Origin of the sequence: Polaromonas potterensis, from assembly GCF_033446725.1 — a bacterium.
Taxonomy (GTDB): domain Bacteria; phylum Pseudomonadota; class Gammaproteobacteria; order Burkholderiales; family Burkholderiaceae_C; genus Polaromonas.
Genome location: NZ_JAWQLX010000011.1, coordinates 113831 through 171501 on the forward strand (window position 1 = coordinate 113831; position 57671 = coordinate 171501).

Below are 57671 nucleotides of genomic sequence, written 5' to 3' on the forward strand. Positions count from 1 at the left end.
GCGGAAATCGATGACTTGCTGGACATCCTGGCACGCCCGGAACGTGTCTCGACCATCATCAGCGAAGAACTCGCTGTCATCCGCCAGGAGTTCGGCCAGACCAAGCTGGGCGCACGCCGCAGCCACATTGAACACAGCTCCTTCGACCTGAGCACCGAAGACCTGATCACGCCGACCGACATGGTGGTTACGCTTTCGCATACCGGCTACATCAAGAGCCAGCCGCTGTCCGAATACCGGGCGCAAAAACGCGGCGGCCGTGGCAAGCTGGCGACGGCCACCAAGGAAGACGACTGGGTTGACCAGCTCTTCATCGCCAACACCCACGACTACATCCTGTGTTTCTCCAACCGCGGCCGACTCTACTGGCTCAAGGTCTGGGAAGTCCCGGCCGGTTCGCGCGGCTCGCGCGGCCGCCCCATCGTCAACATGTTCCCGCTACAGGAAGGCGAAAAGATCACCGTTGTCCTGCCGCTGACCGGCGAAAAACGCAGCTTCCCGGCCGACCAGTATGTGTTCATGGGCACCAGCATGGGCACGGTCAAAAAGACCCCGCTGGAAGATTTCAGCAACCCGCGCAAGGCCGGCATCATTGCCGTAGACCTCGATGACGGCGACTACCTGATAGGCGCTGCGCTGACCGACGGCAAACACGACGTGATGCTGTTCTCGGACGGCGGCAAGGCGGTTCGATTCGACGAAAACGACGTGCGCCCCATGGGCCGCAATGCCCGCGGCGTTCGCGGCATGATGCTCGACGAAGGCCAGGGCGTGATCGCCATGCTGGTCGCAGAAGACGAACAGCAAAGTGTGCTGACGGCCACTCAGAACGGTTTTGGCAAACGTACCTCCATCCAGGAATACACACGCCATGGCCGCGGCACCAAGGGCATGATCGCCATCCAGCAAAGCGAGCGCAACGGTAAAGTGGTGGCAGCCACGCTGGTTCACGTGGACGACGAAATCATGCTGATCACCGACAAGGGTGTGTTGGTCCGCACCCGTGTCAGCGAAATTCGCGAAATGGGTCGCGCCACCCAGGGCGTGACACTGATCGGCCTGGACGAAGGTTCACAACTCAGCGGTCTCCAGCGTATTGTCGAAAACGACGCCAGCCTGGACGACAGCGATACAGACAATGACTCAGGCACATCTGCCTCCAACCCGGAAACCAATTGATGAAAAAGCTAATCACCGCCCTGCTTGTTGCAGGCTGCGCACTCTCATTCACCGCCCACGCACAAACCGCGGACCCCAAGCTGGAATGGGCCACCAAAGTCGTGGCCTTGCAGCAAGGCGCGGACCTGGACGGATTGGTCTCGCAACTGGTCGGCACCGCGGCCCAGGATCTGGTCGCCGGCTGGGCGCCCAAGTTTGACGCCAACGTCCCTAAAGCCAAACAAGCCAAGGCAACCGAAGAATTCAACGCAGAACTGAGCAAGTTTGCCGCCGATGCCAACAAGATCATCAGCAGCAAAGTCAGCCAGGTCAGCACCGAGGCCCTGGTGCCGGCCTACATGGAGCGCTTCAACCTGGAAGAACTCAAACAACTGGTCGCCTTTTTTGAGTCCCCGGTCATCAAAAAATACAAAGCGGTCACCCCGGAGCTGGCCGATGTTTTCATCAAGAAAATTGTCGCCACCACGCAAACCGACATCCAGGCCCGCGCCAAGCAGTTTGATGCCGCCGCCGCCAAAATAGTCGGCCCCGTTGCGCCGGCGCCAGCCGCGAAACCAGCCAAGAAGTGACCTTGCCTTCCGTTTTTCAACCGGCCTGAACGCGTAGGGGGAAACCGCCCTGCGCAGCCGGTCCGTTCGCACCGCACGATAAACACCCGACATGACCCAAACCTTGCAAGAACTTCGGCATCAAATCGATTCGGTGGACCAGCAATTGCTGAGCCTGCTGAACCAGCGCGCGACGCTGGCCAACGAAGTCGGTGAAATCAAACGCCTGGACGGCTCGCCTGTCTTCCGGCCGGAGCGCGAGGCGCAGGTCATTCACGGCCTGCAAGCAGCCAGCCCCGGCCCGCTGAAGGGTGACAGCATTGCGCACATTTGGCGCGAAGTCATGTCGGCCTGCCGTGCGCTGGAAGCGCCACAACGCGTGGCCTACCTCGGGCCCGCCGGCACCTTCAGCGAGCAGGCGGCCGTGCAGTTTTTCGGCTCCAGCATCGAACATGTGCCCTGCGCCAATTTTGACGAGGTGTTTCGTGCCGCCACCGCCGGTACCGCCCAATACGGTGTGGTGCCGGTGGAGAACAACACCGAAGGTGTGGTCACCCGCACGCTGGACCTGTTCCTGAACTCCCCTCTGCATGTGGTCGGCGAAACCAGCTTGCTGGTCCGCCACAACCTCTTGCGTCTGTCCGACTCGCTGGAAGGCGTGGAGGTCGTGCTGGCCCATGCACAGGCGCTGGCGCAGTGCCAGGGCTGGCTCAGCACCCACCTGCCCAACGCCGAGCGGCGCGCTGTTTCCAGCAATGCCGAAGGCGCTCGCCTGGCCGCCAGCCACCCGGCCTGGGCCGGCATCGCCAGTGAACGTGCCGGCGCCGAGTTCGGCCTGCACGTATGCGCCACGGCGATCCAGGACGATGCCTTCAACCGCACACGTTTTGCCGTGATCTGCCTGCCCCAGGTCCTGGGTGCACCGCAAGCCTCGGGCAATGATTGCGTCAGCCTGATCGTGTCCGTGCCCAACAAACCCGGCGCGGTGCACGACATTCTGGTGCCGTTGAAAACCCATGGTGTGTCCATGACACGGTTCGAATCGCGCCCAGCTCGTTCGGGCCAGTGGGAATATTTCTTTTATATCGATTTGCAGGGCCATCCCTCGCAGCCCCATGTGGCGGCGGCCCTGAAAGACCTGCAGAAACTTTGCGCCTTTTACAAGGTGCTGGGCACCTACCCCGCAGGCGACTGAAAAACAAATGAAGCAATTACATACAACCGTGGCGACCCGCCATGTTTGAACAGTTAGGTCTGATCGGCTGCGGCCTGATGGGCGGCTCCTTCGCCCTGGCGCTCAAACGCGCCGGCCTCGTCAAACGTATCGTCGGCTACAGCAAATCGCCATCCACCACCGAACGTGCGCGCCAGATGGGCGTGATCGACGTGGAAGCTCCCTCGGCCTTGCTGGCCGTCTCCGGCGCCGACATTGTGTTGCTGGCCGTGCCGGTGTCCGCCACCGAAGCCACCTTCAAGGCTATTCGCCATCTGATCGGGCCCGACACCCTGATCATGGACGTCGGCTCCACCAAACGCGACGTGGTGGACGCGGCGCGCCGTGTGTTGCGCGAACACCTGGGTTGTTTTGTGCCGGCCCATCCGATCACCGGCAAGGAAGTGTCTGGCGTGGAATACGCCGATGTCGATCTGTACGTCGGCAAACAGGTCATCCTGACCCCGATTGAACGCACCTTCACGGTTCAGCTGCAAAAAGCCGTCGACGTCTGGACCGCGCTGGGTTGCAACGTCATCAAGATGTCCCCGCAGTCGCATGACGCCGCTTACGCCGCCGTCAGCCACCTGCCGCACATGATTGCGTTTGCACTGATCAACAGCATTGCCGGCCAGGCACACGGCAAGGACTACCTGTCTCTGGCCGGCCCGGGCTTTCGCGACTTCACCCGTATCGCGGCCAGCGACCCCAAAATGTGGCGCGACATCCTGATTGCCAACAAGGAAGAACTGTTAGAGCAATCCAAAATCTTCCAGAACGCGCTTCAGGCGCTGGAAAAACTGATCACCAGCGAAAGTGGCGATGCGCTGGAAGAACAAATCGACCAGGCCAGCCACACCCGCGCCAACTGGCGCATCAGCACTCCCAAATCCTTTCAATAACGGCGGTCCATGTTCGATATCCCGTTCCTGGACATCCCAGCACTGAGCACGGCTGGCGGCACGGTCCGCCTGCCCGGCTCCAAAAGCATTTCCAACCGTGTGTTGCTGCTGGCAGCATTGAGCCAGGGCCGCACCACGGTGCATGATCTGCTGGCGTCCGACGACACGGCGGTGATGCTGACCGCACTCCGGCAACTGGGCTGCAGCGTCGAACAAAACGGCGACACCGCCATCATCGACGGCCTGGGTGGTCAGCTCGTGCAAAAACAGGCCAAGCTTTACCTCGGCAACGCCGGCACGGCGATGCGCCCACTGACGGCGGCATTGGCCCTGCTGGGCGGCGACTTCGAGCTGTCCGGCGTGCCGCGCATGCACGAGCGGCCCATCGGCGATCTGGTCGATACCCTGCGCCAACTCGGTTGCGCCATCGATTACCTTGGGCAGGAAGGTTTTCCGCCACTGCGCATCCGCACGGGCGAGTTGACGCTGGACGCGCCTATCCGCGTGCGCGGCGACGTCTCCAGCCAGTTTCTGACCGCCCTGCTGCTGGCCCTGCCTCTGGTCGCCAGCCAGAACATCGTCATTGAAGTCATCGGTGAACTGATCTCCCGGCCCTACATCGAGATCACCCTGAACCTGCTGGCCCGCTTTGGCATTGATGTCCAGCGTGACGGCTGGCAACGTTTCACCATCCCCGCCGGCAGCCGCTACCACTCGCCAGGGGAAATCCATGTCGAGGGCGATGCCTCATCCGCTAGTTATTTCATAGCGCTTGGCGCAATAGCAACGGGGGCTACAGGCCAAAATGGCATTGAAATTGCCGGTTTGGGCGAAGCTTCCATTCAGGGCGACATTCGTTTTGTCGAAGCGGCCCGGCAGATGGGTGCCCAGATCGACAGCAGCCCCAATCGCCTGACCATACGCCGCGGCGCCTGGCCGCTCAAGGCGATTGACCTGGATTGCAACCACATCCCCGATGCGGCCATGACCCTGGCCGTGATGGCGCTTTACGCCGACGGCCCCAGTACGCTGCGCAACATCGCCAGCTGGCGCGTCAAGGAAACCGACCGCATCGCTGCCATGGCTTGCGAGTTGCGCAAGCTGGGCGCCGATATCGAGGAAGGCGTCGACTACCTGCGTATCACGCCACCCGTCCAGTGGCAGACCGCGCCTATTCATACCTACGACGACCACCGGGTCGCCATGTGTTTTTCGCTGGCGGCCTTCAACCCGGCGCGGCTACCGATACGTATTCTCGACCCCCGCTGCGTCGGCAAAACCTTTCCCAACTACTTTGAAACCCTGTTTTTGGTGTCGCACACCGAGCGCAGGCGAGTCCCGGTCATCTGCGTCGATGGCCCGACCGCTTCCGGCAAAGGCACGCTGGCGGCCCTGGTCGCCCACAAACTCGGCTACCACTACCTGGATTCGGGTGCCCTCTACCGCTTGACGGCTTTTGCCGCCGGCCGCGCCGGCGTGGCGCTGGACGACGAAGCCGGCGTCGCCGCCGTGGCGCGCAGCCTGCCGGTGCGTTTCCGGGGCGACCGGGTGTTTCTGGACGCCGAAGACGTCTCGGAAGCGATCCGCAGCGAAGCCGCCGGCATGGCCGCCTCCCGCGTGTCTGCCCATCCGGCGGTGCGCAGCGCCTTGCTGGAGCTGCAACAAGCCTTCCGCGAATTGCCTGGCCTGGTGGCCGACGGCCGCGACATGGGTACCGTGGTTTTCCCCGATGCGGAACTCAAAATCTTTCTGACGGCCAGCGCCCTGCACAGGGCAGAACGCCGCCATAAGCAATTGATTTCAAAGGGTATTTCGGTTACAATCGCGGGAATTCAGCAGGATTTGGAGGCCAGGGACGCACGTGACATGTCACGGCCAACCGCCCCTTTGAAACCCGCTGATGACGCCAAACCGCTGGACAACTCCGAGCTGTCGATTGAAAAATCCACAGCCCTGGTGCTGGACTGGTGGCAAAGCACCCGGCCCTTCTGACCCGCGCCGCGCCTCTTCTAGCAGGGCGCCCGGGCCACCAGGTTCATTCACTTAACCCGCGGATTATCCGCACACAACCGCCGCAGTCAGCCCTAAAAACGATAGCAATCGTGCTGTCGGAAACCTGCTCTGTGGATGAGGAACCTTCATGTCTGAATCTTTTGCCGCCCTATTTGAAGAATCGCTCAAACGCTCTGAAATGCGTTCAGGCGAAGTCATTACCGCTGAGGTAGTGCGTATCGATCACAACCACGTGGTTGTGAACGCCGGACTCAAATCCGAGGCTTATGTCCCCCTCGAAGAATTCAAAAACGACCAGGGCGAACTCGAAGTCCAGGTCGGCGACTTTGTCTCCGTGGCCATCGACTCCGTCGAAAACGGTTATGGCGACACCCTGCTGTCCCGCGACAAGGCCAAGCGCCTGGCTTCGTGGATGAGCCTGGAAAAAGCCCTGGAATCCGGCGAATTCGTCACCGGCCAGACCAGCGGCAAAGTCAAGGGCGGCCTGACCGTTCTGGTCAACGGCATCCGCGCTTTCCTGCCCGGCTCGCTCATCGACACCCGCCCCATCAAGGACTTGTCTCCGTACGAGAACAAGACCATGGAATTCAAGGTCATCAAGCTCGATCGCAAGCGCAACAACGTGGTGCTGAGCCGCCGCGCTGTGGTCGAAGCCAGCATGGGCGAAGAACGCGCCAAGCTGATGGAAACCCTGAAAGAAGGCTCTGCCGTCAAGGGTATCGTCAAGAACATCACCGAATACGGTGCCTTCGTTGACCTGGGCGGCATTGACGGCCTGCTGCACATCACCGACATGGCATGGCGCCGCGTGCGTCACCCAAGCGAAGTGGTGACGGCTGGCCAGGAAATCGTGGCCAAGATCCTGAAGTTCGACACCGAGAAAAACCGCGTGTCGCTGGGTCTGAAACAGATGGGCGACGATCCATGGATGGGCGTGAACCGCCGCTACCCGCAAAGCACCCGCCTGTTTGGCAAGATCACCAACATCGCCGACTACGGCGCGTTTGTGGAACTCGAGCCAGGCATCGAAGGCCTGGTCCACGTGTCCGAAATGGACTGGACCAACAAGAACGTGGCACCGAGCAAGCTCGTGGCCCTGGGCGACGAAGTCGAAGTCATGGTCCTCGAGATCGACGAAGACAAGCGCCGTATCAGCCTGGGCATGAAGCAGTGCAAGGCCAACCCATGGCAAGAATTTGCACAGGACACCAAGCGCGGCGACCGCGTCAAGGGCCCGATCAAGTCGATCACCGACTTCGGCGTTTTTGTGGGCCTGGCTGCCGGTATCGACGGCCTCGTGCATTTGTCTGACCTCTCGTGGAACGAGCCCGGCGAAGCCGCCGTTCGCAACTACAAAAAGGGCCAGGAAGTCGAAGCGATTGTGTTGGCTGTCGACGTCGACCGCGAGCGTATCTCCCTGGGCATCAAGCAGCTGGATTCCGATCCGTTCACCACGTTCGTGTCGATCAACGACAAGGGCGCGATTGTGACCGGCAAGGTCAAGACCGTTGATGCCAAAGGCGCCGAGATCGATCTGGGCGAAGACATCATTGGTTACCTGCGTGCCAGCGAAATCAGCCGTGACCGCGTTGAAGACGCTCGGAACGTGCTGAAAGAAGGCGACGAAGTGTCGGCTGTTGTGGTGAACGTGGATCGCAAGACCCGCAACATCCAGCTGTCGGTCAAGGCCAAGGACAATGTGGACCAGCAAGAAGCCATGGCTTCCCTGAGCCAGCAGTCCTCGCGCGAAAGCGCTGGCCTGACCAACCTGGGCGCTTTGCTGCGCGCCAAGCTGGACAACACCGAGAAGTAATCTAATCGGACCCCGGAAAATGGCGTGCTTGCTCTTCGGAACAGCACGCCATTTCCTTGTCCAGGAATTCATATGACCCGTAGCGATCTTGTCGAAGAACTGGCCGCCCGATTCAGCCAGCTGACCCACCGCGACGCCGAATATGCCGTCAAGACGATTCTTGACGCCATGAGCGATGCGCTGGTGCGTGGGCACCGGATCGAAATTCGTGGTTTTGGCAGCTTTTCCATCAACCGACGCCCGCCCCGCATGGGACGGAATCCGCGCTCGGGCGAAAGTGTCGCCATCCCGGAAAAGCGTGTGCCCCACTTCAAGCCGGGCAAAGCGCTGCGTGAAGCGGTGGATACCAGAACCGAAGAGATGCTGGTCACCAAACCAAACTGAAGACTTTCCCACGGTGGGCTCGCTACAATCGCCAGACCACAAGGGGACTTCCAGTGAAATACCTGATGTGGCTGCTCAAAGCAGCCATTTTTTTTACGCTTTTTGCTTTCGCGCTGAACAATCAGCAAGTCGTTTCCGTCTATTTCTTTTTCGGCACGCAGTGGCAAGCGCCGCTGGTGCTGGTGGTGCTGGCCACGTTTGCCTTCGGCCTGGCCGCCGGCATCCTGATGATGATGCCGCGCTGGTGGAAAAAACGCAAAAACGCCAAACTGAATCCGCACAGCCCTCTCAGCGAAAACCCTTCCACCATGCACCATGGAATTTGATTTCACCTGGGTCCTGCTCGGATTTCCGATCGCCTTCACCCTGGGTTGGCTCGCCTCGCGGCTTGATCTGCGGCAGTTGCGCATCGAGAACCGGCAAGCGCCCAAGGCCTATTTTCGCGGTCTGAACTTCCTGCTCAACGAGCAGCAAGACCAGGCCATCGACGCTTTTATTGAAGCCGTCCAAAACGACCCCGACACCTCGGAGCTACATTTCGCGCTCGGCAACCTGTTTCGCCGGCGCGGCGAATACGAACGCGCGGTGCGTGTGCATGAACACCTGATGTCACGCGGCGATCTGACCCAGACCGACCGCGACCGTGCACAACATGCGCTGGCGCTGGACTTCCTGAAAGCCGGCCTGCTCGACCGTGCCGAGATCGCGCTGCGAAAGCTCGAAGGCACCAGTTACGAAGAAGAAGCCCGGCTTGCCCTGCTGTCCATTTACGAACGCTCGCGCGACTGGGACCATGCCACGGAAATCGCCGCCAAGCTCGACAGCGCCAGCCACGGCAGCTTCAGCAACCGCCAGGCTCACTACCTGTGCGAACAGGCGATTGCCGCCGCCGCGTCAGGCGACACCGAGCAGGCCCTGACCAAGCTGCAGCAGGCGGTGAGCCTGGCGCCGGCCTCGCCCCGCCCCCTGATAGATCTGGCCAAGCTTAAAAGCCAGTTGGGCCGGCACCAGGACGCTTTTGCGACCTTGCGCCAGCTTGAAAAAACTGCCCCCCAGGCCTTGCCACTGGCCGCCGGCCTGCTCGGCAACATCGCCCAACAAAGCGGCCAGCAACAAGCGGCGCTGGCGCTGCTGCAAACCCATTACGCGGACATGCCGTCCATCGACGTGGTCGAAGCCATCACCAAGCTCGATGCCGATGCCGCCACGCCGCGCGATCACTATCTTCAGCACCTGGAGCGCGAAGCCTCGCTGGTCGCCGCCGCCAAATGGATTGCCGGCGAAAAGTTAGGCGATGCCCATCAGCAAAGCCTGGTGCAACGCGCGCTGGACAAAGCCACCAAACCGCTGATGCGTTACCGCTGCGCCGCCTGCGGTTTTGAAGCCACCCAGCATTTCTGGCACTGCCCCGGCTGCCAGGCCTGGGACAGCTACCCGGCCAGACGCATCGAGGAATTATGAACACCCCCGTCGGTTGCTCACTTCGTGTAGCACCTTCCCCCCTTGCAGGGGGCGGATACCAGCGGCCCGGCGAAGCCGGTTCCGCGGCGTCCACTGGAATATGAAAACCCCACCTATGACAACCCCCACAACTCTGTCCCGGGAACAGCTTGCCCAAGCCCGCGTGCTGGTGGTCGGTGACGCCATGCTGGACCGCTACTGGTACGGCGCGGTGGACCGCATCTCGCCCGAGGCGCCTGTGCCCGTGGTGCGTGTCACGCGCCAGGAAGAACGCATGGGCGGCGCGGCCAACGTGGCCTACAACATCGTGACCCTGAACGCCCAGGCCTCGCTGCTGAGCGTGGTCGGTGACGACGAAGCCAGCCACCAGCTCGAAGCCCTGGTGGCCAGCTCCGGCATCCGGCCCTGCTTCGGACGTGATCCCCAGCTCAAAACCACGGTGAAGCTGCGGGTGATCGGCCGGCAGCAGCAATTGCTGCGACTGGATTTTGAAAACACGCCTAAAAACGAAGTCCTGGCCTCGCAGTCGGCCGAGTTCGAAAAACTCCTGCAGCAACACGACACCGTGCTGTTTTCGGACTACGGCAAAGGCGGCCTGGCCCACATCGCCCTGATGATTGACCTGGCCCGCGCCGCCGGCAAAGTCGTGCTGGTGGACCCCAAAGGTTCGGACTACTCGCGTTATCAAAATGCCACGGCCATCACGCCGAATCGCGCCGAACTGGAGCAGGTCATTGGCCCCTGGCGCGACGAAGCAGACCTGCGAACAAAAGCGCAGAATTTACGTGAGGCCCTGAAGCTGCAAGCCCTGCTGCTGACACGCAGCGAAGAAGGCATGACGCTGTTTGATGCGCAAGGCCAGTTGCATGTGCCGGCGCTGGCGCGCGAAGTGTTTGACGTTACCGGCGCGGGCGACACCGTGATCGGCACCTTGGCCGCCATGGCTGCCGCCGGCTTGAGCCTGCGCGATGCGGTGCCTGTGGCCAACCGGGCCGGCGGCATTGTGGTCGGCAAGTTCGGCACGGCGACGGTCAGCTACGACGAGCTTTTCGCCGCGAGCTAAGCAACAAGGAAATATCATGAAAATCGTGGTCACCGGCGCTGCCGGCTTTATCGGCGCCAACATCATCCAGGGCCTGAATGCACGCGGCATCAGCGACATCATTGCCGTTGACGACCTGAGCGACGGCGACAAATTCCGCAACCTGGCCGACTTGCAAATCGCCGACTACATCGACGCCGACGATTTTTACGACCTGTTTGCCGAAGCCGCTTTTGGCGATGTCGAAGCCGTCTTCCACGAAGGTGCCTGCAGCGACACCATGGAAACCGACGGCAAATACATGATGGACAACAATTACACCTTGTCCTGCGAACTGTTTGCCGCCTGCCAGGACCAGGGAACACGCCTGCTTTATGCCTCGTCGGCTGCGACCTACGGCGGTTCCGACACCTTCCGCGAGTCGCCCGAGTTCGAAAAACCGCTCAATGTTTACGGCTACTCCAAGCTGCTGTTCGACCAGCGGCTGCGGCGCGAACTTGGCACACGCTTTGAAAACACCACGACCCAGGTCGCGGGTTTTCGCTACTTCAACGTTTATGGCCCGCGCGAGCAACACAAGGGCCGTATGGCCAGCGTGGCGTTTCACCAGTTCAACCAATTCCGTGGCGAAGGCAAGGTCAAGCTCTTCGGTGAATACGGCGGTTACGGCCCCGGCGGCCAGATGCGCGATTTTGTCTTCATCGACGATGTGGTGGCCGTCAACCTGTGGTTTCTGGACCACCCCGAGGCCAGCGGCATCTTCAACCTGGGCACGGGCCGGGCCCAGCCTTTCAACGATGTGGCGCTGGCCGTGGTCAACACCTTGCGCCAGCAGCAAGGCGAAAAACCATTGACGCTGGAAGAAGCCGCCTACGGCAGCCTGATCGATTACATCGACTTCCCCCCTGCCCTGGTCGGCAAATACCAGAGTTACACCCAGGCGGATTTGACGGCCCTGCGCGCAGCCGGCTGCGACCATGCCTTTGCCGATGTGCAAACCGGTGTGACGGCTTACATGCAACGTTTAAGCGGCACCGGCGCCTGACTAGGGTTTTCCTAGAGAAAAACGGCGCTGCCCGGTCAACCTCACCGGAAAGCCGTCCGTTAACTGCTAGGACATCCTTGTTCAAGGGGATGGTTCAGGTGTTTACCGTTCAATCCAATCTTTGAGGAGTTTTCTCATGTTCAAGAAATTGCTGGTGTTTATCGCCGCCATGTACATGGCCGTGTCTTTTGCCGCGGTCGATGTCAACAAGGCCACGGCAGCCGAACTCGATGGCCTCAAGGGTATTGGCCCGGGCATCTCGGGCAAGATCGTGGACGAGCGCAAAAAAGGCAACTTCAAGGACTGGAACGACTTCATCGAACGCGTTAAAGGCGTGGGTGAAACCAATGCCGCCAAGTTCTCGGCCGAAGGCATGACCGTGGGCGGCGCCAGCTTCAAAGGTGTGGCCGCCACCCCGGCCGCTGCTGCGGCCAAGAAAGATGACAAACCCGCTGCCGCCGCGAAAAAAGACGACAAACCCATGGCCAAGGCTGAAGAGAAAAAGGCCGATGCCAAACCTGCAGCGGCCGTAGCCGCCGCGCCGGCAGCAGCCGCCGCCAAGGACGAGAAAAAAGACCCCAAGGCAGAAGCCAAGGCCAAGGCCGATGAAGCAAAGGCCAAAAAAGACGCTGACAAACAAGCCAAAGCCGACGCCAAAAAGAAAAAAGCGGATGACGCCAAAGCCGCTAAAACTGCCAAAGCAGATGCGGCCAAGCCCGCCGCCACAACGGACGCTGGCGCCGCCAAAAAATAAACCCGACTACGGCCCCCTAAAAAACCCGCCTTTGAGGCGGGTTTTTTGATGCTCATTTTGGCCTTCAGCCCTTATGCAATGAGCGCAAGCAGCTATCAAATCAAGAGCAATCACGCGAATACAAATCCTGTTCTTCAATGCGCATCCTTCAGGTAGATACCGACCACTTCGCTGAAGTTGAGCAGGGAATGTCGGCTTCGGGCCAATTCTGTGGAAAAACTCGATTGGAAATTTTGCGCGAATGGGGAATGTTCAAACCACAATGTTTGGCCGAGAATCGCGCCAAATGTGGATTCAGCCATTGCTTATATGCTGCCGGGTTTATCGCTACTTTTAGTAAAGCAAACGATCCAAGAGACACGAGGGCAAAGGCCTGTTTTTGTAGTTGAGCTTGCCATGTTGTGCCGCAGCACCTTGCGGTATACATTGTGTTGGGCATCACAATGAATCACCTACCAAGGGGAGCGTTTTGAATACTGAACTCACAGACCGCCAACAGCGAGAACTCGACTATCACCGAGAGCACGCAAGGCTTCATCAGTCGGTCCTGTCCTCACCGTTCTCTTGGGATGTACTCCAACATCCCGACAGGCGGTGGTGGAATGCGTACTGGGGAATGTACGCGTACCTTGTGAACTGTGAGCTGCAAAATAAGAGCGTATTAGTTGTTGGCTGCGGATTCGGAGACGATGCACTACGTCTTGCAAAGCTGGGCGCCAAGGTAAGTGCATTCGACCTTAGTCCAGACTCTCTTCAGATCGCAAAGGCCTTGGCATTGCGAGAGGGACTAGAGATCAGCTTTGAAGAAATGCCAGCTGAGAAAATGTCATACGCGGACAACAGCTTTGACTACATCCTAGCCAGGGACATCCTTCATCATGTCGATATCCCAAACACGATGAGCGAGATTGTTCGCGTAGCCAAGCCTGATGCAATATTCTTAGTCAACGAGATCTATTCGCACTCTCTCACGGACAAGATCAGACACTCCACTCTGGTTGAAAAGGTGCTCTATCCGAAAATGCGTAGATTAATTTATGGCCCTGCAAAACCCTACATCACCGAAGATGAGAGAAAACTCAGTGAGTCTGACCTCAAGCTAATCATGCGGCCACTGCAGCCACGCCTATTCACAAAGTACTTTAACTTTCTCGTCACGCGAGTCATTCCCGATCGGTTCGAAACACTCGCACAACTGGATCGCCTGTTGTTGCGCATGCTGCACCCCATTGGCCATCTACTCGCAGGACGTGTGCTGTTTAGCGCGCGTATCTTGAAGTCTGCCAGCCGTAGCGTGTCGTGACGCCCAACCCTTCGCTCAAGCGGACGCTACACAGCATGCCGGTTAGCTCACCCGTTGAATGGCAGCAATCGGCAAATGCCGAATGTTCGCAAGTCGCCGACTGTAGCCGGTCGCCCATTTCCAGAACCTTTCGAACAGTCGCGTTGGAATGATGTCCGAGGTGAAGCCTGTTGGATTCAACATGTGAATGAGCTTTAGCGAACCCGGCTATCGAAGGTCAGTTTTTTACGTCGGCCAAAAGCGGACTCTTCAACCCGGAATATTCGGCTCGACCAACTGGGCCAGCGCAAGAAGCGACTCCTGCCAGCCCAAATAGCACATTTCGGCGGGAATCACATCGGGGATGCCTTCCTGCACGACGGATATTTCAGTGCCACAGGAAACTGGAGTCAGCGTCACGGTGGTCTTCATGGTGCCCGGCAGGTTGGGGTCGTCGAACGTCGCATCGTATGCAATGCGCCGGCCGGGGACAAGTTCCAGGTACGTCCCGCCGAACGAGTGGCTGTGGCCGGTACCAAAGTTAGTGAAGGACATGCGCCAAGCGCCCCCGACCACGGGCTCCATGTTGTGGACTTGGCCGGTAAATCCGAAGGGTGGCAGCCAGCGCTCGAAAGCACTTGCTTCGACGAAGGAACGGTAGAGCCGGTCCGGTGAGGTGCGCAGCACGCGGTGCAGCCGGACGGTGTTGGTAGCCATGGCTGTGTTCTCCTGAAGTGCAGAGGATGACCCTCAACTGACACGACGAATGAGCTTGCGGAAAATCGACACCGAGCGATGCCGGCTCCAAGTTCTGAGGCCTGAAGGAGGGCCCGGTATTGGCCGATAGTACCCATTCGCGCGGCCGTGCTCAAGCCGTGTACGTCACCGTTCCACACGGTCAGCACCAGAATTTTCGAGGTTACGGGTCAACGATTACCGGCACAGATGGTCAACGGGACCGGAATACGCACCAACACGTGGCGTATCGTGCGCCTCCCACTAAGGGGCAGAGCAGGCCTTAAACCAGCGCAATCAAATCGGTCACGCCAATGTCCACACCGGCCTGCGTCAACAAGGTGCCAGCCTGGGCGCGGTGATGCGTCTGGTGGTTGAAAAAGTGCGTCATCGCCTGCCAGGCCGGGTGTGCGCGCGGCACACCCTTGGTATTGGCGTAATGCATGGTGCCGAGCAAAAAGTCCGGTGACATCTCTGCCAGCCAAAGCTCGATGGCCGCATCCACCGCCTTGCGCGCGTGTTTGAGGTCTTCCCAGTCCGGATGTAAATCGCTGCTGTAGTCCGAACCTTCGGGCATGGCCAGCAAGGCCGACGGCAAGGCGGCAAACACCGTCGGTTGTGCGGCAAAACGCTGCAGCCACATCTTGTCGGCCAGCACCAGGTGGGTCAGCGTGTGGTGAATCGAGCCGAAAAACGCGCCCCGCTCCCGCTTGCGCTCTTCGTCGCTCAGCGTTTCGCAGGCCTGGTACAGGCGCTGGTTCATCCAGCGGTTGTACCTCGCCAGAAAGCGGTAGTTGTCGAGAAATGCCGTGTTCATGAGACGCTCCTGAATCAATAGCTGCTTGCGCCCACTACATATGGGTTAGAGGCCATTCTCACTCATAAAACACGTCAAAAAACCTGATGCCTCAGTGTTTCCCGAAACCACCGCCACCCGGCGTGTGGATCTCGAACACATCACCGGCCAACATCTCGGCCTGGCCGATATGGTCCAGCGCCTCGACCTGGCCGCTGGCCCGCACCACCAGGTTCTGCCCCACCTGCCCCGCCTCGCCGCCGGCCATGCCAAAAGCGCCGTGTTTGCGGCCGTTGGACAAAATGCTGGCCGTCATGGGTTCCAGGAATTTCACGCGTCGCACACCGCCATTGCCGCCCACCCAGCGTCCGGCGCCGCCCGAACCCTGGCGAATTTCGTAACTCTCCAGCCGCACCGGAAAGCGAAACTCCAGCACTTCCGGGTCGGTCAGACGCGAGTTAGTCATGTGCGCCTGCACCACCGAGGTGCCGTCAAACCCATTGACCAGGGTCCCATCGGCATCAAACACACCACCCGCGCCTGAGCCGCCGGAGATGGTTTCGTAATACTGGTGGCGCTCGTTGCCGAAGGTGAAGTTGTTCATGGTGCACTGGCCGGCCGCCATCACGCCCAGCGCGCCATACAACGCATTGGTGATGCAGGTGGAGGTTTCCACATTGCCCGCCACCACCGAAGCCGGCGGGTTCGGGTTCAACATGGAGCCGGCCGGGATGATGACCTTCAGCGGTTTCAGGCAACCCGCATTCAGCGGAATGTCGTCATCGACCAGCGTGCGGAACACATACAACACGGCGGCCATACACACCGCCGTCGGCGCGTTGAAGTTATTGGTCTGCTGCGGCGAGGTGCCGGTGAAATCGATCTCGGCGCTGCGCTTGGTCGTGTCCACACGGATCGCCACCTTGATCTGCGCGCCGTTGTCCAGCGGCAAGGTGAACTCACCGTTTTTCAGGCGCGTGATCACACGGCGCACCGATTCTTCGGCGTTGTCCTGCACATGGCCCATGTAGGCCTGCACCACGTCCAGGCCAAACTGCTCGACCATCTTGCGCAGCTCCTGCACGCCTTTTTCATTGGCGGCAATCTGCGCCTTCAGGTCGGCCATGTTTTGCTGCGGGTTGCGGCTTGGGTATTCGCCGCTTTTGAGCAAGGCAATCATCTCGGCTTCACGCAACACGCCACGTTCGACCAGCTTGACGTTGTTGATCTGCACGCCCTCTTCTTCAATCCGTGTCGAAAACGGCGGCATGGAGCCCGGGGTGGTACCGCCCACGTCGGCATGGTGGCCGCGTGAGCCGACGTAAAACGTGGGGTCCGTGGAGCTGTCCAGGTACACCGGCGTGATCACGGTGATGTCGGGCAGGTGCGTGCCGCCGTGGTAGGGATCGTTCAGCACATAGACATCACCCGGCGACATCTGGCCCGCATTTTCGCGGATCACGGTTTTGATGCTTTCACCCATGGAGCCCAGGTGCACCGGCATGTGCGGCGCATTGGCAATCAGGTTGCCGGCGGTGTCGAACAAGGCGCAGCTGAAGTCCAGGCGTTCCTTGATGTTGACCGAATAAGCGGTGTTCTGCAGTTGCAAGCCCATTTGCTCGGCGATGTTCATGAAGAGGTTGTTGAAGACCTCCAGCAACACCGGGTCTACCGTGGTGCCCGCGGCAAACTTGACGGCCCGCGCGGCGCGCCGATCCAGCACCAGGTGGTCCAGCGCCGTCAGCGCCGCCTCCCAACCGGGTTCGACCACCGTGGTGGCGTTTTTCTCGGCAATGATGGCCGGGCCGCTGATGATGTCGCCCGGCCGCAAGTCTTCACGCACCACCAGCGCCGCGTCATGCCACTGACTGCCGGAATACATACGCACAGTTTCGCGGCGCGGCACTTCACGTGGCTCGTGCGTCGCGTGGCGCGGCTCGGCCGGCGCATCGCCCGCCACCACAGCCTCCACCGACACGGCCTCCACCACCAGACCCTTGCCCTGCATCAGGAAGGAAAAGCGCTGGCGGTAGGCGGTTTCAAAACCGGTCTCGATTTTTGCCAGATCACCAAAAGGCACAATCAGCGCGGCATCGCTGCCGTCGTAACGCACGTGCACACGCCGGTGTGTGCTGATGGGCCCTAGGCTGACTTGCTGGCGCTGCAGCTCGGCCTCGGCCGCTGCCGCCAGGCCATCCAGCTTGGCAGCGATGTCGGGCAAAGCCGCTTCCGACAGCTTGAGCTCCACCGCCTGTTCGCGGATCACGTTCTGGTCGGCCAGGCCCATGCCATAGGCGGAGAGCACACCGGCCAGCGGATGCACAAACACCTTGCTCATGCCCAGCGCATCGGCCACCAGGCAGGCGTGTTGCCCGCCGGCGCCGCCAAAACACTGCAGGGTGTAACGCGTGACATCGTAACCACGCGCGACCGAAATTTTCTTGATGGCATTGGCCATCTGCTGCACCGCGATGTTGATAAACCCTTCGGCCACCACTTCGGCGCTGCGTCCGGTCTGGCCGGCCAGTTCCTGGAACCGCGCCTGCACCACCTCGGCGTCCAGCGCTTCATCCGCCTGGTGGCCAAACACCTGGGGAAAGTAGTGCGGCTGGATCTTGCCGACCATCACATTGGCATCGGTCACGGCCAGCGGGCCGCCGCGGCGGTAACTGGCCGGGCCGGGGTTGGCGCCGGCGCTTTGCGGCCCGACGCGAAAACGCTCGCCATCAAACTTGAGGATGGAGCCGCCGCCGGCGGCCACGGTGTGGATGCTCATCATGGGTGCGCGCATGCGTACCCCGGCCACCTGGGTTTCAAACTCGCGTTCGAACTCACCGGCGTAATGCGAGACATCGGTGGAGGTGCCGCCCATGTCAAAACCGATGACTTTTTCGATACCGGCAATCGCGGCCGTGCGTGCCATGCCGACAATGCCGCCGGCCGGCCCGCTCAAGATGGCGTCCTTGCCCTGGAAGGCGTGCGCATCGGCCAGGCCCCCGGACGACTGCATGAAAAACAGCTTGACGCCCGGCATCTCGCTCGCCACCTGCTCGACATAACGACGCAAAATGGGCGACAGGTAGGCATCGACCACCGTGGTGTCGCCCCGGCTGACAAACTTCATCATCGGGCTGGTTTCATGCGAGGTGCTGATCTGCGTGAAACCGACCTCCTGCGCAATGCGCTTGGCCGCCTTCTCATGCGCGGTATAACGGTAACCGTGCATGAATACGATGGAAACACTGCGCAGCCCTTGCTGGTATTGCGCAAGCAGCTCTTCTTTCAATAGCGTTTCGTCCAGGGCCTGCAACACCTCACCGTGCGCACCGACGCGCTCCTGAGCTTCCACCACGGCGCTGTACAGCAGTTCGGGCAACACGATGTTGCGGTCAAACAGGCGTGGACGGTTTTGGTAGGCAATGCGCAAGGCATCGCGAAAGCCGCGCGTGGTCACCAGCAAGGTGGGTTCGCCCTTGCGCTCCAGCAAGGCATTGGTCGCCACCGTGGTGCCCATCTTCACGCAGTCCACCACCTCCGCGTGAATCGGCTCGCCGGCCTTCAGGCCCAGCAGGTGGCGGATGCCGGCCACCGCCGCGTCGCGGTACTGCTCGGGGTTTTCGCTTAGCAGCTTGTGCGTGATGAGGACACCGTCGGGCCGCTTGGCCACGATGTCAGTGAATGTGCCGCCGCGATCTATCCAGAACTGCCAGCGGTTTGTGCCATTTTTTTCCATGATGTTCCTGAAAGAAGCGTTAGAGGCTGGCCGCCGAGCGTGCCGCCTGATCGTAAATACCCGAGAGCAGGCGCAACAAGCGCGCCAACTCGCCAATGTCGCGGTTCAAGCCATCATTGGTATTGAGCGCATTGATCAGGCAGGACTCGCGAATCTCGCGGTAGCGGTTCACGTAGTCAAGCCCCATGTCGGTGCTGGCATAGGTCACGTCCTTGCCACTTTTGCTGGACACCACCACACCAATATTCTGCAACTTTTTGAGCGAATAGTTGATCAGATGGGTGTCTTCCACATTCATGATGAAGCAGATGTCGGCCAGCCGTTTGTTGCGGGCCCGGTGCGTCACGTGGTGCAGCACCAGCACATCCAGCGGCATCAGGTCTTTCAGGCCCGCCGCACTCATGCAGTGCACCACCCAGCGATGAAAGGCATTGTTCGCCACGATCAGGCCAAACTCGAATTCGCTCATTTCCGCGCTTCTGGGGGATACCAGATGGGCGGACGAAACGATGGGCGCTGCGACAGCCCCCTCAGCAGCAGGTTCGGGGGCGATGGGCTTTTTTGCCATTAACAGACTCCGGGTTGGCATCTTTGTTGCATGTGCAAATTGTAGAGAGTTAAATAATAATTTATCGACATTTTGTTGACATTTAGGGAAATCACTTAGTCGACATCCACAAATGCGGCTTACATTTACTGGGCGAATTTGCCACCGGACCCCTGCCCTCCCAAACATCGCCCAAGCACCGCACCCCCAGCCTTCCTTCATCGCCACTGCACTGCTTTTTAAAGCCCACGGTAACCCCACCGAGCCTTCAGCCCATGAGTCAGCCTGACCAGCCTAACGTCTCCCCACTGCTTTCCGTTCGCAATCTCGCCGTCGAATTCGAGACGCCAGGCGGACGTTTTCGTGCCGTTGACGGCCTGAGCTTCGATGTAACGGCGGGGCGCACGCTGGCCATCGTCGGCGAGTCGGGCTCCGGCAAATCCGTCACCTCCCAGGCGATCATGCGACTGACCGACTACTCGGGCGGAAAAATCGTCTCGGGACAAGTCTTGTTCCAGTCGCCAAACAGCGGCCTGCTGGACCTGACACAAGCGGGCGACGACACCTTGCGCGCCATTCGCGGCAACGAAATTGCCATGATCTTCCAGGAGCCCATGACTTCGCTGAACCCGGTGTTCACCATAGGCAACCAGATCGCCGAAACACTGATACTGCACCAGGGCCTGAGCTCGTCGCAGGCGCGTGAGCAAGCCCGCGCGCTGCTCGACAAAGTCCGCCTGCCCGATGCCGAACGGCTGCTGGACAGTTACCCGCACTCGCTGTCAGGCGGCATGCGGCAGCGCGCCATGATCGCCATGGCGCTGGCCTGCCAGCCGGCGTTGCTGATTGCCGATGAGCCCACCACGGCGCTGGACGTGACGATTCAGGCACAAATCCTGAACATCATCCGCGAGTTGCAGCGTGACCTGAACACCGCCGTGATGTTTATCACCCACGACATGGGGGTGGTGGCGCAGATGGCCGATGATGTGGTGGTGATGTGGCGTGGACGCCAGGTCGAGCACGGGCCGGTCGACCAGATCTTCAACGCGCCGCAACACCCTTACACCCGCGCCCTGCTGTCGGCCGTGCCCCGGCTGGGCAGCTTGCGCGGCCAGCCCTTGCCCAAACGCACGCCGCTGATCGTGCTGGAGGGCGATCAGCTCAGCGAAATCGGCAGCGAGCAGGTGCAGGACACGGTGGACCCTAGCGCGCCTTTGCTCACGGTGGAAAAACTCAGCACCCGCTTCGACGTGGCCCACAACTTGCTGGGGCGTGCCACACACCGCGTACACGCCGTCGAAGCCGTCAGTTTCGACATTTACCCGGGTGAAACATTGGCCCTGGTCGGCGAATCGGGCAGCGGCAAGTCCACCATAGGCAAAACACTGCAGCAACTGGTCGAGTCCTCCAGCGGCACGATACGTTTCAAGGGTCAGGACATCGGCACGCTGAACGCGGCCGGCAAACGCCAGTTGCGGCAAGACATCCAGTACATCTTCCAGGACCCCTACGCCTCGCTCGATCCACGCAAGACGGTTGGCTTCAGCATTGCCGAGCCCATACTGACCCACCATCTACTGAGCGATGCCAAGGCGGTGCAGTGGCGACTGGCCGAATTGCTCGAATGTGTCGGTCTCAAACCCGAACATGCCAGCCGCTATCCGCACGAGTTCTCCGGCGGTCAACGCCAGCGCGTTTGTATTGCCCGGGCACTGGCCTGCAACCCCAAGCTGGTGATTGCCGACGAGTCGGTTTCCGCCCTGGATGTCTCCATCCAGGCCCAGATCATTGACTTGCTGATGGCCCTGCAGGCCGAACGTGGCCTGTCATATCTGTTCATCACACACGACATGGCCGTGGTCGAAAAAATCAGCCACCGGGTGGCGGTCATGTACCTGGGGCAAATCGTCGAAATCGGTCGTCGCCAGGATATTTTCGAAAATCCGCAACACCCCTACACACGCAAGCTGCTGGCGGCCGTTCCGGTGGCCGAACCGGGCAGATTTATTGACCCCAGCCTGATCCAGGGTGAAATACCCAGCCCGGTGCGCAAGGTCGGCAACGAGCCCACCATTCTCAAACTCATTGAAGTGAGTCCGGGCCACCAAGTGGCGCAAGTCCCCGTGGCAGCCTGATCACCGCACCGGCCGTTTCATTTTTTGCACATCTGCAAGTTCACACATTCGTACCCAGGAGAAAACCCATGAAACTCAAAACCTTGATCGCCTCCACCAGCCTGGCGCTGGCCAGCATGCTCGCCCCCAGCGCCCAGGCCGCCGGCACGCTGAACGTGGCCATCCACCAGGACCCGGGCAACTGGGACCCGATCGTGACCTTCCTCGTGTCCTGGGGTGCCGTTGGCAGCCAGGTCTTTGACGGCCTGATCATGCGCACGCCCGACATGAAACTGGTGCCCGGACTGGCCACCAAATGGGAGTTCCTGGACAAAAACACCAAGCTGCGTTTCACCTTGCGCACCGGCGTGAAGTTCCACAACGGCGAACCCTTTGATGCCGATGCCGTGAAGTTCACCTTCGATCGCCTGCTCGGCGAAGAGGGCAAGAAGGGGCCGCAGCAATCAAACTACAACTCGATTGAAAAAGTGGTGGTGGTGAACCCGACCACGGTCGACTTCATCATGAAAAGCCCCGACCCCGTGCTGCTGACCAAGCTGGCCGGTTATGGCGCCATGATTGTTCCGCCCAAGTACATCAAGGAAAAAGGCAGCCAGTTCTTCGGCATGAACCCGGTCGGCACCGGCCCCTTCAAGTTCACCGACTACAAGCCCAAGGTCAGCCTCTCGTTCGTGCGCAACGCCGATTACTGGGGCGGCGCGCCCAAGGTCGACAACCTCGTCTACCGCTTCATCACGGAGCCGGCCACGCAGGCCGCCGAGTTGCAAGCCGGTCGCCTCGATGTGGCCAACCAGATTCCGCTGGCGATGATAGAAACGCTGAAGAAAGACCCCAAGCTGGCCATCGCCAGCATGGACGGTCCGGTGGCGTTGGCCATGCGCTATAACACCCAGCGCGGCATCATGAAAGACAAGGAAGTGCGCAAGGCGCTGACCATGGCGGTGGACCGCGATGCCATCATCAAAACGATTCTGCTGGGCAACGCCAAGCCCATCGCCAGCTTCCAGGGTGTGCTCTCGTTTGGCAATGACCCGGCGCTGAAGCCGCTGCCCTTCAACCCGACGCAAGCCAAGGCCATGCTGCAAAAGGCCGGCGTGAAACCGGGCACGCAGATCCAGATCGACTTCCGCGGCTCCGACAGCAACTTCCGCGAAGTGGCTCAGGCCGTCGCCAGCTACCTGCAGGGCGTGGGCATCAATGCATCGCTCAAGCCCTACGACACCAACGTGCTGCTCAACGACATCATCCCCAGCGGCAGGACCGGCGAGATGTGGCAAAACCAGTGGGGTGGCTGGACCTTCGACTACGATAACACCGCCTACTCGATGTATTACACCAAGCAGCGCTGGAACCCGTTCGACGATGACGCCAAGCTGAACGCCTTACTGCACACACAGCGCAACACCTGGGACCAGGCGGCACGCAAAACAACTTTGCAGGAAATCAGCCGCTACGTGGCCGACCAGGCGCTGGAGATGCCGCTGTACAGCCTGAACACCATCTACGGCCTGAACAAACGTGCCAAGAACCTGGCGCTGCCGGCCGATGGGCGCTTCCGTTTTGTAGAAGCCTCCGTCGACTAACGCCTCCCCGCCCGCCAACCTGACCAGCCAATGCCATGAGTGGATTTTTGATCAAGCGATTACTGCAGGCGATCTTCGTCGTGCTGGTCGTCACCCTGTTTGTCTCCTACGCGGTGCGCCTCTCTGGCGACCCGGCGCTCATGCTCGCCCAGGGGGCCGGCAGCGTGACCGAGGAAGACCTGGCGAACATCCGCCAGGGTCTGGGGCTGGACCGGCCCTTCCTGGTGCAATACGCAGAATTCCTGCGCGGCGCCGTGGTGGGCGATTTCGGCAAAAGCTTCATGGGCGGCACGCCGGTGTCGCAGCTGATTGCCGACGCGCTGCCGGCCACGCTGGCGCTGGCCTTGGTGTCGCTGTTTCTGTCGGTGCTGGTGTCGGTGCCCTTGGGCATCCAGGCCGCCGTGCACAAGGGAAAGGGTGCCGACCAGTTCATCCGCATCATCTCGCTGGTGGGCCTGTCCTTTCCCAACTTCTGGCTGGCCATCATGCTGGTGCTGCTGCTGTCCATCACCTTCCCGCTGTTGCCGCCCTCGGGCTGGGACGGACCTATCAGCCTGATCATGCCGGCGCTGACCATGGCCATCATCCTCTCGGCCACCAATGTGCGGCTGGTGCGTACCGCCATGCTGGAGACGCTGTCAGCCCAGTACATCATGGTGGCGCGCGCCAAGGGCTTGAAAGACCGCGTGGTGCTTTACAAACATGCGCTGCGCAATTGCGCCATTCCGCTGATCACCTACATCGGCCTGCAGTTCGGCAACCTGATCGGCGGCATCGTGGTGGTGGAGCGGGTCTTTAACTGGCCCGGCCTGGGCACCCTGGCCTTCGAAGCCATCGCCAGCCGCGACTACCCGGTGCTGCAGGGCACCGTCACCGTGTTGTCGGTGATGATCGTGGCGGTCAACCTGCTGGTCGACATCGCCTACGGCCTGGTCGATCCACGCATCCGTACCAAGTGAAGAAGACCATGCAAACCGCGCTTCCCTCCTCCGCTTCTTCCGCGCCCGTTTCCCGCTGGGCGCAGTGGCGTTCACTCGAATTCATTCTCGGCGTGCTGCTCACCGGCAGCATGCTGCTGCTGGTGCTGCTCTCGGTGTGGATTTTTCCCGACGGTGGCTCGGCCATGGACCTGAGCGCGCGGCTCACGCAGCCCTTCACCAGTTGGTCGCATCCGTTAGGCACGGATCCGCTGGGCCGCGACGTGCTCGCGCGGGTGCTGGTGGGCGGACGCATCTCGCTGCTGGTCGGCTTCGTCTCGGTGCTAGGTGCATCCATTCTCGGCATCGTCATCGGCCTGGTCGCCGGTTATTACCGTGGCTTCTGGGACATGCTGTTGATGCGCTGCGTGGACGTGCAACTGGCTCTGCCCTTCATCCTGATCGCGCTGACCTTCATCTCCATCCTGGGCGGCGGCCTGTTCAACATCATCCTGTTCATGATCATCTCGCAGTGGGTGCAGTTCGCACGGCTGGTGCGTGGCATGGTGCTGCAGGTGCGCGAGCGCGAATTCGTGCAGGCCGCGCGGGCTTTTGGGGTGCGTGACCTGGCCATGATGCGCCACCACATCCTGCCCAACATCATCGGCCCGGTCATCATCCTGATGACTTTGAACGTCGCCAACAACATCCTGCTGGAAAGCAGCCTGACCTTCCTCGGTCTGGGCGTCGACCCACTGACCCCCAGCTGGGGCGGCATGCTGGCCGATGGCCGCACCTACATGCAAACCGCCTGGTGGATCAGCGTGTTCCCCGGCGTGGCCATCATGCTCACGGTACTGGGCCTGAACCTGCTGGGCGACTGGCTGCGTGACCGGATAGACCCCACGGTAAAACTGTAATGAAAAGCCACCCGCTTCTGGATATCACCCTGCCCCGCACGCTCGATGCCTGGGTCAGCCAATTCGAGCAGCCCGAGTGGCATGGTGCAGAGGTTGAGGGCTGGTTGTTCGAAGGGGTGGCCGCGCGACGCGACGCAGAAAAACGCCTGGCCGCCGCCGGTGTCCAGGCGCAGTTGCGCAGCGCCTACAAACCGCTGCTGCATTATTTTCTGGAAGAGATTGACTGCGACACGCTGGCGGCAGTGACGCTTCATTACCCGGTGCACCCCAACGCGTCGCCGCGTCGTTTTTTACTGGAGGCTTACCCGCTGGCCGGCCTGCTGCCCGACTGCAAACTTGAGTTTGTGCCGGGTAGCGACGACCTGCATTACCAGCTGGCCCTCACGCTGCGCGATGGCTCACACAGGCAGATCAGCGTCTTTGCACCCAACCGCATCCATATCGACCACATCGACGCCACCCTGCTGTCACCCACGGGCTGGCTTCGCGCCCGAAAACAGCCGGACCTGGAGGCGCGCCTGGACAGCGCGCACAAGACGGACTACGAGCAGCTCTTCGAACTGATAGTGCAAACCGTCAAGCAGCACCCTTGGCCTGCGCAGGAGCCCTATTTCGAACGGCTGGACATCCGTGTGGACCTGCCGGGCATCGAACAGGCGCTGGCTGTGGATCACGAATGCATCAGCAGCCACGAGGCGCTGCATGAAGACATTTATTTCTCGCTGCTTGAAATTTTCCAGCGTCACTCGGGGCGGCCTGCCCATGATCGCCGCCTGCAGCCTGGCCAGATCGTGCCGGACGTGCGTCTCAGCCACACCGCACCGTGCCTGAGTATCTGCCTGAACAGCTTCGACACGAAGGCCCAGGACCTGTGTGCTCATGCCGACGCCGACCCTGAGCAGGCCCTTGATCTACTCGACACGGCGCCGCATCCGAAGCGTATAGCCGCCGAAATGGCCAATCTGGGTGGCCAGCGCTTTGCGGCCCTGAGCCGCCAGGGTCGCCAGGTGCACGGCCTGTATCAGGCCGGGCCCGGAGCTGCCGTTGTGATCAGTGGTGGTCAACATGCCAACGAAACCTCCGGCGTGCTGGGCGCCCTGCGCGCAGCACGAGTACTCCAGGCACGCGAAAGTACAGGAGACAAGGCTCACTTTGCACTGATCGCGTTGGAAAACCCCGACGGTTATGCCTTGCACCGCGAGCTGTGCGTCCAGCATCCCGGCCATATGCACCATGCCGCGCGTTATAGCGCGCTGGGCGATGACATCGAATACCGTGAGCAGGCACCGCTGTATGAACGCGAAGCACGCGAGAAAGCGCTGGCCTTGTCGAGCGCCCAGTTGCACATCAATCTGCACGGTTACCCAGCCCATGAATGGACCCGGCCGCTATCCGGCTATGTGCCGCGCGGCTTCGAGTTGTGGACCATTCCCAAAGGTTTTTTCCTGATCTTGCGCCACCACACCGGCTGGCAAGCAGAGGGACGGGCTTTGCTCGAACATGTCAGTGCAGCGCTCGCCAAAGTCCCGGGTCTGAGCGCGTACAACGCCCGCCAGATGGCTCTTTATGAACGCCACGCGGGTGAACTGCCCTTCGAAGTGATCAACGGCAGTGCCTGCACACAATCCGAGGTGAACCATCGCGGTGCGCCCATCACGCTGATCACGGAATTTCCGGATGAAACGGTGGAGGGGGAACGCTTCCGCTTCGCACATACGGTGCAAATGGAAACCGTTCTGGCCGCCGTGCGTGCCTGGCAGGGATTGGCACGTAAATAAAGCGGCGTTTTCGGCTTCATGCGCGCGCTTTTTCCGGGTATGCCCGAGCAAGCTGGCGCGGGATTTGCGTCTATCCTGTCGGTACTTATCACTCTACTGTTCTGGAGCGCTCATGAAATTCAAACTTGCCCTGATTGCCGCCGTACTTAGCGTCGGTACCGCAGCCTTTGCCCAAACCAAATGGGACCTGCCCGCCGCTTACCCCGCCACCAATTTCCACAGCGAAAACCTGGTGCAATTCGCCAACGACGTGGATAAGGCCACCGCCGGCAAACTCAAGATCACGGTGCATGCCAACGCCTCGCTGTTCAAGGCACCGGAGATCAAGCGTGCGGTTCAAGGCGGCCAGGCGCAAGCCGGTGAAATCCTGCTGGTCAACTTCCAGAACGAAGCGCAGCTTTTCGGCGCTGACGGCCTGCCCTTCCTGGCCGACAGTTATGACGCGGCCATGAAACTCTACAAGGCTCAAAAGCCCGCGCTGGACAAAAAGCTGGCCGAGCAAGGTATGTTTGTCCTGTATTCCGTGGCTTGGCCACCACAAGGCATTTACTCGAAAAAACCGGTGAACTCCGCCGCTGATCTCAAGGGCATCAAGTGGCGCGCGTACAGCCCGGCCACGGCCCGCATTGCCGAACTGGTGGGCGCCCAGCCTGTCACGGTTCAGGCCGCCGAATTCTCCCAGGCACTGGCCACCGGTGTGGTCGAATCCACCATGACCTCGGGCGCCACGGGTGTAGACAGCAAGCTGTACGAACACCTCAAGTATTACTACGACACCCAAGCCTGGCTGCCCAAAAATGCCGTCATCGTGAACAAACAGGCTTTCGATGCACTCGACAAAACCACGCAAGCCGCCGTGCTCAAGGCGGGTGCCGCAGCAGAAACACGCGGCTGGGCGGCCAGTCAGGGCGTCAACACCAAAACGCTGGAAACCCTCAAGGCCAATGGCATGCAGGTTTTGCCACCATCACCCCAACTCAAGGCTGACATGAAAAAAGTCGGTGACACCATGCTCCAGGAATGGCTGGCCAAAGCCGGCCCCGAAGGTCAGGCCGTGGTTGATGCCTACCGCAAATAACCGAACCAACATGCGCAAACTGTTAGATGGCATTTACAACAGCGCCGCCGCTCTGGCGGCGCTTTTTATGGTCGGTCTGCTGGGCATGGTGCTGCTGTCCGTCGTGAGCCGGCAACTCAACTTTCATGTGCCCGGCACCGACGCCTATGCCGGTTACCTGATGGCCGCCAGCGGCTTTCTGGCGCTGGCACACACCCTCAAACGCGGCGAGCACATCCGGGTGACCCTGGTGATCAATGCCCTCCACGGGCGTTGGAAAAAAGCCATGGAGCTTTGGGCGCTGGGTGTGGCAACACTGCTGGCGCTGCTGTTTGCCGCCTACAGCTGCAAACTGGCCTGGCAGTCCCGGGTGTTTAACGATATTTCCACCGGCAGTGACGCCACACCGCTGTGGCTGCCGCAGCTGGCCATGGCTTTCGGCGCCGTCATCCTGGTGATTGCCTTCATCGACGAACTGGTGCTTGAGATTCAGGGTCGCCGTGTGGCGCCGCTCAGTGGCGAAGCCCTGCGCAACGAATAGGATTTTCATGATTTTTTCCACATACTCGAAACGGCGGCCCCATGAATGATCTGGGCGTTACCGCACTGCTGGTACTTTCACTCTTTTTGATTCTGGGAACCGGCGTCTGGATCGGCTTGACGCTCTCCGGCGTGGCCTGGATCGGCATGCAGCTGTTCACCTCGCGCGTCGCTGGCGACGCCATGGCGGTGACCATCTGGGGATCGGCCTCCAGTTGGACGCTGACCGCCTTGCCGCTGTTCATCTGGATGGGTGAAATCCTGTTCCGCACGCGGCTGTCGCAAGACATGTTCAAGGGCCTGGCGCCCTGGATGCAGGCCTTGCCGGGCCGGCTCTTACACACCAACGTGGTGGGCTGCACCATTTTTGCGGCTGTCTCTGGCTCGAGCGCGGCAACCTGCGCCACCATCGGCAAGATGACGCTGCCCGAACTCAAGCACCGCGGCTATCCCGAACACATGATCGTCGGCACCCTGGCAGGCGCCAGCACGCTGGGTCTTTTGATCCCGCCGTCCATCATCATGATTGTGTATGGCGTCAGTGCCGATGTCTCCATCGCCAAGCTGTTTATCGCGGGTGTGTTGCCTGGGATCATGCTTGCGCTGCTTTTTTCGGGCTATATCGCGGTTTGGGCATTGCGTCACCCGGAACAGATTCCCGCCGCCGATGAAAAAACCAGCTTTCTGCAAAAGCTCTCGGCTTCACGCGCTCTGATTCCTGTGGTCTTGCTGATCCTGGCGGTGTTGGGCTCCATCTACACCGGCATTGCCACGGCCACAGAGGCCGCCGCGGTCGGTGTGGTCGGCTCACTCGTGATCTCGGCCTTGCAGGGCTCGCTGAGCTGGGCGACTTTTCGCGATGCCCTGATGGGCGCAACGCGGCTCTACTGCATGATCGCGCTGATCCTGGCGGGCGCTGCGTTTTTGACGCTATCGATGGGTTACATCGGGCTGCCGCGCCACCTGGCCGAATGGATTGCGACCATGGGCCTGAGCCAGGGCCAACTGATCCTGGCACTGACCTTCTTTTTTATCCTGCTCGGTTGTTTTCTGGATGGCATCTCCATGGTCGTGCTGACCATGGGCGTGCTGATGCCGACCATCCAAAAGGCCGGCATTGACCCGATCTGGTTTGGCATCTTTATTGTGCTGGTGGTGGAAATGGCGCAGATCACGCCGCCTGTCGGCTTCAACCTGTTTGTGCTGCAAGGCATGACCGGCAAGGAGTTGACCTGGATAGCCAAGGTGACACTGCCCATGTTTTTCCTGATGTGCGCGGCCGTCTTCCTTGTTTACGTCTTTCCAGGCATCGTCACCTGGCTGCCGCAGCAAATGAGCCGTTAAGCCACCGGGTGCGGCGCGCTGGCAAGGCGCTCGACTTTTAAAACCTTCGTGCGGTGTAAAGCCTTTCGCCGCACGAAGGTTTTTTTATGGGTCTCTCCGAGCTTGACTCGATAGAATGGGCCGCAATGCCTCTAGTCCTGCTTATTGTCCTTCCCTTTGTTGCCAGTGTGCTCGCAGCCCTGCTGCCGGCCAACGCCCGCAACCGCGAGTCCACCCTGGCAGGACTGGTCGCACTGGGCTGCGCAGTACAAGTGGCCTGGCTGTTTCCCCAACTGGCTGGCGGCAATGTGCTGCGCCAGGAAATCGAGTGGTTGCCGGCCTTGGGCCTGAACCTGGTCTTCCGCATGGACGGTTTCGCCTGGCTGTTCTGCATGCTGGTGCTGGGCATAGGCGCGCTGGTCGTGCTCTACGCGCGTTATTACATGTCGGCCTCGGACCCGGTACCGCGCTTTTTCTCCTTCTTCCTGGCCTTCATGGGCGCCATGATGGGTGTGGTGCTGGCGGGAAATCTGGTGCAGATGGTGTTGTTCTGGGAACTCACCAGCCTGTTCTCCTTCCTGCTAATCGGGTACTGGCATCACCGGCGCGATGCTCGGCGCGGCGCACGTATGGCGCTCACGGTCACCGGCGCCGGCGGCCTGTGCCTGTTGGCCGGCGTGCTGGTGCTGGGACGTATGGTCGGCAGCTACGATCTGGACGTGGTGCTAGCCTCGGGGGACGCCATACGCGCGCATGCGCTGTACACCCCGGCGCTGGTGCTGGTGCTGCTGGGCGCCTTCACCAAAAGCGCGCAGTTCCCCTTTCATTTCTGGCTGCCTCGCGCGATGGCGGCGCCCACACCGGTGTCCGCCTATTTGCACTCGGCCACCATGGTCAAGCTCGGCGTGTTCCTGATGGCGCGGCTCTGGCCGGTGTTGTCCGGCACCGAGCAGTGGTTCTGGCTGGTCGGCGGCGCCGGTGCCATCACCTTGCTGCTGGGTGGTTTTGTGGCCATGTTCCAGCGCGACCTGAAAGCGCTGCTGGCCTATTCCACCATCTCGCACCTGGGGCTGATCACCTTGCTGCTCGGTCTCAACAGCCCGCTGGCGGCCGTGGCGGCGGTTTTTCATGTGATGAACCACGCCACCTTCAAGGCTTCGCTGTTTATGGCGGCCGGCATCATCGACCACGAGAGCGGCACACGCGACATCCGCAAACTCAGCGGGCTGATGCGCCTGATGCCCATCACCGGCGCGCTGGCCATCATCGCCAGTGCCTCCATGGCCGGTGTGCCGCTGCTCAACGGCTTTCTCTCCAAGGAAATGTTTTTTGCCGAGACGGTGTACATCCAGTCCACCGGGTGGCTCAACTGGGGCCTGCCCGTCATTGCGACCCTGGGCGGCGTGTTCAGCGTCGCCTACTCCGCACGTTTTGTGTTTGACGTGTTTTTCGGCCCGCCCTGCGGCCCGGCTGTACCCAAGCAACCGCACGAGCCACCACACTGGATGCGTGTGCCGGTCGAACTGCTGGTGCTGATCTGTCTGGTGGTGGGTATTGCACCTGCCTGGTCGGTCGGTCCTATGCTCGCCACGGCGGCAACGCCGGTGGTTGGTGGTATGTTGCCCGAATACAGCCTGGCGGTATGGCACGGCTTAAACCTGCCTCTGGTGATGAGTTTTATCGCACTCGCAGGCGGCACCCTCCTGTACCTGCTGCAGCGTCGTGGCCGCGCCCAGGGCCGCCTGCAACACACACCGCTGCTGCATCGTTTTGATGGCCAGCGCATTTTTGAAAACCTGCTGGCGCGCCTGAGCGAAGCCGGCCGGCGCAGCCGACAACTGCTGGGCACACGGCGCATGCAGTCGCAATTGCTGTTGCTGGTCGCCGTGGCGGTGACTGGTGCGGCGGCGGCCTTGTGGTTCACGCCGGCCGAACGCGGCACACGCGAGTTGCTCGCCTTTTCGCCCATGTTCGCCATGACCTGGCTGATTGGTGCGGCCTGCGCGGTCGGTGCGGCCTGGCAGGCCAAATTTCACCGGCTGGCCTCGCTCATGCTGGCAGCCGGTGCCGGACTGGTCTGCTGTATCACCTACATCTGGTTTTCGGCGCCCGACCTGGCCCTGACCCAACTGGTGGTCGAGGTGGTCACCACGGTGCTGCTGCTGCTCGGCCTGCGCTGGTTGCCTATGCGTAAGGTCACGATCCAGCCCATCCAGACCCGCGTGCGCCTGCTGAGTCGGCGCGGACGGGATTTGCTGGTCGCCGCCCTGGCCGGCTGCGGCATGGCCGCGCTGGCCTGGACCGTCATGACCCGGCCTTTCCCGCAAAGCATCTCGCCCTTTTTCCTGGAGCACGCCTTGAGTGAAGGTGGTGGCACCAACGTGGTCAACATCATGCTGGTCGACTTCCGCGGCTTTGACACCTTTGGCGAGATCACCGTACTGGGCGTGGTCGCGCTGACGGTGTATGCGCTGCTGCGCCGCTTCCGGCCGGCCCGCGAGTCCATGGCGATTCCCATCCAGCAACGGGTCCAGACCGACCATGGCAGCAGCGACCTGCTCAACCCACGCCGCGCCGTTGATACGGCGGTGGGTTACCTGATGGTGCCGGCCGTGCTGGTCCGGCTGTTGCTGCCGCTGTCGGTGCTGGTGTCGGTGTACTTCTTCATGCGCGGGCACAATGCGCCGGGCGGCGGCTTTGTCGCCGGGCTGGTGATGTCCGTGGCGCTGGTCCTGCAGTTCATCGTGTCTGGCACCGAGTGGGTGGAAGAACACCTGCGTATCTATCCCCGGCGCTGGATCGCCATCGGCCTCTTGCTGGCCATCACCACGGGCGGCGGTGCCGTCGTCCTGGGTTATCCCTTCATGACCACCCACACTGCCCACCTGCACCTGCCGCTGCTCGGCGAAATTCATATTCCGAGCGCGCTATTTTTCGACACCGGCGTGTTCGCGCTGGTGCTGGGTGCCACCATGTTGATCCTGACCGCGCTGGCCCACCAGTCGATACGCAGCCACCGCTGGGCCGAAGAACAGGCTGAAAAAGAGGCCGAAGCCCAAGCCGCCGCAGAGGGAGCCCGCTGATGGAAATGGTGCTTGCCCTCGCGATTGGCGTGTTGACCAGCTCAGGCGTCTACCTCTTGCTGCGTCCGCGCACTTTCCAGGTGATCATGGGCCTGACCCTGATCTCCTATGCCGTCAACCTCTTTATCTTCAGCATGGGCCGGCTCAAGATCGACAGCGAACCGGTGCTGGTTCCCGGCGTCGTCGCCACGCTGGCCAACACCGCCGACCCGATGCCGCAAGCCCTGGTGCTGACCGCCATCGTGATCGGCTTCGCGATGACCGCGTTGTTTCTGGTGGTGATGCTGGCCTCGCGCGGGCTGAGCGGCACCGACCATGTTGATGGTCGGGAAGACGCCCTGGATGACACCCGCCTGCATGTCAAGGAGCCCAAGCCATGAGCGGGCTTCTTCATTGGCTGGACCGCCTGCTGGAAGCCACCATGCCGCATCTGGTGGCCGTGCCGATTCTGGTGCCGATGCTGACGGCCGCCCTGATGCTGCTGCTGGGCGAACAACGCCGCCGCACCAAATCCGCGCTCAGCGTGATCTCGGGCCTGATTGGCCTGCTGGCCGCGCTGGCCTTGCTGCGCTGGGTCAATGCGCCCGACACCGGTGGCGGCGCCGGCTCCATCGGCGTCTACCTGCCCGGCAACTGGCAAGCACCCTTCGGCATTGTGTTGGTGGCGGACCGCCTGTCAACGATGATGGTGGCACTCACCGGCGTGGTGGCCTTTGCAGCGTCTATCTACTCGACCTCGCGCTGGGACCGCGCGGGTGTGCATTTCCACCCGCTGCTGCAGTTGCAACTCATGGGGCTGAACGGCGCCTTCCTCACCGGCGACCTGTTCAATCTCTTCGTGTTTTTTGAAGTGATGCTGGCCGCTTCTTATGGCTTGCTGCTGCATGGCTCGGGCCGCCTGCGTGTGCAGGCCGGCTTGCACTACATTGCGATCAACCTCGCCGCCTCGTCCTTGTTCCTGGTCGGTGCTGCCCTGCTGTATGGCGTGACCGGCACCCTCAACATGGCCGACCTGGGCATGCGCATCGCACAACTCGCCCCGTCCGAGCGCGGCCTGGTGCATGCGGCGGCTGCGATCCTGGCCACGGCTTTTTTCGCCAAGGCCGGGGCCTGGCCGCTGAATTTCTGGCTGGTGCCGGCCTACAGCGCGGCGGTTTCGCCGGTCAGCGCTGTGTTTGCGCTGCTGACCAAACTCGGCATCTACACCGTGTTGCGGCTCTGGACCGTGCTGTTCGCGCCGGACACCGGCGCCTCGGCGCAGTTTGGCCAGAGCGTGCTCATGGCCATCGGGCTGGCCACACTGTTTGTCGGTGCGCTGGGCATTGTCGGTACACAAAGGCTCTCGCATCTGGCGGGTTATAGCGTGCTGATTTCAGCCGGCACCCTGCTCACCGCGGTCGGTCTCGGGCAACCGGCGATCTGGGCCGGCGCACTGTATTACCTGCTCAGTTCAACCCTGGCGGTCAGCGCCTTTTTCCTGCTGATCGACATGATAGAGCGCTGGCGCAATGCGGGTGCCAGCATCGCGCCGCACGAGTCGGCCGACAACGCGCCCTTCCTGTCACCCGACCTGACCAGCTTCGACGACGTGAACCTTGATGACGAACAGCAGGCGCTGTATGGCCGTGCCATCCCGGCCGGTGTGGCTTTTCTCGGCCTGGGTTTTGTCGGCTGCACCTTGCTGCTGGCCGGCTTGCCTCCGCTGTCGGGCTTTGTCGGCAAGTTCGCCATGTTGTCAGGCTTGCTGGATGCGCCCGCCATCACCCTGGCCAGCTGGTTCTTCCTGGCGCTGCTGCTGGTCTCGGGCTTTCTGACACTGGTCGCCCTCAGCCGCGCCGGCATCCGCCATTTCTGGACGCTGCCGCACAGCGCCATACCGGCCCTGCGCGCGATCGAGGTCCTGCCGGTCGCGGCGCTGCTGGCCGCCTGTGTCGCGCTGACGATAGAGGCCGGGCCGGTGATGCAACACGCCCAGGCCACCGCGCAAGGCCTGTTCTCGCCCAACGCCTACCGCAACGCCGTGATGGGCGCGCGGCCCGTCCCCAAGCCCGCACCCAAGGAGGCCGCCCCATGATCAAGCGCTGGCTCCCCTCGCCGCCCTTGTCGCTGGCGCTGTTTGTGGTCTGGCTGTTGCTCAACCAGTCCCTGGCGCTGGCCACGCTGCTGCTGGCGGCGGTGCTGGCCGTTGCCGTGCCCCTGCTGACACGGCGCCTGCGGCCCGCCACCGTGCGCATGCGCCGGCCCGGTGTGGCCTTGCGGCTGACCGGCGTGGCCTTGTTTGACATGTTGCATTCGGCGCTGGCGGTGGCGCGGCTGTTATTGACACGCCGCACCCCGGCCATCGCCTCGCACTTTGTGCTGGTGCCGCTGGACATCCGGGACCCCAACGCCCTGGCCGTGCTGGCCATGATCTGCTGCCTGACACCTGGCACGGCCTGGGGCGAGTTGTCCCTGGACCGCTCGGCGCTGCTGCTGCACGTGTTCGACGTGGACGACGAGGCGGCCTTCATCGCCATGATCAAGGAACGTTACGAACGGCCACTGATGGAGATTTTCGAATCATGACACCGGTACTGCTCTGGGCTCTCAAGTTCGCGCTCTTCCTGCTGGCCGTGGCCATGCTCTGCGCCGCGACACGGCTGCTGATCGGCCCCACGGCGCAGGACCGCGTCATGGCGCTGGACTGCCTCTACATCAACGGCATGCTCATGATGCTGGTGCTGGGCATCGTTTATGCCAGCAATGTGTATTTTGAAGCGGCCATGCTGATTGCGCTGTTCGGTTTTGTCGGCTCCACGGCCATGGCCAAATTCTTGCTGCGCGGAGAGGTGATCGAATGAGCACGCCACTGCCACTCTGGGCCGAAATCCTGACCGCCGTGTTTGTCGTGCTGGGTGCGGCTTTCGCCGCCATCGGCTCCTTCGGGCTGGTGCGGCTGCCGACTTTTTTCCGCCGCATCCATGCGCCCACGCTGGGCGCCACCGCCGGTGTGTGGTGCATCACGATCGCGACCATTGTTTATTTCTCGGTGCAGGGTTTCAATTTGTTTCTGCATGCGGTGCTGATCGCCCTGTTCGTCGCCCTCACGGCGCCGGTGACCACCATCTTTCTGATGCGCGCGGCGCTGTTCCGAGAACGGCAAAAAGGCGGCGACGTACCGCCTGCGGCAAAGTCAGAGCCAGAAAATCACCCTGCCCATTGAACCCCACCGCGTCCACCATGCTGCCAGTCCTCGCCATCTGTCTGGGCGCCTCCGCCGGCGCCTTGGCCCGCTGGGGCCTGGGACTCTGGCTGAGTCCCGCCGGCCTGCTTCCCTGGGGCACGTTGGCCGCCAACCTGGCCGGTGGCTACCTGGTCGGTGTGTGTGTGGCCATCTTCCATTCCATGCCCCAGCTTGACCCCTTGTGGCGGCTGCTGCTGATCACCGGCTTTCTGGGCGGACTCACGACCTTCTCCTCATTTTCTGCAGAAGTTGTCGGTTTTCTGATGGAAGCGCGTTATAGCCTGGCGCTGGGGACGGCCGCGCTGCATGTGCTGGGCTCGTTGCTGCTGACCGTGGTCGGCATCAAAAGCGCTCTGTTTTTCATAGCTTCCCGCGCCCATTAGACAAGGGCTGCAGGCCTATTTGGCTTATAACTTGGCCGTTTCGAGCCTTAGTGCGCCGAACGCCCCACGCCACACAGCAGTTCCCCCGCCTCGTTGGCCTCCACCGCGCGGACGTCTTTGGCCTGCCGCACGGCCATGTCGCGCGGCAACACCACGCCATTTTTCACGGCCAGCACCTCGGCCATCACGCTGACGGCAATTTCCGGCGGGGTCTTGCTGCCGATGTAAATGCCTATGGGGCCGCGCAGGCGCGCGAGAGCCGCTTCGCTGAGGCTGAAGTGTTCGGCCATGCGCTGGTGACGCGTCTCGTTGTTGCGCCGTGAGCCGATGGCGCCTATGTAAAACGCGTCGGTGTTCAGCGCCTCCATCAAGGCCAGGTCGTCGAGTTTGGGATCGTGCGTGAGCGCAATCACGCAGCTGCGCCGGTCCGGCTTGAAGGCGATCACCACATCGTCCGGCATCTCGCTGAGCACCTTGGCGCCGGCCACCGACCAGGCGCTGCGGTACTCTTCGCGCGGGTCACACACGGTGACGGAAAAGCCGCTGAACAAGGCCATGGTGGCCAGGTATTCGGTCAGCTGGCCCGCACCTATCAGCAGCATGCGGTACTCGGGGCCAAAGGTGTTGACCAGTTCCTGCGCCGAGACGCTGAGTTCGGCCGGCGCCATGGCTTGTTCCAGTGTGACAACACCATCGGCCAGGCGCACGCTGCGTTGGGTCAACTGCCCGGCTTCAAGCGCTTCAACCAGTTGCGCCAGCGCGGTGGCGTCGGGGTCGTATTCCAGCAACAACTCCAGCGTGCCGCCGCAAGGCAAGCCAAAACGGTGGGCTTCGTCAGCGGTGACGCCGTATTTGACAAAGGCCGGCGGGCCGGACGGAATGGTTTTGCCACCGCCGTCCAGCGACAGGGCCGACGCATAGGCTTGCGTGTGCCGATAGATCAAGTCGTCTTCAATACAGCCGCCCGACACCGAGCCGACCACCGCACCGTCTTCACACAGCGCCATGATGGATCCCACCGGCCGCGGCGACGAGCCCCAGGTCCGCACCACCGTGGCCAGCAAGGCGCGTTTGCCCGCCGCGCGCCAGTCGCGCAGGGTGCGCAATACCATCACATCCAGATTTTCCATATGTCTTCCTTTCGCCGGGTGCCTGCAAAGCGTCAACCGCCCAGCGAGACCACCAGCACCAGCGCCAAAATCACCGCGCCGGCGATATAAACCCACACCGGCATGCCCGCACCGCGGGTGCGGGGGACGGGTTCTGCATCCACATCACCCATCACTATTTTCGCCGCATAACTCTCGGGATGCTGGCGCTGCATTTCATCGTCAAAACGCTTGAAAAAATCTTCCGCCATGGACTTGGCGGCACCATCGATCAGCCGCTGCCCGAGCTGCGCGACCTTGCCGCCGACCGACGCGTGCACGGTGTAAGACAACTCGCAGCCCTCGTCGTTGGGCAGCAAGGCCACTTCCGCCGTTCCTTTGCCAAAACCGGCCACACCGCCCTGCCCGTCAAACGACAGCTTGTAACTGGCCGGCGGGTTGATCTCGCTGAGGGTGATCTTGCCGGTGAACTTGGCCGAGACCGGCCCTATCTTCAGCGCCATGCCGATCGCGTACTGGTTCTCGCCCGTCGCTTCAACCTTGTCGCAGCCGGGGATACAGGTTTTGAGTACGGCGGGGTCGTTCAGCGCATCCCAGGCTTGTTGCTGGGTCACGGCGAGTTGCCGGCTTCCTGACATGTCCATGGTGTTGTCCTTTTTTGTTGTTTGTTCAGAGTGAAATCATGAGTGCTCAGGTCTTCATCAGAGCCGCCAGGCTGGCCGCCAGTTCCTCCAGCTTAGCTAAGTTGTGCACCGCAAGCATGCCGTGGGCCTGCGCATGGAGTACCGCTGCGCCACGCGCCAGTGGCGCATAAGCCTCAAAACGCAGCAAGGGGTTGAGCCAGAGCAGGCGGCGGCTGCGCCGGCGCAACCAGGCCAGCTCACGCGCCAGGTCGGCCGGCTCGCCGGTGTCCAGCCCGTCGGTGATGACCAGCACGATGGTGCGGCGCCCGACCAGACGGCGCGCATGGTGTTCGCGCAGGCTGGCCAGCGACAGGCCCAACTGGGTGCCGCCGGCAAAATCTTCAATCGCCAAACTGGCATGCGCCAGCATGGCGTCGGTGTCGGCCTGGCGAAACGCTGGCGTCAAGTCCGTCAAGTGCATGCCGAAGGCAAACACATCACGCTGCGGATGGCGGCGTGTGGCCGCATGCAAAAAGGCCAGCAGCAGCCGGGCATAACGCTCCATCGAGCCTGACACATCAACCAGCACCAGCAAAGGCAGGGCCTGCTCGCGCCGCTGCAAACGTGGCAGTTGCATCAGTTCGCCGCCGGTCTGCGCAGCCCGGTGCATGACGCCCGGCCAATGCATACGCGCGCCCGAAGCCGCGGGCCGGCTGCGGCGCGAGGCAAATAGGGGCAGGGGCAGCTTGATGTCACGCGCCAGCCGCTCGACCAGCCGGTATTCGGTGGCCGACAAGGCGTTGAAGTCGGCATGTTGCAAGCGTTCAATGTCGCTGGCTGTCATGGCCGCGTCAAACTCCACCTTCTGGTCTTCGGCGGCGGGTTGGGCCTGCTGGCCAAAGGTTTTTTGCGGCGCCAGCGCCTCGCGCACACGTGGCCGGCGTTTGCTGGCCTCGGCTTTTCCTTCGGCGCTGGGCAGCAACTGGGCCAGCAGCTTGTTGGCAACTTTCGGGTCCTGGAAATACACCTCAAACAGTTCGCGAAACACCAGCCTGTCCTGCTCGCGGCTGACCATCACGGCTTCAAAGGCGGCGCTCAGGTCTTCCTTGTCGGCGATGCCAACGGCGAGCGCGGCCTCCTTGGCCAGGGCAATACGCTGGCTGTCGATTTTGACGCCGGCACGGCGCAAGGCCCGGCCGAAGCCGGTGATGTTGTCGGCGAGTTTGCCGCTGCGCGCATCACCTAGGAACATAGGCCCCCACGTTCGCTCGCTGCGCGTAGCTCTCTGCCCCCCGAGGGGGCGTTGCGCCTGCGGACTGGCGAAGCCAGATCCGCGGCCCCTGCTGGTAAAGAGGGCGCTCCGTGCTCTTCATTCGGCCGCTGTCTCTTCGGGCTTGAGCAGCTCGACGGCCAGCTCATGCGTGAGCGCCGCCACGTCTTCGCGCTGTTTGAACAAAATGCCAGCCGTGTCGGCCACCACCTCGGGGTCCACCACCAGCGTATCCAGCGCAACCAGTGCTTTTGCCCATTCCACACTTTCGGCAATGCCGGGGGCACGCTGAAAAGCATTGCCAAAGGGCGAGCGGCGCAGCCGGTCGACAAAACTCGCGACCTGGGCCGACAACAAATCGCCGGCCTGCGGCACCTGGGCCCGCACAATCGCCAACTCGCGCTCGCGGTCCGGGTAGTCCAGCCAGTGGTAAAGGCAACGCCGCTTGACGGCGTCGTTGAGTTCGCGCGTGCGGTTGCTGGTGAGTATGGTCACCGGCGTCACCTCGGCGCGCACCGTACCAATTTCCGGGATGCTGACCTGGTACTCGCCCAGGTACTCCAGCAAAAAAGCCTCAAAGGGTTCGTCGGCCCGGTCCACCTCGTCGATCAGCAGCACCGCGCCCGGTGTCGGTGTCTGCAGCGCCTGCAGCAACGGCCGGCGTATCAGGTAGCGGTCCTGGTAGACCTCGCGCTCCACGTCGGCGGCCTGGCTGTGACCTTCGACGGCACGCATATGCAACAACTGCGCGGCGTAGTTCCACTCGTACAGGGCTTCGCGTTGCTCCAGCCCGTCGTAACACTGCAGGCGTATCAGCTGACGCTGCAGCGCCAGGGCCAGCGCCTTGGCCAACTCGGTTTTGCCAACGCCAGGTTCACCTTCGAGCAGCAGCGGGCGCTGCAATTTCAGTGCGAGAAAAACGGCCGTGGCGAGCCGGCGGTCCGCAAAGTAGCCGGCGCCCTGCAGCGCCTGGATCAGCGCATCAATACTTGGGAAAATCGTCATCAAATCGGTTTCCCATCTTCAGTCGCTATCAATTAAATAGCTGCTTTCGCCCGCCCATTAAGGGCTAGAGGCATAAAAATCTAAAAAAAAGGCGAACTCGGGTCTACAGGGCCGGATCACGCCAGCGCCTTCGTCACCCCGCGCTGCGCCTGCACGCTGATCAGATTGGCGCGGTAAGCCGCCGTGGCGTGGATGTCGCTGTTCAGGTCTGTCGCATCAATGTTGACGGCCGCAGCCGCTTCCGGCGTGAAACTTTTGCTCAAGGCCGCTTCCAGCCCCGAGTGACGGAACACACCGTTGGACGCGCCGGTGACGGCGACCCGCACGCCGGCATCAAACTGTGCAATAAACACACCTACCAGTGCAAAACGCGAAGCCGGCTGTTTGAACTTCATGTAGGCCGCCCGTTTGGGGATCGGGAAGCTGATCGCGGTAATCAGTTCGCCCTGGTTCAGGGCGGTCGCAAACATGCCCAGGAAAAAGTCGTCGGCTGGTATCTTGCGCGTGGTCGTGTGAATCGTCGCACCCAGTGCCAGCACGGCGCTGGGGTAACAGGCAGACGGGTCGTTGTTGGCGACCGAGCCCCCCAGCGTGCCCATGGCGCGCACCTGCCGGTCGCCGATGTTGCCGGCCAGGTCGGCCAGCGCCGGCAAAGCGGCTTTCAGCTCGGCGTGGGTGGCGACATCGGCATGGCGTGTCATGGCACCGATCACAAAGGCATTGCCTTCGCGTTGGATGCCGACCAGCTCCTTGATGCCGCTCAGGTCGGCCAGTTGCTCCGGACTGGACAGGCGTAATTTCATGGACGCCAGCAGGGTTTGACCGCCGGCCAGCGCTTGGGCGCCGGCGGCGGCGAGTTTGGCCGCATCCGCTGTGGTGGCTGGACGTTCCAGGGTAAATGCATACATGGTGGGTACTCCTTGGAAGGTGTCAGTGTTTGGCTGCCTGGATGGCTTCCCAGACGCGGCCGGAGGTCGCGGGCATGTCGAAGTCAATCACACCCAGGGGCTTCAAGGCATCCAGCACCGCATTCATCACCGCCGGCGGCGAACCGATGGCACCGGCCTCGCCGCAGCCTTTGGCACCCAGCGGGTTGTGGCTGCAAGGCGTGCACAAGGTGTCCAAGGTGAAGTTGGGCATGTCGTCGGCACGCGGCATGGTGTAGTCCATGAAGGAGCCGGTCAACAACTGGCCGGACTCCGGGTCGTACACGCAGTTTTCCAGCAGCGCCTGGCCGATGCCCTGCACCAGGCCGCCATGCACCTGGCCTTCGACAATCATGGGGTTGATGATGTTGCCGAAGTCGTCCACCGCCGTGAAGCGGTCGACCCGCACCTCGCCAGTGGCCGGGTCGATCTCGACCTCGCAGATATAGGTGCCGGCCGGGAAGGTGAAGTTGGTCGGGTCGTAAAACGCGGTCTCGTTCAGGCCGGGCTCCAGCTTGTCCAGCGGGTAGTTGTGTGGCACATAAGCCGTCAGCGCGACCTGGCCGAAAGTCACCTTTTTATCGGTGCCCTTGATGGTGAACTCGCCGTTGGCAAACTCCACGTCGGCATCGCTGGCCTCCATCAGGTGCGCGGCAATCTTCTTGGCCTTGGTCTCTATCTTGTCCAGCGCCTTCATGATGGCCGTGCCGCCGACTGCCAGCGAACGCGAGCCGTAAGTGCCCATGCCGAAAGGCACACGCCCGGTGTCGCCGTGCACCACGTCCACCTGGTCCACCGAGATGCCCAGGCGCGCGGCGACCACCTGCGCAAACGTGGTTTCGTGGCCCTGGCCGTGGCTGTGGGAGCCGGTGAACACGGTCACGCTGCCAGTCGGATGGACCCGCACCTCGCCGCACTCGAACAGGCCGGCGCGTGCGCCCAAAGCGCCGGCAATGTTGCTGGGCGCCAGGCCACAGGCCTCGATATAGCAGGAGTAACCGATGCCGCGCAATTTGCCCTTGGCTTCGGTCGCGGCCTTGCGTTTGGCAAAGCCGGCAACATCGGCGAGTTCATTGCCTCGCTTGAGCAAGGCGTGGAAGTCACCCACGTCGTATTGCAGCGCCACCGGCGTCTGGTAAGGGAACTGGGACACCAGGTTGCGCCTGCGAATTTCGTCCTGCGCCAGGCCCAACTCCCAGCCGCAACGCGTGACCAGACGCTCCAGCAAATAAGTCGCTTCCGGTCGGCCGGCACCGCGGTAAGCATCTACCGGTGCGGTGTTGGTGAACCATGCATCGACCTCGACATAAATCTGCGGCGTGCTGTATTGGCCAGCCAGCAAGGTGGCGTACAAAATCGTCGGCACGGCCGGGGCAAAAGTCGACAGGTAAGCGCCCATGTTAGCGTTGGTGTGTACCCGCAGGGCCAGGAACTTACCGTCCTTGTCCATCGCCATTTCGGCGTGGCTGGCGTGGTCGCGGCCATGCGCGTCGCTGAGAAAGGCTTCGCTGCGGTCGGCCGTCCACTTGATGTTGCGATTCAGCTTTTTCGAGGCCCAGGTCAGGCACACGTCTTCGGCATACAAATAAATCTTGGAGCCAAAACCACCGCCCACGTCGGGCGCAATCACCCGCACCTTGTGTTCGGGCAGGCCCATCACAAAAGCCGTCAACAACAGGCGTTCGACATGCGGATTCTGGTTGGACACATACAAGACGTATTCGTCGTTTGCGCGGCTGTAGGAACCAATTACGGAGCGCGGCTCCATGGCATTGGGCACCAGGCGGTTGTTGATCAAATCCAGTTGGGTCACATGGGCGGCTTTGGCAAACACCGCATCCACCTGTGCCTTGTCGCCTATGGCCCATTTGTAGCAATGGTTGTCGGGCGCCACATCGTGCAGGGCCGTGGCCTTGGCGGCCTCGGTGACCCGGACAACGGCGCTGAGCACGTCATAGTCGACCTCGACCAGCTCGGCGGCATTTTTGGCCTGCTCCAGCGTTTCAGCCACGACCAGGGCCACATGGTCGCCGACATAACGCACCTTGCCCTGCGCCAGAATCGGGTGCGGCGGCTCCTTCATGGGGGTGCCGTCGGTGCTGGTGATCAGCCAGCCGCAAGGCAGGCCGTTGATCTTGTCGGCCGCCACATCGGCGCCTACAAACACATCCAGCACGCCAGGTGCGGCCTTGGCGGCTGCCGTGTTGATACTTTTGATATTGGCATGCGCATGCGGCGAACGCACAAACACAGCGTAGCTCTGATGCGCCAGCGTGATGTCATCGGTGTATTGCCCGCCGCCGGTCAGAAAACGGTAGTCTTCCTTGCGCCGTATGGACGCGCCAATATTGGGCAAGTTGACAAAATCGGATGCACCCATGTTTGTACTCCTGAAAAATTGAAGAAGCGAATGCGTGCGGGGCTCAGGCCGACATGGACGCAGCGCCCTGCTGCACGGCCTTGACGATGTTCTGGTAACCGGTGCAGCGGCAGATATTGCCTTCCAGCAGTTCGCGGATCTCCGTTTCCGTGGCCTTGGGGTGGTGTTTGCAAAGATCAACCGCACTCATCACCATGCCGGTGGTGCAAAAGCCGCATTGCAGACCGTGGCACTCCTTGAAGGCCGCCTGCATCGGGTGCATGGTGCCGTCCGGCTGGGCCAGGCCTTCGATGGTGGTGATCTCGCTGCCTTGCGCCTGGGCCGCCAGGATGTTGCAGGACTTGATGGCGCGCCCGTTCATGATGACGGTGCAGGCGCCGCATTGGGCGGTATCGCAGCCCACATGGGTCCCGGTCAACTGCAGTTGCTCGCGCAGCACCTGCACCAGCAAGGTGTTGGTGGGGACCTCCAGGGCCTTAGATTTCCCGTTGACTTTGAATTGAACTTGCATGCGCTTGTCTCCTGTTGGCTTGAGGCTAGGGAGCGCGTCGGGCTCCGAGAACGAAACAAACCATTGTTGAATTGGTGACCCCACCCAGACCTAGGGTAAACCCCGGAAGCTTGCCAAACGAGGCCGAAATTCTCAAAATGGAACATTCCCTGCCAACCGGCAGACCAGCGCGTCCACGGCAGGCCTGTCAGGCTGCCCCCACCGGGTTTTCATGCCATGCTGACTGTCCTCTCGCCGTCTTCCGAACAACGCTTGCAACTCATCGCGCAAGCCCGCCAGGCGGTGATGCAGGACGGCAAAAGCCCGCCCGGCGGCGCCCTGGCCGACAGCTGGATTGAACGCTCCTGGCAGCGCTGCCTGGCCAGCGGCCAACGGCCGGACCAGGATGTCGGCTTTGACCTGATGTCACCGCAGGTACTGCGCCGCACCGAAGAGGCCAACCACGTGCTGGTGCAGGCCGCCCGCCCGGTGCTGGAAAAACTCGGGGCGGCGATTGCCAGCACGCACTACTTCGCCATCCTGACCAATGCACAAGGTGTGGTGGTGGATGTCAACGGCTCGATAGACAGACGCGACCGGCGCGCCGACCTGATCACCCGTATAGGGGTAGACCTGTCCGAGCAATGTGTGGGCACCACCGCGATAGGCGCGGCGTTGACCGAGCTGCAGCCGGTCTGGCTGCACCGCGGCGAGCATTTTTTCAATGCCAACTCGGCCTACAGCTGCGCCGGCGCGCCGGTGTTCGGGCCGGACGGCCGCTGCGCCGGCATGCTGGACCTGACCGGCGTGGACGCGGTGGAACGGCCCGAACTCAAACACCTGGTCGCGCAGTCGGCACGCCATATTGAAAACGCGCTGATGCAGGGCCGGCCACACGAGTTGCTGATCCGGCTGAACTGGTCCAGCCCCAGCCTGGGGGAAGACAGCGACGGCCTGGTCTGCCTGGACGCCGACGGCTGGGTCACAGGCGCCAACCCGGCGGCACGCCAGATGGTGCCGGCGCTGCAGGCCGGCCACCCGGCGGCCGTGCATTGCAGCGAACTTTTCGCCATGCCTTACGGCATTTTGTTTGACGCCGCCAAAGCCGATGCCACCCAGGCCTATCCCCAAGCCATCGACGTGCCTTTGTGGTCAGGCCTGCGCCTGCACGCGTTGCCGCTGCTGCAGGGGCGCGCCGCAGCCACCCAGCGGCTGACCGGCCGGACCGCCAGCCACCTGCCGCTCAAGGATGTGGAAACCGCCCTGATCCGCAAAGCCGTCAGCGACGCCAGGGGCAATGTCATGAAAGCGGCACGCACCCTGGGCATCAGTCGCGCCACCGTCTACCGCCGGCTCGGCAGCAAGACGAAGTAGCCGTGACCATTGGTGAAGACGCCGTTTGAGCCTCGCCTGTAGGTGCCCCGTAGCGAAGCAACATCCACGCTGACTGGCCAGCGGACTTGGTGGCGATAGTGCCAGAAAGCTGCGTTTTGACTTTGAGCGAGATTGCGCCTTATGTAGGGATCTCGCTTTTTACTGAGCCCCTTCTCCTGGCTATCCGGGATGTTCGACTATCGATAGCTGGCGTACGATTTCAACAGGGTGCTGTCGGTTAGTGCATTCTCTTGGTTGACCGCCGCCAAGAGCGGTCTTAAAGGGGTCGGGACGATTAATTTCTGATCAATTCGGCGTGAACTTGCTTGCGGCTTAATGAACCCGCAGCACCTCAAACTGCTGTCGGATTGGAGCGACCTGTATCGATACCTCATCACCCTCGCACTTACCCAGCATGGCCCTGCCCAAGGGGGCTTCGCTGCTGATGACCTGAACGAGTTCAGCGCCGCTGAGCAACTTCATGCTGCCCCCATCCGGGCCGAGAAAGAGCTGTTGCTGCTTGTCGTCGGAATCCACCAGGCAGACCAGCGCGCCGAGCTGTATACCTTTGCTGGCGTTGTAGGGGCGCGGGCGGAACTGGCGCCAATTGGCCATCGCCTGGCGGATGGCTTCGGCGCGACGAGCTTGGCCAGTGGCCAGGTAGGCGGCTTCGAGACCCAATGTGTCGTATTTGTTTTCGGCGATGTTTTCTTCGTGAGTCGCCGCTTCATGGGCCGCCCGCGCTGCCTGTTCGGCTTGCAGCAGGTCCTCGGCGAGCCGTTCCAGCACCTGCTGCTGCAGCAACAATTTATCCATGATGAAAGGTAGGCATTTTGAACAAGCGGGGGTTAGGTCTTGATTATGAAGGGCTCCACCAGCTTTCGACGCTTCTGTTGGTTTCAGGTTAACTTCAGCTATGGGCCCGAAGCACCAGTTTGCCCCTTCGGTGAGCAGACGTTCAGATGCCCGCTGCGAGCAGACAGACCGGCAATGTCAGCTATACCTCGGACACCGGTCATCAGGATGACTAGGGCGATGTCGCCTGGATGACCGCTGTTGGCCAGAGACAGTGAGTTCATGGTGCAGCCCCAGCCGTCAGCAACCACTGCAAAGCAGTCAGTGTTGGCTAACGAAAATATGTAGTTATAGATAGCCAGGACATGCCGCCCATCTCACCCAAACTCGCGCCAGCAAGCGCCGATGCGTTGCCGGCCTCATCGCCTTGCGCAGCGCCACCAACTCTTGAGAAAAGATGGGGTCCGCTGTTGAAAATAGACGCAGGCATAGCGGTCGTCACCATGCCCGCAACGACTCTCAGTGCTTGTGGGCGGCCGCTGAAGGCTGGCCCGCGACTGCGCCAGGCGCGGCGGCGGCCACCGGCACGTTCAGCGCGACCTTGCTTTCGATGCCTTTGGCGTCCTTGAACACCAGGGTCATGGCCACCGTGCTGCCGGCAGGCAAGGCCTGCTTCAAATCCATCAACATCACGTGGTAGCCACCGGGCTTGAGTTCCACCGTTTTGCCGGCCGGCAAATCCAGGCCCGACAAACCGCGCATTTTCATGACGTCGTTTTCCATCTTCATTTCATGCACTTCGGCAATACCGGCGGCGGGGGTGGAGATACTCACCAAGCGGGTCGCTTCCTTGGCCGTGATTTTCATGAAGGCACCCGTGCCTTGCTGGCCGGGCACGGTGGTGCGGACCCAGGCGTTGCTGACGTCAACTTGTGCATGTGCCACGGCAGCACACATGGCCAAGACTGAAAAACCAACGTATCGAACAATGGGGAACACAACTATCTCCTTGGTTAAAAACGAATATGCCATCATCTGCCTCCAGGTGCTGGCGCGCGGGAATAGGCCGAAAAAATCATCCGGCAGACCTTGCTTTGAAACTTGCAAACTTGAGCCCAAGACGTCGCCAGCCGATCACCACGCCGGTCGCGCCAAGCGCCGTTCCTCCGAGGCTGAGAACGATCAGGAGAACGTCCCAGATCGGGCGCCGCTCGAGCAGGGGCAGCCAGTCCCAGCTGTGCAACATGGTAAACAGCCAACGGCTGAGCCGCCGCGTACTGTCAGTCTGCCCCAGAACAGCCCCGGTCGCCGGATCAATATGGACCCAGGTGGCATGCGTGTCGCCAAACACCACGCGCCAGATCGGAAGCGGCTTGTCAGCGCCGCCCGTCATGGTGTGCGCATCACGGCTGTAGTAATACAGGTCGTAATCCGTCAGGACCTCCACACGCAGGACAGCGTCGGGCAGCAGGCGCGTTACGGCCGCTCTCAAGGCGTTTGGATCCGGCACATGGGGTGCCGCCGTGGCTGCATCCATCACCGCAGTCCGCCCCGCCGCCCCGCTCGCCAGCACCAATGTTTTTCCGTCAGACGGGGTCCAGCGCAATTCACGCACCTCCGATCCGGCCGCTGCCAGCAAGGTCTGAGGCGTGGCTTGCTGCCCGGACACTCTGAGCGGGCCGCCGTGCATGGCCTGGATACGCAGGGACGGGGCGCCATTGTCAAAAATCCGCCAGGGGTTCATCGACATCAAACCGCTGAACATCCAGGTGAAGGTGATCACCGCAAACAGCAGGCCGGTGATGTGGTGCCAGCGCATCACGAAACCCTTGTAAGGCGAATGTGATCCGCTTTTGTAGGTGCGCATGAAGCGCCAGCGCAGGATGCCGACGACCGTGCCCATGACGGTCACCACAATGCCCAACACCGACAGCCAGTTGACGATGTCGGCCCAGTAAGGGTTGAAGACATTGCCGCGGAAGGGATACAGCCAGTGGATCCATGCCCCGGCATAGTTCCACACCCGCTCAGTGCCGGTCGCGTCGCGAACAACTTCGCCGGTGGTCCCGGACACATAAATCCGGGTGTTCGCCGGATCCTGCAGCTGCACCACGTGCAGCGGCCTGTGTGCGTCCAGCCCCCGCGAATGCGTGAAAGCATCTTCCTGGATGAGGCCTTCGTATTGCGGGGAAGCCGCGGCGCCGCCGTAAGCGCTCGCCGCTGCAAGCGCGTAGGATCGGTCCACCTGCTGCAACACGTCCCCCGTTCCAGCATCGATCACCACGGTACCGCTGCCCGGCGGCGGGCCACGCCGACCCGTAGCGGGATTCGCATCACGCACGGGAATCACCAAATAAACAGCACGCCCGCCACTGGCGACCGCCAGACGCAGGTCCCGCAGAGGCCCCAGGATGCCGGCCTTTTCAAGCGCCTGCACTGGCGTCAGGCCAAGGGATGCGGCATCAAGCCCTGGCAGGTGCTGCAGGCGCTCGGCCTCGGTGAGTTTGGGGTAGCCCACGTACATCATGACCACGCCCGAGACAAACCACATCACAAAGAACGCGCAGAGCACCACCCCCAGCCAGCGGTGCAGCAGAAAGAGCCAGCGTTTGGTACGGATCATCGGTGACCTTTAGAACGTAGCGCGCAGAGTGATGTCGGCCGCGCGCGGCGGACCCAGGTAAACCTGTGTCGTCCCGGCATTGGCCGCATAAATGCGGTCGGTCACGTTGCGAATGCGCCCGACCACCGAGACGGATTTGCTGACTTTCCAGGCCAGTCCCAGGTCGAGCAGCGTGTAGGCCGGCCAGCTCAAGGTGTTTGCGGCATCAGCATAAACCTTGCCAACCCGTCGCACACCCACGCTGGCCTGCCACGCTGGCGTCAGCGCGTAGGAAGCCCACACATTGGCGACGGTCGCCGGCGTGTTGACAGGTGTCTTTCCAGCCAGCGACACGCCGCCCTGCGTAAAACTTTCATACTTCGCGTCCACCTGGGTGATGTTGCCCTGCACCGAGAAACGGGCCGTGGGTTGCAGGCCGACGGCCAGTTCAACGCCTTTGGCCGATTGCTCGCCAACCAGAACGGTCAGGGCCGTGTTGTTGGGGTCCTGGCTGGAAATGTTCTTGCGCGTGATGCTGTACAGCGCCAGCGTGGCCGTGCCCTTGCCATCCCAGAAATCGAGCTTGCTGCCAACTTCGGCCTGCCTGCCGGTGGTGAGCTGGCTGTTGTTCAGCACATCGGCAAATGAGGCTGTCGAAAGAACGCCGGAAGGCGGATCGGCCGCCGTTGCATATTGCGCGTAGAGGTTGGCGCCTGGCGCAAAGTCCCACACCAGCCCCACACGTCCCGTTGTCGGGCTGTACTGGCGCGAGAAGCTGGCCGGACTGCTCAGCGTGACGGCCCGGCGGTTGGTGAGGTCGAGGTCGATACGTTCATGGCGCAAGGCCGTCACCAGGTTCAGCCTGGGCGTCAAGGCCGTGCGGTTCTCCAGGTACAGCGCCGCGGTGGTGACCTTGTTGTCGCGGTCAGGAATAAAGCCCGGCGTCATGCCCGGCACCTGGAAGAAGCGCTCGGTCACGAAGTTGTAGGGATTGACCGTGCTGACGACCGCCGGCAGGCTGTTTGGAAATCTTGTCTGCTTGTTGACACTCAGGTCCAGCCCGAAGGACCAGTCGCTTTTCAGCCCTGCAAGCTCGCCCTTGTACAGGCCTTCGATGCGGTCACCGACCACCTGCTGCTCATGCCGCTGAAGCAGCGCCGCCGAGCGGATGACGGCGGTGTTGCTGGCGTTGTAACGATAGTTCTCCACGTTGCGGTAGTCACGCAGCGCGTCATACACATAAAACGTGTTCTTGAACTGCAGCGCATCGCTGGCACGCCACTCGGTGACCGAACGCAACCACTGCACGCGCTGCTCATACACGCCATCGACGCTGTTGTAGTTCTTGAAACGGATGCCGGGATCGATACGCAGCGTTCCTGCGGCAGGGTTCAGCACGGGCATGCCCCAATATGGCCGGTCCACCGTTTCCTGCTGGTACTCATACGCCAGGGTGTGTGTCAGGCCGCCGCCCAGATCCGAGAGCAGCGACGTGGCCAACTGGGTGGACTTCGTTCGGGTACCGTCGGTCCAGCTCTCCGAATCCCGGTGGTTGACGTCGATGCGGACGTAGTGGCTGCCCGCGCCGCCATCCCCGGCGATGCGCCGGTTCAGGCCAACAGACGCCTCCTTGAGCCCTTCGGTCCCCACCCGCAACTGGACTTCGGAAAAGTCGTTTCTTTCAGCAACTTTGGTGATGTAGTTGATGGAACCACCGACCGCGCCCGAGCCAAACAGGAAGCTGGACGGCCCACCAATGGCCTCGACCCGGTCATAAATCCAGCTGTCCACGGGCCGCGCTGCGATGGAATACTGGACGTTGATGCCATTGAACATCTGGCTGATGGAGCCGCTGCCAAAGCCGCGGTAACTGACACCAATGTTGCCCGGCGCGTCGTGCGCCGTGACACCGGGAATCGCCTTGAGTATGTCCTGGGTGTTCTGCGCACCGCGCGCCTCGATGGTGTCGCGGTTCACGATGGTGACTGAAGCCGGCGTTTCACGCGGCGTGAGCCCGAGGCGGCTGCCCGTTTCTGACGATTGATCCAGAAGAAGGCGGCCATTGGCAACAGGTGTCTCACCCATCACGTCGATTTGCTGCAACATGCCAGATGCCGTCTGGGCAGCAGACGGCGCAGACATGAGCGCCAGCGCGGAACAAAGGCCCAGGGTCAAGGCAGAGGGGCGAAACGCCGGCACAGTCGCGCATGAAGCGGCCGTTGCGGGCGGAGTAAAACGGGACATGAAACTCTCCTGTGCCCGCAACGACGCGCATCAGCGGTCTGCGGGCTTCCACACACTGAAAGACATCCGGCGGCATGGCCGCGCCCGGATATCAGGGATGAACAGCGTCAGGAAAAGAAAGGCGGGCCGCGGCTGAAGGGCAGCCCCGGCGAGGAGGCCGAGCGCACGGCATCCTGAAAAACAAGCGCCATCGCGGTGACAGCGACGGGGCAAACATCCATGTGCTGCAGCGGCGGCAGGCCCAGGCCCACGGAGCCACACAGGTCGCAATGGCCGCTAGCAGTCGAGCCCTCATCCGAGCCGGCGTCAACGGACCCGCCAGCGGCACCCATGCTGCAAACACCACCCAGCTTGCCGGTGCGCACCTCTTCGGCCAGCATGCTCACGGGCGCCAGCAACGCCGAGCACACAGCCAGAAACCCCAGCAAGGCTGCGAAGCGGGCCCAGAATGGGCGAAAAAAGGTGGGGAGGGCTGGCACGGGGCCGATTATAGGCAGGGGCGGCGGTAGGATCAGGACTTTTACAGCATGGGGCAAACATGCAGCGCTTCACGATCTCCCTGGATGATGACTTGGCCGCCCAATTTGACGGACTTATTGCGGACCGCGGCTATATCAACCGCTCCGAAGCCGTGCGTGACCTCATCCGCGAGCGCCTGGGCAAGGACACACTGGACGCCCGCGCCGCGACATACTGCGTGGCCAACGTGAGTTATGTCTACGACCACCACGAGCAACAGGTCACCCGCCGCCTCATGGCCTTGCAGCACGAACACCACGACCTGGTCGTCAGCAGCCTGCACACCCACCTGGACCACGACCACTGCCTGGAAAGCGTGGTGCTGCGCGGCCCGACCCCGGCGGTGCAGGCCTGCGCGCAGCAACTGGTGGCCCTGCGCGGCGTGCGGCACGGCCAGATACACCTGGTGCCGCTGGCGCAAGAATCGGCGGGCCATTGCCATGCCCACGCGAGCGGCGCCGGGCACAAACACCTCAAACCCATCAGCTGAACACCCGCCAAACGGCGTATGGCCCCGGACCCTCGTCTGTATGACAATTATTAAATTCTTCATACAACCAGCTGTTCCGGATGTCCCTCACACGCCGCCGTCTCCTGCTCAAGACCTTGCCCGTTCTGCTGGCCGCCCCGGCCGTCTTCACCGCACGCGCCCAGCCCGGCGGCTTCCCGCAGCCTGGCAAACCCATCCGTTTCATCGTGCCCTTCCCGGCTGGTGGAACATCCGACCTGCGCGCCCGCCAGGTGGCCGAGCGTATGCGCCTGGACGCCGGCTGGACGGTGCTGGTGGACAACCGCGCAGGCGCCAGCGGCATGATCGGCTCCGAAGCCTGCGCCCGGGCCACGCCGGACGGCCACACACTTCTGCTCGGCACCATCGGCTCGCTGGCGATCAATCCGCACCTTTTTGCGCAACAACCCTACGATGTGTCGCGCGACTTCCAGCCGATCACACAATTTTCCCGTTCGGTCACCGTGCTGCTGGCGCACCGCAATACGGGATATCGCAGCCTCGCCGATGTGGAAGTGGCGGTGCGCGCCGGCCGCCCGCTGGCCTATGCCTCCACCGGCAACGGGACCATTGGCCACATGGTGGGCGAGATTTACAAACGCCGCGCCGGGCTGGACATCACCCATGTGCCCTACAAAGGCACGGCGCCGGCCGTGCAGGACTTCATCAGCGGCCAGGTGCCGCTCTTGTACGAAACACCATCAGCCGTCTGGGAACACCTGCGCGCGGGTACGGCCGTGGCGCTGGCGGTGAGCAGCAGCGTGCGCATGCCGCAGATGCCGGGCGTGCCCACCTTCCGCGAGTCAGGCTATGTCGACATGGTGTTCGACACCTGGCAAGGCGCGGTCACGACACGTGGCGTGCCGGCGGCGGTACTGGCCAGCCTGCACCGGGAAATGGCCAAAGCCTTGCGGCATCCGGATGTCGTGAAAAGCCACGAAGAGCAGGTCAACGTGGTGGTCGCCAACAGCCCCGAGGAGTTCGGGCGTTTCATAGCCGCCGAAACCACGCGCTGGGGCCAGGTGGTGCGTGAGACAGCGGTTCTTCCCAGCTGAAGCAAGCCGCGCCAGCCCGTGGTCTAACAAAATGCTACAAAATCAGTAGCTGCTTGCGCCCGTGGACAAAGGGCTAGAGGCCAATTTCATCCATAATGGATTAAGAAAGGGCCCACGCCACATGTTCCCGCACCACCGCGCTGGCATGATCACGCCGCGCCAACAAGGCCGCGCGTATGCAGCCGTCGTTATCACTGCCAGCAAACAAGGCATTGCCCATGGCCACCGCGATGTTGCGCAGCCAACGCTCGTGGCCAATACGCCGGATCGCGCTGCCTTCGGTGTAACGCAGAAACTCTTCTTCCGTCCAGGCGAACAAGGTCGTCAGTTGCTGGCCGGTCAGGCCCTGGCGCTCGTCAAAGTCGGGCAAGGCGCTGCGCTGCGCAAACTTGTTCCACGGACAGGCCAGCTGGCAGTCGTCACAGCCGTAGATACGGTTGCCTATCAGCGGCCGCAGTTCCAGGGGAATCGCACCCGCGTGTTCTATCGTCAGATACGAGATACAGCGCCTGGCATCCAGCTGGTGCGGGGCAATGATGGCCTGAGTCGGGCAAATGGTGATGCAGGCACTGCAGCTGCCGCAATGCGGCGTCACCGGCTCGCTGGGCGGCAAGGCGATGTCCACATAAATTTCACCCAGGAAAAACATGGAACCAGCCTCGCGGTTCAGCAGCAAGGTGTGTTTGCCGCGCCAGCCCTGCCCGCTGCGTGCGGCCAGCTCGGCTTCCAGCACCGGTGCCGAATCGGTGAAAGCCCGATGCCCCAGGGGCTGGACATGGGTCGCGATCCGCTCGGCGAGTTTTTGCAGCCGCGAACGCATGATCTTGTGGTAATCCCGGCCCCGTGCATACACCGACACAATCGCTTCGCCGGGCCGCTGCAGGCGCGCCAGCTCCTGAGCCTGCCACTGGCCCGGCGCTGCCGGCGTGGAGGCCGGCAAATAGTCCATACGCGCCGTGATCACACTGACCGTGCCCGGCACCAGTTCAGCAGGCCGGGCGCGTTTGAGACCATGGGCGGCCATGTAATTCATGTCCCCATGAAATCCGGCCGCCAGCCAGGCCGATAATCCGGGCTCCGCAGAAGACAAGTCCACCCCTGCAATGCCGATTTGCGAAAATCCAAGCTCGCGCGCCCACGTTTGAATTTGAGAAACGAATTGATGGCTATTGAAGATCACCCGCTCATTGTAAAAAGTATTGCCTGGACCAGCGAGGCCGATACCCAGGCTTTCGCCCAGGCCATGGCCACCCGCTTGCTGGCCAGCGTGCCCGGCCGCAATACCCTGATCCAGTTGCATGGCGACCTGGGCGCGGGCAAAACCACTTTTGCGCGACATTTCCTCAAAGCCCTGGGGGTCGAAGGACGTGTCAAAAGCCCGACCTATGCGGTGGTCGAACCCTATAGCGTGGCCGATGCGGCGGGAGGCACCCTCGACATCTGGCATTTCGATTTTTACCGCTTCAACGACCCCGATGAATGGGAAGAAGCCGGCTTTCGCGACATCTTCGCCAGCGCTGGCCTGAAACTGGTCGAGTGGCCGGAAAAAGCCGGCGAACACCTGCCCGCTGCCGATCTGGATATCCATCTGGAGCTGCTGGACAACGAGGCGCGCGCCGTCACGCTGAGCGCCCACACCGCCGCCGCTGCGGCGCTGTTGCCGTGAGCGGCCGCCACAGCCGCCGCAGCGCCCTCCAAATGGGCAGCCTGGTGTTGCTGCTCGGCGTGCAACACCTCGCGCGTGGCGCCACCATCCTGGCGGTGCGCATCTGGCCGGCGCCGGACTACAGCCGGGTCACCATCGAGTCCGACACCGGCCTGAAGACCAAAACCACCTTTGTCACCGAGCCGCCGCGCCTGGCCGTGGACATCGAAGGTGTGGACCTGATCCCCGCGTTGCGCGAGCTGGTGGCCAAGGTCAAGGCCGACGACCCGAATATTTCCGGCATCCGGGTCGGGCAAAACGCACCGGGCGTGGTGCGCCTGGTGATAGACCTGAAGCAACATATCTTGCCCCAGGTCTTCACGCTGCCACCGGTCGCGGCCTACCAGCACCGGCTGGTGTTTGACCTTTACCCGACCCAGGCGCCGGACCCGCTGGCGGCATTGATTGCCGAGCGACTCAAGGACAAAACAGCCGCACCAGCCTCGGCCACCGATCCGCTGGGCGAGTTGATTGCCAAACAGACCGACAAACCGGCCCCCGCAAAACCATCCGGTGACGACCCGCCCCCCGCAACGGGCAGCGACAAGGACCGCGCCATCGCCGCCGCGCCCAAGGCGCCGTCCGAAACCGTGGGTGCCGGTGCCGGCAACCGCAACAAAACCGACCGCCTCATCATCGTGGCACTGGACCCCGGCCACGGCGGCGAAGACCCGGGTGCCATCGGCCCAGGCGGCACACGTGAAAAAGATGTGGTGCTGCAAATTGCGCTACGCCTGCGCGAACGTATCAACCAGCAACCGAATATGCGCGCCTACCTGACGCGTGATGCCGACTTTTTTGTCCCACTGCATGTCCGCGTGCAAAAAGCCAGGCGTGTACAGGCCGACCTGTTCATCAGCATTCACGCCGATGCGTTTTTCACACCACGCCCGCAAGGCGCCAGCGTGTTTGCCTTGAGCGAAAAAGGCGCCAGCAGCAGCGCGGCACGCTGGATCGCCGACAAGGAAAACTCCGCCGACCTGGTGGGCGGTATCAACGTCAAGGCCAAAGACGCGCAGGTGCAAAAAGCGCTGCTCGACATGAGCACCTCCGCCCAGATCAGCGACAGCCTCAAACTCGGCGGCGCCATGCTGGGCGAGATCGGCAGCGTCGGCAAGCTGCACAAGCCACGCGTCGAACAAGCCAGTTTTGCCGTGCTCAAGGCACCCGACATCCCGAGCGTGCTGGTGGAAACCGCGTTTATCAGCAACCCGGACGAAGAAGCCAAGCTGCGCAGCGAGGCCTACCAGGTACAACTCGCCGATGCGCTGATGCGCGGCATAGGCCGCTACTTCTCGAAAAATCCGCCGCTGGCGCGGAATCGTCCGCTGTAACTGCTGACGGTTGCGTCGGGGGCATCTAACTGCATGCGGTTGGGCGTCACGCTGCGCTAGTGGCTTGTTCCGGACAGTAGGATGGACTCCCCACTCCCACCCCTAACCCCTAACCCCTCCCTCGCCCCGCTGGGCGATGGAGGGGGACTTCATTTGGCCGTGTGTGCTGCATCCGCGTGCATAAATGGCGGTCAATGAAAATCCGATGAAGACGCGCAGAGCGCGTCTTCATCTCCCCGCGCCCACCCCCTTCTGGCTGCGACTAGGAGCGCAGGGAAAAGCGGATCAGGGCTCACGATTGTCTGAGCGAAGCGAGTTCGAGCGAGACCCCGCTTTTCACGAGCACCGCAGGCTGCCCGCAGCATCGCTGCGGGACGCAGACAGCAGGGTCGCCTTTTCTTTTGCTTACTTTCCTTTTGGCGACGCAAAAGAAAAGTGAGTCGCCCGCCGGGGCGAAACCCGGCTTGCTGTCGGGCCACAAACAGCTGAATCAAAGAAAGCTTCGACCAGCTCAGCTCGAACGGGAGTCCAGCCACATCTCCCTCCGAAGCCTTTACACAAAAGCCAACAAACTCAAACCGGATAAATCAAGGAATTAAGAATCATCTCGCTGTCATACACACACAGCCGCCGCCTGAACTTCAAGCCACCATCAGTAGCAACCAGCTCATCCACATAACGGCCCACGTTGTAAACCTCGCTGACACCCGCCGGTTTGGTGCGAAACACCGCGTAGTTGGTCTGCGCCGTGATCACCCCCGCCTCGTTCGACAAAATTTTCGCCGCACTGATCACGTGGCGCATGTAATACGGCCCGTGGTAAATCGTCTGGGTGATGCCATAGACGCGATCTTTCATCATGCCCCGGCTTTCCAGGTCCATCAGCGCCAGCGGCAAACCCCGGTCGAAATTTTCGCGGGCCTGCACGGTGTAACGTCCGTCCTCCAGAAAAAAATCAGGCCAGGCCTCAAAGCGTTTGTCGTCCAGTACCGCGGCATACGCCACATTGAGTTGATCAACGTCGTGTTGAAGCTGCAGTCGCTCCAGCGTCACCCCGCTCATAAGGCCATCACTTTCTTCCAGTAGGCGTACATGCTGCGAATCAGCGTTTCGGTGACCATGTGTTCGGTCATCTCGGTGCCGGTGCCGCCCAGCTCGCACAAGGTCGAACCGGCTTCACCGCCCTGCCGGAAGCCGGCCTGGCTGAACTCAATGACTTCACCATCGTCGGCGCTGACAAAACCGGCCGGCCCAAACAGGTTGGACTGGCGCAGGCGGCGCCGTGTCATCTCGGGCGTGTCGTCGGCAAAACCAAAATGGGTCCAGACAAAATCAAACTC

At 61.9% G+C, this 57671-nt stretch carries 52 protein-coding genes (2 of these 52 running past the window's edge); 33 read left to right on the forward strand and 19 right to left on the reverse strand.

The window, feature by feature from the left end:
• The 13 genes from gyrA to R6254_RS18735 all read left to right on the forward strand — a co-directional run.
• A protein-coding gene (gyrA, locus tag R6254_RS18675) for a DNA gyrase subunit A (protein ID WP_318409078.1) crosses the window boundary here: on the forward strand, positions 1 to 1179 show its 3' end. It extends 1470 nt beyond the left edge of the window; the window shows 1179 of its 2649 coding nt (coding positions 1471-2649); its start codon lies off the left edge, out of view; its stop codon occupies positions 1177 to 1179.
• Positions 1179 to 1748: a DUF2059 domain-containing protein gene (locus tag R6254_RS18680; protein ID WP_318409080.1), complete on the forward strand. Its 570-nt coding sequence runs from the start codon at positions 1179 to 1181 to the stop codon at positions 1746 to 1748. The genes gyrA and R6254_RS18680 overlap by 1 nt, the downstream gene beginning before the upstream one ends.
• Before the next feature lie 91 nt (positions 1749 to 1839).
• Positions 1840 to 2922: a prephenate dehydratase gene (gene pheA / locus R6254_RS18685; protein WP_318409081.1), complete on the forward strand. Its 1083-nt coding sequence runs from the start codon at positions 1840 to 1842 to the stop codon at positions 2920 to 2922.
• Between the two features lie 41 nt (positions 2923 to 2963).
• Complete coding sequence (locus R6254_RS18690) at positions 2964 to 3842, forward strand: prephenate dehydrogenase (RefSeq protein WP_318409083.1); 879 nt, start codon at positions 2964 to 2966, stop codon at positions 3840 to 3842.
• A 9-nt stretch (positions 3843 to 3851) separates the two neighbouring features.
• Positions 3852 to 5834, forward strand: a complete 1983-nt coding sequence (locus R6254_RS18695) for a bifunctional 3-phosphoshikimate 1-carboxyvinyltransferase/cytidylate kinase (protein WP_318409086.1) — start codon at positions 3852 to 3854, stop codon at positions 5832 to 5834.
• A gap of 148 nt (positions 5835 to 5982) precedes the next feature.
• The gene (gene rpsA, locus R6254_RS18700) at positions 5983 to 7668 is read left to right on the forward strand and encodes a 30S ribosomal protein S1 (protein WP_318409088.1); all 1686 of its coding nucleotides are present in this window, start codon (positions 5983 to 5985) and stop codon (positions 7666 to 7668) included.
• Positions 7669 to 7740: 72 nt separating this feature from the next.
• The gene (locus R6254_RS18705) at positions 7741 to 8052 is read left to right on the forward strand and encodes an integration host factor subunit beta (protein ID WP_318409090.1); all 312 of its coding nucleotides are present in this window, start codon (positions 7741 to 7743) and stop codon (positions 8050 to 8052) included.
• Between the two features lie 53 nt (positions 8053 to 8105).
• Entirely contained in the window at positions 8106 to 8378 is a 273-nt protein-coding gene (locus R6254_RS18710; protein WP_318409092.1) for a LapA family protein, read from the forward strand.
• Positions 8368 to 9513: a lipopolysaccharide assembly protein LapB gene (gene lapB / locus R6254_RS18715; RefSeq protein WP_318409094.1), complete on the forward strand. Its 1146-nt coding sequence runs from the start codon at positions 8368 to 8370 to the stop codon at positions 9511 to 9513. The genes R6254_RS18710 and lapB overlap by 11 nt, the downstream gene beginning before the upstream one ends.
• Before the next feature lie 115 nt (positions 9514 to 9628).
• Positions 9629 to 10576 carry a D-glycero-beta-D-manno-heptose-7-phosphate kinase gene (rfaE1, locus tag R6254_RS18720; protein ID WP_318409095.1) on the forward strand — a complete coding sequence of 316 codons (948 nt, stop codon included), beginning with the start codon at positions 9629 to 9631 and terminating at the stop codon, positions 10574 to 10576.
• Between the two features lie 16 nt (positions 10577 to 10592).
• Positions 10593 to 11600: an ADP-glyceromanno-heptose 6-epimerase gene (gene rfaD, locus R6254_RS18725; protein ID WP_318409097.1), complete on the forward strand. Its 1008-nt coding sequence runs from the start codon at positions 10593 to 10595 to the stop codon at positions 11598 to 11600.
• 136 nt (positions 11601 to 11736) lie between these two features.
• Positions 11737 to 12354 (forward strand): ComEA family DNA-binding protein, encoded by a 618-nt coding sequence (locus tag R6254_RS18730; RefSeq protein ID WP_318409099.1) that lies wholly within the window; start codon positions 11737 to 11739, stop codon positions 12352 to 12354.
• Between the two features lie 469 nt (positions 12355 to 12823).
• On the forward strand, positions 12824 to 13657 hold the full coding sequence (locus R6254_RS18735) for a class I SAM-dependent methyltransferase (protein ID WP_318409101.1): 834 nt from the start codon (positions 12824 to 12826) through the stop codon (positions 13655 to 13657).
• Positions 13658 to 13906: 249 nt separating this feature from the next.
• Here the strand turns inward: R6254_RS18735 and R6254_RS18740 are convergent, their stop codons facing one another.
• From R6254_RS18740 to R6254_RS18755, 4 genes are all read right to left on the reverse strand, one after another.
• Positions 13907 to 14353 carry an SRPBCC family protein gene (locus R6254_RS18740; protein WP_318409103.1) on the reverse strand — a complete coding sequence of 149 codons (447 nt, stop codon included), beginning with the start codon at positions 14351 to 14353 and terminating at the stop codon, positions 13907 to 13909.
• Positions 14354 to 14654: 301 nt separating this feature from the next.
• Positions 14655 to 15188 (reverse strand): DinB family protein, encoded by a 534-nt coding sequence (locus tag R6254_RS18745; protein WP_318409104.1) that lies wholly within the window; start codon positions 15186 to 15188, stop codon positions 14655 to 14657.
• Between the two features lie 91 nt (positions 15189 to 15279).
• Entirely contained in the window at positions 15280 to 18900 is a 3621-nt protein-coding gene (locus R6254_RS18750; RefSeq protein WP_318409105.1) for a hydantoinase B/oxoprolinase family protein, read from the reverse strand.
• 19 nt (positions 18901 to 18919) lie between these two features.
• Complete coding sequence (locus R6254_RS18755; RefSeq protein WP_318409107.1) at positions 18920 to 19468, reverse strand: winged helix DNA-binding protein; 549 nt, start codon at positions 19466 to 19468, stop codon at positions 18920 to 18922.
• Positions 19469 to 19722: 254 nt separating this feature from the next.
• On the opposite strand from R6254_RS18755, the gene R6254_RS18760 reads away from it, so the two are divergent.
• The 15 genes from R6254_RS18760 (at position 19723) to crcB (ending at position 36392) form a co-directional block, all read left to right on the forward strand.
• A complete protein-coding gene (locus R6254_RS18760; RefSeq protein ID WP_318409109.1) occupies positions 19723 to 21585 on the forward strand; it encodes an ABC transporter ATP-binding protein in 1863 nt (620 codons plus the stop codon).
• Positions 21586 to 21653: 68 nt separating this feature from the next.
• A complete protein-coding gene (locus R6254_RS18765; protein WP_318409111.1) occupies positions 21654 to 23168 on the forward strand; it encodes an ABC transporter substrate-binding protein in 1515 nt (504 codons plus the stop codon).
• Positions 23169 to 23215: 47 nt separating this feature from the next.
• Positions 23216 to 24127 (forward strand): ABC transporter permease, encoded by a 912-nt coding sequence (locus tag R6254_RS18770; RefSeq protein ID WP_318409113.1) that lies wholly within the window; start codon positions 23216 to 23218, stop codon positions 24125 to 24127.
• Positions 24128 to 24135: 8 nt separating this feature from the next.
• Positions 24136 to 25005, forward strand: coding sequence for an ABC transporter permease (locus tag R6254_RS18775; RefSeq protein ID WP_318409114.1), 870 nt, complete (start codon positions 24136 to 24138; stop codon positions 25003 to 25005).
• On the forward strand, positions 25005 to 26783 hold the full coding sequence (locus tag R6254_RS18780) for a M14 family metallopeptidase (RefSeq protein ID WP_318409115.1): 1779 nt from the start codon (positions 25005 to 25007) through the stop codon (positions 26781 to 26783). The genes R6254_RS18775 and R6254_RS18780 overlap by 1 nt, the downstream gene beginning before the upstream one ends.
• A 112-nt stretch (positions 26784 to 26895) precedes the next feature.
• Complete coding sequence (locus R6254_RS18785) at positions 26896 to 27861, forward strand: TRAP transporter substrate-binding protein (protein ID WP_318409116.1); 966 nt, start codon at positions 26896 to 26898, stop codon at positions 27859 to 27861.
• Between the two features lie 10 nt (positions 27862 to 27871).
• A complete protein-coding gene (locus R6254_RS18790) occupies positions 27872 to 28381 on the forward strand; it encodes a TRAP transporter small permease (RefSeq protein WP_318409118.1) in 510 nt (169 codons plus the stop codon).
• 41 nt (positions 28382 to 28422) lie between these two features.
• Entirely contained in the window at positions 28423 to 29724 is a 1302-nt protein-coding gene (locus R6254_RS18795; protein ID WP_318409119.1) for a TRAP transporter large permease, read from the forward strand.
• 125 nt (positions 29725 to 29849) lie between these two features.
• Entirely contained in the window at positions 29850 to 32786 is a 2937-nt protein-coding gene (locus R6254_RS18800; RefSeq protein WP_318409121.1) for a monovalent cation/H+ antiporter subunit A, read from the forward strand.
• Positions 32786 to 33166, forward strand: a complete 381-nt coding sequence (locus R6254_RS18805) for a Na+/H+ antiporter subunit C (RefSeq protein WP_318409123.1) — start codon at positions 32786 to 32788, stop codon at positions 33164 to 33166. The genes R6254_RS18800 and R6254_RS18805 overlap by 1 nt, the downstream gene beginning before the upstream one ends.
• Complete coding sequence (locus R6254_RS18810; RefSeq protein ID WP_318409124.1) at positions 33163 to 34860, forward strand: monovalent cation/H+ antiporter subunit D; 1698 nt, start codon at positions 33163 to 33165, stop codon at positions 34858 to 34860. Before R6254_RS18805 ends, R6254_RS18810 begins: the two co-directional genes overlap by 4 nt.
• The gene (locus tag R6254_RS18815; protein WP_318409166.1) at positions 34860 to 35351 is read left to right on the forward strand and encodes a Na+/H+ antiporter subunit E; all 492 of its coding nucleotides are present in this window, start codon (positions 34860 to 34862) and stop codon (positions 35349 to 35351) included. The genes R6254_RS18810 and R6254_RS18815 overlap by 1 nt, the downstream gene beginning before the upstream one ends.
• A complete protein-coding gene (locus tag R6254_RS18820; RefSeq protein WP_318409125.1) occupies positions 35348 to 35626 on the forward strand; it encodes a K+/H+ antiporter subunit F in 279 nt (92 codons plus the stop codon). Before R6254_RS18815 ends, R6254_RS18820 begins: the two co-directional genes overlap by 4 nt.
• Positions 35623 to 35988, forward strand: a complete 366-nt coding sequence (mnhG, locus tag R6254_RS18825; RefSeq protein ID WP_318409126.1) for a monovalent cation/H(+) antiporter subunit G — start codon at positions 35623 to 35625, stop codon at positions 35986 to 35988. Before R6254_RS18820 ends, mnhG begins: the two co-directional genes overlap by 4 nt.
• Before the next feature lie 17 nt (positions 35989 to 36005).
• Complete coding sequence (gene crcB, locus R6254_RS18830) at positions 36006 to 36392, forward strand: fluoride efflux transporter CrcB (RefSeq protein ID WP_318409127.1); 387 nt, start codon at positions 36006 to 36008, stop codon at positions 36390 to 36392.
• Between the two features lie 47 nt (positions 36393 to 36439).
• Here the strand turns inward: crcB and R6254_RS18835 are convergent, their stop codons facing one another.
• From R6254_RS18835 to R6254_RS18865, 7 genes are all read right to left on the reverse strand, one after another.
• Positions 36440 to 37522, reverse strand: a complete 1083-nt coding sequence (locus R6254_RS18835) for an XdhC family protein (protein ID WP_318409129.1) — start codon at positions 37520 to 37522, stop codon at positions 36440 to 36442.
• Positions 37523 to 37554: 32 nt separating this feature from the next.
• The gene (locus tag R6254_RS18840; RefSeq protein ID WP_318409130.1) at positions 37555 to 38145 is read right to left on the reverse strand and encodes an SRPBCC family protein; all 591 of its coding nucleotides are present in this window, start codon (positions 38143 to 38145) and stop codon (positions 37555 to 37557) included.
• Positions 38146 to 38191: 46 nt separating this feature from the next.
• Positions 38192 to 39376 carry a vWA domain-containing protein gene (locus tag R6254_RS18845; RefSeq protein WP_318409131.1) on the reverse strand — a complete coding sequence of 395 codons (1185 nt, stop codon included), beginning with the start codon at positions 39374 to 39376 and terminating at the stop codon, positions 38192 to 38194.
• Between the two features lie 117 nt (positions 39377 to 39493).
• Positions 39494 to 40399: an AAA family ATPase gene (locus R6254_RS18850; RefSeq protein WP_318409132.1), complete on the reverse strand. Its 906-nt coding sequence runs from the start codon at positions 40397 to 40399 to the stop codon at positions 39494 to 39496.
• A 116-nt stretch (positions 40400 to 40515) separates the two neighbouring features.
• Positions 40516 to 41307, reverse strand: coding sequence for an FAD binding domain-containing protein (locus tag R6254_RS18855; RefSeq protein WP_318409133.1), 792 nt, complete (start codon positions 41305 to 41307; stop codon positions 40516 to 40518).
• Positions 41308 to 41329: 22 nt separating this feature from the next.
• Positions 41330 to 43705, reverse strand: coding sequence for a xanthine dehydrogenase family protein molybdopterin-binding subunit (locus tag R6254_RS18860; protein WP_318409135.1), 2376 nt, complete (start codon positions 43703 to 43705; stop codon positions 41330 to 41332).
• A gap of 43 nt (positions 43706 to 43748) precedes the next feature.
• Positions 43749 to 44216, reverse strand: a complete 468-nt coding sequence (locus R6254_RS18865; protein WP_318409136.1) for a (2Fe-2S)-binding protein — start codon at positions 44214 to 44216, stop codon at positions 43749 to 43751.
• A 216-nt stretch (positions 44217 to 44432) separates the two neighbouring features.
• Between R6254_RS18865 and R6254_RS18870 the strand changes: the two genes are divergently transcribed.
• Complete coding sequence (locus R6254_RS18870) at positions 44433 to 45569, forward strand: sigma-54-dependent Fis family transcriptional regulator (protein WP_318409137.1); 1137 nt, start codon at positions 44433 to 44435, stop codon at positions 45567 to 45569.
• Between the two features lie 333 nt (positions 45570 to 45902).
• Here the strand turns inward: R6254_RS18870 and R6254_RS18875 are convergent, their stop codons facing one another.
• From R6254_RS18875 to R6254_RS18895, 5 genes are all read right to left on the reverse strand, one after another.
• Positions 45903 to 46385 (reverse strand): GreA/GreB family elongation factor, encoded by a 483-nt coding sequence (locus R6254_RS18875; RefSeq protein WP_318409138.1) that lies wholly within the window; start codon positions 46383 to 46385, stop codon positions 45903 to 45905.
• A gap of 498 nt (positions 46386 to 46883) precedes the next feature.
• On the reverse strand, positions 46884 to 47363 hold the full coding sequence (locus tag R6254_RS18880; protein ID WP_412103194.1) for a copper chaperone PCu(A)C: 480 nt from the start codon (positions 47361 to 47363) through the stop codon (positions 46884 to 46886).
• Positions 47364 to 47439: 76 nt separating this feature from the next.
• A complete protein-coding gene (locus R6254_RS18885) occupies positions 47440 to 48987 on the reverse strand; it encodes a PepSY domain-containing protein (RefSeq protein ID WP_318409139.1) in 1548 nt (515 codons plus the stop codon).
• A gap of 9 nt (positions 48988 to 48996) precedes the next feature.
• Positions 48997 to 51210, reverse strand: coding sequence for a TonB-dependent receptor (locus R6254_RS18890; RefSeq protein ID WP_412103195.1), 2214 nt, complete (start codon positions 51208 to 51210; stop codon positions 48997 to 48999).
• 107 nt (positions 51211 to 51317) lie between these two features.
• Positions 51318 to 51689, reverse strand: coding sequence for a DUF2946 family protein (locus R6254_RS18895; protein WP_318409141.1), 372 nt, complete (start codon positions 51687 to 51689; stop codon positions 51318 to 51320).
• A 59-nt stretch (positions 51690 to 51748) separates the two neighbouring features.
• Between R6254_RS18895 and nikR the strand changes: the two genes are divergently transcribed.
• Both nikR and R6254_RS18905 read left to right on the forward strand, forming a co-directional pair.
• Positions 51749 to 52219, forward strand: coding sequence for a nickel-responsive transcriptional regulator NikR (gene nikR, locus R6254_RS18900; protein ID WP_318409143.1), 471 nt, complete (start codon positions 51749 to 51751; stop codon positions 52217 to 52219).
• A gap of 80 nt (positions 52220 to 52299) precedes the next feature.
• Positions 52300 to 53292: a Bug family tripartite tricarboxylate transporter substrate binding protein gene (locus R6254_RS18905; RefSeq protein ID WP_318409145.1), complete on the forward strand. Its 993-nt coding sequence runs from the start codon at positions 52300 to 52302 to the stop codon at positions 53290 to 53292.
• Positions 53293 to 53392: 100 nt separating this feature from the next.
• Here R6254_RS18905 and queG read toward each other — a convergent pair whose 3' ends face one another.
• Entirely contained in the window at positions 53393 to 54439 is a 1047-nt protein-coding gene (queG, locus tag R6254_RS18910; protein ID WP_412103197.1) for a tRNA epoxyqueuosine(34) reductase QueG, read from the reverse strand.
• A 15-nt stretch (positions 54440 to 54454) separates the two neighbouring features.
• On the opposite strand from queG, the gene tsaE reads away from it, so the two are divergent.
• Positions 54455 to 54958, forward strand: coding sequence for a tRNA (adenosine(37)-N6)-threonylcarbamoyltransferase complex ATPase subunit type 1 TsaE (gene tsaE / locus R6254_RS18915; RefSeq protein ID WP_318409147.1), 504 nt, complete (start codon positions 54455 to 54457; stop codon positions 54956 to 54958).
• 32 nt (positions 54959 to 54990) lie between these two features.
• Entirely contained in the window at positions 54991 to 56331 is a 1341-nt protein-coding gene (locus tag R6254_RS18920; RefSeq protein WP_318409174.1) for an N-acetylmuramoyl-L-alanine amidase, read from the forward strand.
• A gap of 573 nt (positions 56332 to 56904) precedes the next feature.
• Here R6254_RS18920 and R6254_RS18925 read toward each other — a convergent pair.
• Together R6254_RS18925 and R6254_RS18930 are read right to left on the reverse strand one after the other, a co-directional pair.
• A complete protein-coding gene (locus R6254_RS18925) occupies positions 56905 to 57393 on the reverse strand; it encodes an aromatic-ring-hydroxylating dioxygenase subunit beta (RefSeq protein WP_318409149.1) in 489 nt (162 codons plus the stop codon).
• Positions 57390 to 57671, reverse strand: the final stretch of a protein-coding gene (locus tag R6254_RS18930) for an aromatic ring-hydroxylating dioxygenase subunit alpha (RefSeq protein ID WP_318409151.1). It continues 1038 nt past the right edge of the window; only the last 282 of its 1320 coding nucleotides appear in the window; its start codon lies off the right edge, out of view — the gene reads right to left on this strand; its stop codon occupies positions 57390 to 57392. The genes R6254_RS18925 and R6254_RS18930 overlap by 4 nt, the downstream gene beginning before the upstream one ends.

Coding starts and splice junctions, on each gene's coding strand:
- R6254_RS18890 (WP_412103195.1), bottom strand. CDS start 51,210: ATGTCCCGTTTTACTCCGCCCGCAACGGCCGCTTCATGCGCGACTGTG.
- R6254_RS18730 (WP_318409099.1), top strand. CDS start 11,737: ATGTTCAAGAAATTGCTGGTGTTTATCGCCGCCATGTACATGGCCGTG.
- R6254_RS18860 (WP_318409135.1), bottom strand. CDS start 43,705: ATGGGTGCATCCGATTTTGTCAACTTGCCCAATATTGGCGCGTCCATA.
- R6254_RS18865 (WP_318409136.1), bottom strand. CDS start 44,216: ATGCAAGTTCAATTCAAAGTCAACGGGAAATCTAAGGCCCTGGAGGTC.
- nikR (WP_318409143.1), top strand. CDS start 51,749: ATGCAGCGCTTCACGATCTCCCTGGATGATGACTTGGCCGCCCAATTT.
- R6254_RS18840 (WP_318409130.1), bottom strand. CDS start 38,145: ATGGACATGTCAGGAAGCCGGCAACTCGCCGTGACCCAGCAACAAGCC.
- rpsA (WP_318409088.1), top strand. CDS start 5,983: ATGTCTGAATCTTTTGCCGCCCTATTTGAAGAATCGCTCAAACGCTCT.
- R6254_RS18695 (WP_318409086.1), top strand. CDS start 3,852: ATGTTCGATATCCCGTTCCTGGACATCCCAGCACTGAGCACGGCTGGC.
- R6254_RS18845 (WP_318409131.1), bottom strand. CDS start 39,376: ATGTTCCTAGGTGATGCGCGCAGCGGCAAACTCGCCGACAACATCACC.
- R6254_RS18820 (WP_318409125.1), top strand. CDS start 35,348: ATGACACCGGTACTGCTCTGGGCTCTCAAGTTCGCGCTCTTCCTGCTG.
- R6254_RS18855 (WP_318409133.1), bottom strand. CDS start 41,307: ATGTATGCATTTACCCTGGAACGTCCAGCCACCACAGCGGATGCGGCC.
- crcB (WP_318409127.1), top strand. CDS start 36,006: ATGCTGCCAGTCCTCGCCATCTGTCTGGGCGCCTCCGCCGGCGCCTTG.
- R6254_RS18885 (WP_318409139.1), bottom strand. CDS start 48,987: ATGATCCGTACCAAACGCTGGCTCTTTCTGCTGCACCGCTGGCTGGGG.
- R6254_RS18780 (WP_318409115.1), top strand. CDS start 25,005: ATGAAAAGCCACCCGCTTCTGGATATCACCCTGCCCCGCACGCTCGAT.
- R6254_RS18705 (WP_318409090.1), top strand. CDS start 7,741: ATGACCCGTAGCGATCTTGTCGAAGAACTGGCCGCCCGATTCAGCCAG.
- R6254_RS18690 (WP_318409083.1), top strand. CDS start 2,964: ATGTTTGAACAGTTAGGTCTGATCGGCTGCGGCCTGATGGGCGGCTCC.
- R6254_RS18805 (WP_318409123.1), top strand. CDS start 32,786: ATGGAAATGGTGCTTGCCCTCGCGATTGGCGTGTTGACCAGCTCAGGC.
- R6254_RS18850 (WP_318409132.1), bottom strand. CDS start 40,399: ATGACGATTTTCCCAAGTATTGATGCGCTGATCCAGGCGCTGCAGGGC.
- R6254_RS18870 (WP_318409137.1), top strand. CDS start 44,433: ATGCTGACTGTCCTCTCGCCGTCTTCCGAACAACGCTTGCAACTCATC.
- mnhG (WP_318409126.1), top strand. CDS start 35,623: ATGAGCACGCCACTGCCACTCTGGGCCGAAATCCTGACCGCCGTGTTT.
- R6254_RS18775 (WP_318409114.1), top strand. CDS start 24,136: ATGCAAACCGCGCTTCCCTCCTCCGCTTCTTCCGCGCCCGTTTCCCGC.
- tsaE (WP_318409147.1), top strand. CDS start 54,455: ATGGCTATTGAAGATCACCCGCTCATTGTAAAAAGTATTGCCTGGACC.
- R6254_RS18745 (WP_318409104.1), bottom strand. CDS start 15,188: ATGAACACGGCATTTCTCGACAACTACCGCTTTCTGGCGAGGTACAAC.
- R6254_RS18875 (WP_318409138.1), bottom strand. CDS start 46,385: ATGGATAAATTGTTGCTGCAGCAGCAGGTGCTGGAACGGCTCGCCGAG.
- R6254_RS18750 (WP_318409105.1), bottom strand. CDS start 18,900: ATGGAAAAAAATGGCACAAACCGCTGGCAGTTCTGGATAGATCGCGGC.
- lapB (WP_318409094.1), top strand. CDS start 8,368: ATGGAATTTGATTTCACCTGGGTCCTGCTCGGATTTCCGATCGCCTTC.
- rfaE1 (WP_318409095.1), top strand. CDS start 9,629: ATGACAACCCCCACAACTCTGTCCCGGGAACAGCTTGCCCAAGCCCGC.
- R6254_RS18835 (WP_318409129.1), bottom strand. CDS start 37,522: ATGGAAAATCTGGATGTGATGGTATTGCGCACCCTGCGCGACTGGCGC.
- R6254_RS18790 (WP_318409118.1), top strand. CDS start 27,872: ATGCGCAAACTGTTAGATGGCATTTACAACAGCGCCGCCGCTCTGGCG.
- R6254_RS18925 (WP_318409149.1), bottom strand. CDS start 57,393: ATGAGCGGGGTGACGCTGGAGCGACTGCAGCTTCAACACGACGTTGAT.
- R6254_RS18920 (WP_318409174.1), top strand. CDS start 54,991: ATGGGCAGCCTGGTGTTGCTGCTCGGCGTGCAACACCTCGCGCGTGGC.
- R6254_RS18905 (WP_318409145.1), top strand. CDS start 52,300: ATGTCCCTCACACGCCGCCGTCTCCTGCTCAAGACCTTGCCCGTTCTG.
- R6254_RS18800 (WP_318409121.1), top strand. CDS start 29,850: ATGCCTCTAGTCCTGCTTATTGTCCTTCCCTTTGTTGCCAGTGTGCTC.
- R6254_RS18760 (WP_318409109.1), top strand. CDS start 19,723: ATGAGTCAGCCTGACCAGCCTAACGTCTCCCCACTGCTTTCCGTTCGC.
- R6254_RS18765 (WP_318409111.1), top strand. CDS start 21,654: ATGAAACTCAAAACCTTGATCGCCTCCACCAGCCTGGCGCTGGCCAGC.
- R6254_RS18680 (WP_318409080.1), top strand. CDS start 1,179: ATGAAAAAGCTAATCACCGCCCTGCTTGTTGCAGGCTGCGCACTCTCA.
- R6254_RS18785 (WP_318409116.1), top strand. CDS start 26,896: ATGAAATTCAAACTTGCCCTGATTGCCGCCGTACTTAGCGTCGGTACC.
- R6254_RS18795 (WP_318409119.1), top strand. CDS start 28,423: ATGAATGATCTGGGCGTTACCGCACTGCTGGTACTTTCACTCTTTTTG.
- pheA (WP_318409081.1), top strand. CDS start 1,840: ATGACCCAAACCTTGCAAGAACTTCGGCATCAAATCGATTCGGTGGAC.
- R6254_RS18810 (WP_318409124.1), top strand. CDS start 33,163: ATGAGCGGGCTTCTTCATTGGCTGGACCGCCTGCTGGAAGCCACCATG.
- rfaD (WP_318409097.1), top strand. CDS start 10,593: ATGAAAATCGTGGTCACCGGCGCTGCCGGCTTTATCGGCGCCAACATC.
- R6254_RS18755 (WP_318409107.1), bottom strand. CDS start 19,468: ATGGCAAAAAAGCCCATCGCCCCCGAACCTGCTGCTGAGGGGGCTGTC.
- R6254_RS18740 (WP_318409103.1), bottom strand. CDS start 14,353: ATGGCTACCAACACCGTCCGGCTGCACCGCGTGCTGCGCACCTCACCG.